Origin of the sequence: Pseudomonas sp. MF4836 (genome assembly GCF_002018875.1) — a bacterium.
Lineage (GTDB): Bacteria > Pseudomonadota > Gammaproteobacteria > Pseudomonadales > Pseudomonadaceae > Aquipseudomonas.
The window spans coordinates 684,645-741,790 of the sequence record NZ_MVOL01000001.1; the positions used below are offsets into that span (position 1 = coordinate 684,645).

Here is a 57,146-nt window from a genome sequence, read left to right on the forward strand (position 1 = left end):
GTTGAACCAGGCCGGCCTGCCCAAGGGCGTGCTCAACGTGGTGCACGGCGACAAGGAAGCGGTGGATGCGCTGCTGCAAGCGCCACAGGTCAAGGCCCTGAGCTTTGTCGGCTCGACCCCGGTCGCCGAGTACATCTACGCCGAGGGCACCCGGCGCGGCAAGCGCGTCCAGGCCCTGGGCGGGGCGAAAAACCACGCGCTGCTGATGCCCGATGCTGACCTGGGCAGTGCGGTCGGGGCGTTGATGGGCGCGGCCTACGGTTCCTGCGGTGAGCGCTGCATGGCGATCTCGGTGGCAGTGTGCGTCGGCGACCAGGTGGCGGATGCCTTGATCCAGCGCCTGCTGCCACAGATTGCGGCGTTGAAAATCGGCCCGGGCACATCCCCAGGGTTGGACATGGGGCCGTTGGTGACGGCTGCGCACCTGGCCAAGGTCAGTGCCTATGTGGACGCCGGGGTCGAGGAGGGTGCCGAGCTGCTGGCTGACGGTCGCGGGCTGCAAGTGCCGGGGCATGAACAGGGCTTTTTTATCGGCGGTTGCCTGTTCGATCGGGTCACGCCGCAGATGAGCATCTACCGCGACGAAATCTTCGGCCCGGTGTTGTGCGTGATGCGAGTGGCGAGCCTGGAGCAGGGCATCGCCCTGATCAATGGTCACGAATACGGCAATGGCACCTGCATCTTCACCCGGGATGGCGAAGCGGCGCGGCTGTTTGCCGATCAGATCGAAGTCGGCATGGTCGGGATCAACGTGGCCTTGCCGGTGCCGGTGGCCTACCACAGCTTTGGCGGCTGGAAACGCTCGCTGTTCGGCGACCTGCATGCCTATGGCCCCGATGGCGTGCGTTTCTACACCCGACGCAAGGCCATTACCCAGCGCTGGCCGAAGGCGGCCACTCAGGAATCCACGCAGTTCGCGTTTCCCAGCCTGTAAGCGTCGAGGCCGATGACCAGGGCCGCGCCCCTGGTCATCGGCCTGGGCCCGGGTTTACACGCCGAGGCTTTCCAGGTCCCGGGCCAGCATCACCAGTTGGTGGGCCAGGGAGTTTTCGAGTTTCTCGCTCGACAGCTGGAAGCTCGGGGCACCGCAGGTCAGGGCCATGATGCTGCCGTCTGCCAGGTGCAGCGGCACGCCGGCGCCATTGACGTTGCGGTCCCACTCGCCCAGGGACAGGCAAAAACCCAGGGACTCGTATTCGCGGAACGAGGCTTCCAGGGATTTTTCCAGGGCCGGCCATTCGTCGCCGGCCTTTTTCGCCACTTCCCCCAACAGATGGTCGCGCTCGTTTTTCGGCGTGGCGGCCAGGTAGGCACGCCCGGCGGCGCTGGTGGCCAGGGGCAGGCGTACGCCGGGCTCCATGCGCAGGCTGGCGACTTCCGGCGGGCGGCTGCTGTCGACGTGAATCATCGACAGCCGATCGCGGCAGGTCAGGCTGACGGTGGTGTTGGTCCGGCGCGAGAACTCATCCATATACGGCTTGCCGAGCTGGCGCACCCGCAGGCTGGCGGAGTAGGCGTACCCGAGGGCCAGCACGGCGGAGTCGAGCTGGTACTTCTCCAGGTCCTGGTTGTACTTGAGGTAGCCCAGTTGCGTCAGGGTGTAGGTCAGGCGCGAAACCGTCGGTTTCGGCAGCCCGGTAATGCGTGCGATGTCCTGGTTGCCGCGCACCGCATGGCCATGGGTAAAGGCCCGCAGGACTTCCAGGCCACGGGCCAGGGCCTCGACGAACTTGCGGTCCTTGGGGTCTTTTTCCGGGGAATCGTTCTGGTCGTGCATAGGCGTATCCGATGGGGGCTGGTGCCGGTCCAGTGCCTAGGGTCTGCACGAAAACTACCTGCGCTTCGATCATGCTGCGTTAAAAACACGCTCAGAATGCTCATGTAGGCCTCTACACTGCGCTTCCTCGCCTGTTTTTGCCTTGCCTGATCTTTGCTCGGCAAGTTTTCCTACAGACCCGAGTGACCACACAGCAGGTTCGTGAAATTCAACTGAAAAATGGTAGCGCGGAACCGCTTGAATTGACATCGCCGATTCCCTGTCGAAACCCGGTTTCGCAGGTGCGTGGCAGGCGCGTGTATTGGGCTTGTCTGCACGCGCGCCGCGCAACCGCCTCAGTCGCCATCCGGCGCGAGGCGCCCGCGCTTGAAAACCCCTTCTGCGCTCGCGAGTAATTGCCCCTCGACGTCGAGCAGGTCGCAGGTTGCCATAAAGATCTTGGCGCCACCGCCCCGGGGCCGTGCCACGGCTCGGACCTCGGTCCCGGGGGCGGCTGCAGCCATGTAGATGATGTTCAGCGACAGGGTCAGGGCCAGTCGCCGCTGGGCGGGGACGGCGTGCCAGGTTCCGCTCATGCCCATGGCCGAGTCCGCCAGTGAGGCGATCACTCCGCCGTGCAGGTTGCCGGCCCGGTTCAGGTGATGGGCCTGCACGGTGAAGCCGATGATGGTTTGCGCCTGGCTGTACTCGTGCAGGACCAGGCCGATATGGGCGGAAAAACCGTTGAAGGGGTCTTGCTGAGGTGGTTGCGGATGAACGGCGGTCATGGGCGATAGCTCGTGTGGGTCAGTCAGTGAGACAGGAATCAAGGGTTGCTTCCCGTGCCAGCGATGGCTGTACGGTGTTTCGCAAAGGTCTATTTAAGTCCAGTTAAGCGGATGAATCTAATTATTTCATGAGATATATGGAACCATATTCCGCAGTGCGAAATAAAAAAGATTGAAATAGGATTGCGTCATGGGGCAGGATCGGCCCTGATGTGACGGCCACTGCGACCTGTGCCTGCCTTATCGCGTTCAGCGCCGGCAAGCCGCGAACAGGGCCCAGGCGCCAGGTCGCGCAAGCGTTGCCGGCCCTGATCCAGGCCGCTCGGGGGACCTCCGCAAGAGCCCCTGCCAGCGCAACTCGTGCTTGATCACCTTCGGAGTCAAGGAGTCTCGATGCCCACTATCAGCAGCGTGCGCCCCCACCAACGCGTCTGGCCTAAACGCCTGCCACACGCGTTATCGGTCCCGGCCACTTCCCTGTGGTTCAACCTGGAGGTGTCTGCGCGGCGCTACCCGGACAAGACCGCCTACCTGTTTTTTGGCCAGCCCCTGAGTTTCAGCGCCTTGCAGGCCCAGGCGCAGGCCGTGGCCGGCTGGCTGCAAAGCGTGGGGGTCAAGGCTGGTGATCGGGTGGCGCTGTACCTGCAGAACTGCCCGCAATTCGTCGTTGCCTATTACGCCATCCTGCGGGCGAATGCGGTGGTGGTGCCGGTCAACCCGATGAACAAGATGGAGGAGTTGACCTACCAATTGCAGGACGCCCAGGCACAGGTGGTGATCTGCGCCGCCGACCTGGCGGCGACCGTGCAGGCCGCCCAATCAACCCTTGAACCTCACGAACGCCTGCGGCAGGTGCTGGTGACCCATTACAGCGACGCGATGCCGCCTGTCTCCGCCATGGACCCGGCCGAGCTTGCTGCCGAGGCCACCGATGCCTGGCTGCGCGCTGAGCCGGCATTGCCCGCAGCCTGCCTGCGCTGGAGCGAGATCCTCGGCCAGGCCTGGCTCCTCGGTCCGCACACCGCCGAGGCGGACGATCTGGCGATGCTGCAATACACCTCGGGCACCACTGGCCATCCCAAAGGCTGCATGCACAGCCACCGCAGCTTGATGAGCAATGCGGTCACCGGCTGCTGGACCCAGTCCACGGTGGCCTCGGTGGGGTTGGGCGTGGTGCCGTTTTTCCATATCACCGGCCTGGTGTGTTTTGTCCTGCGCGCGGTGTTCGATGCCACCAGCACGGTGATCCTGCCGCGCTGGGACCGGGAGCTCGCCGGGCGCCTGATTTCGCGACACAAGGTCACCCACTGGACCTGCATTCCAACCATGGTCATCGACCTGTTCGGCAGCCCCAACTACAAGGATTTCGGCCTGGGCGGGCTGGTTCATATCAACGGTGGCGGGGCGGCGATGCCTCAGGCCGTGGCCGAGCGCCTGCAACAGGAGTTCGGGCTGACCTTCCTCGAAGGCTACGGGCTCACCGAAACCGCAGCGGCCACCCATGGCAACCCACCCGAACGGGCCAAGCTGCAGTGCCTGGGCATGCCGTTCTTCGGCGTCGATTCGCGGGTGGTCGACCCCAATACCCTGCGCGAGCTCGAACCCGGCGAGGTCGGGGAAATCGTCAGCCGTGGGCCGATGCTGTTCCAGGGCTACTGGCGCAACCCCGAGGCTACGGCGGCGGCCTTTATCGAGTTGGAGGGGCAGCGGTTTTTCCGCACCGGCGACCTGGGGCATATGGATGAAGAGGGCTACTTTTTTCTCACCGACCGACTCAAGCGGATGATCAATTCCAGCGGCTTCAAGGTCTGGCCGGCCGAGGTGGAAGCCCTGCTGTTCAAGCATCCGGCGGTGCACGAGGCCTGCATCATCTCCAGCCAGGACGCCTACCGGGGCGAGAGCGTCAAGGCGCTGGTGGTCCTGCGCAGCGAAGCCCGGGGCCAGACCACCGAGCAGCAGATCATCGACTGGTCCCGTGAACACATGGCGGCCTACAAGGTGCCGCGCCAGGTGCAATTCGTCGAAAGCCTGCCCAAGTCCGGCTCGGGCAAAGTCATGTGGCGCCTGTTGCAGGAGCGTGAAACCGCGGGCACCTGAGCACCGATCCCCCGTCCCAGCAATTACCCACTCTGCCGGAGATGACCATGACAACAAAAATAATAAACGTCCAAGGTCCGCAATCCCTGCCGACCCATGCTGCTCGGCTCGACTCGCTGTATTCCAGGATCCGCTGGCGCCTGCTGCCGTTGTTGATGCTGTGCTACATGGTTGCCTTCCTTGATCGGGTCAACATCGGCTACGCACAATTGCAGATGAAGCAGACCCTGCCGTTCAGCGACGCGGTGTACGGCTTGGGCGCGGGCATTTTCTTCGTCGGCTATTTCCTGTTCGAAGTGCCCAGCAACCTGATGTTGCAGCGCAGCGGGGTGCGCAAGACCCTACTGCGGATCATGGTCTGCTGGGGCCTGGTGGCATCGGCGATGATGTTCGTGCGCACCCCGCTGCAGTTCTACGTGCTGCGGTTTTTGCTTGGGGCGTTTGAAGCCGGGTTTTTCCCTGGGGTCATCCTGTATTTCACCTTCTGGTTCCCGGCGGCCCGGCGTGGCCAGGTGATTGCTTTGTTCATGACGGCTGCGGCGTGCGCCGGCCTGATCGCCGGGCCATTGTCCGGCAGCATCTTGAAGTACCTCAACGGCGTGGCCGGTTTTAATGGCTGGCAATGGCTGTTCGTGCTCCAGGGGCTACCGGCCAGTGTGCTGGGGGTGGTGGCGTTCCTTTACCTGCAGGATGGCCCGGATCAGGCAAAGTGGCTGAGCACCGCTGAGAAACGCCTGCTGAGCGACGACCTGGCGCAGGAATTGAAGAACCGCAAGGACCGCTCCCTGCACACCGTGGGCCAGATGTTTCGCGACCCCAAGGTGTACCTGCTTTCCACGGCGTACTTCATGTTCCTGGGGGCCACCTACATGCTGGTGTTCTGGATGCCGAGCCTGATCCAGGGCTGGGGTGTGGCGGACCTGTTGCTGGTGGGATTGATCACCACCATCCCCAACATCGTCGGCATCGTCGGCACCATCGTCATTGGTCTGCACTCGGACAAACGCCGTGAGCGGCGCTGGCACTTTGTCTGCTGCATGGGGTTGGCAGTGTTCGGCCTGGGCATCACCACGCTGTTGAACGGTCATCTGGTGATGTCGGTGGCGGCGCTGTCCTTGGCGTACCTGGGAATCAAGGCGGCGACACCGTTGTTTTTCGCCCTGGTCAGCGAATACCTGTCTGTGGCCTCCGCGGCGGCCGGCATTGCCCTGATCAGCAGCCTGGGCAACCTCGGGCCGGCGGTGACGCCGTGGCTCAACGGGGTCATCAACAGCCATACCGGTGGCCACGTATCGAGCATGTACCTGGGCATCGGCATGTACCTGCTGGCCGGGTTGCTGGTGTTGCTCTCTGCCGGAACCGCCGGGGCGGCGAGGGTCAGTCCGGGGATCGCCCTGGCCACCAAGTGAACAAACGCCTTGTGCCGTCGGCCCTGGAGCGGCAGGCGCATGGGACCTGGCTCAGTTGCCGAATTTCGTCGGTGACGGGCATGTTGATCGATCTGAAAGGAGGTGTTCCATGAGCTTGCCCGAGGTGTTGTCCCGGCGTCTGCGCCTGCCGTTGGTGGCCGCTCCGCTGTTTATCATTTCCACCCCGGAGCTGGTGATCGCCCAGTGCAAGGCCGGGATCGTCGGTTCGTTTCCGGCACTCAATGCCCGCCCTGCGGCACAGCTGGAGCAGTGGATCGAACGCATTACCCGGGAGTTGGCCGAGCATGATCGGCTGCACCCCGAACGGCCCTCGGCCCCCTTTGCCGTGAACCAGATTGTCCATCGCTCCAACGAACGCCTGGAGCAGGACATGGCGGTCTGTGTGCGGCACAAAGTGCCGATCATCATCACGTCCCTGGGTGCGCGCCCCGAGATCAACCAGGCGGTGCACAGTTACGGCGGCATCGTGCTGCACGATGTGATCAACAATAAATTCGCGCACAAGGCCATCGACAAGGGGGCTGACGGCTTGATCGCAGTCGCGGCGGGGGCGGGCGGGCATGCCGGGACGCTGTCGCCCTTTGCCCTGGTGCAGGAAATCCGCCAATGGTTCGACGGGCCCCTGTTGCTTTCGGGTTCGATTGCTTCTGGGAGCTCGATCCTCGCGGCCCAGGCAATGGGGGCTGACCTGGCCTATATCGGTTCGGCCTTTATCGCCACCCGCGAGGCCAATGCGGTGGATGGCTACAAGCAGATGGTCAGCCAGGCGAGTGCCGACGACATCGTCTACACCAACCTGATCACCGGGGTGCATGGCAATTACCTCAAACCGTCATTGCAGGCGGCAGGGCTCGATCCGGAGAACCTGCCCAGTAGCGACCCCTCACAGATGAATTTCGGCAGCGACCGCCAGCGGCCCAGGGCCTGGAAGGAAATCTGGGGCTGTGGCCAGGGTATTGGCGTGCTTGACCATGTACCGACAGCCGAGGCTCTGGTGGCACGTTTTGCCAGGGAGTACCGCGAAGCGCGCCTGCGTCTGGACAAGGTTTCGGGCGAGTTCCGGGGGCCCACGGCGGCAGTCAGCCTGGAGTAGGCAACTGCCGGCCAGTGCCGGCAGTTGGGGGCGGGGTTACCAGACTTTCAGGTTGTATTCGACGATCAACCGGTTCTCATCGACGTTGGCCGCATAGTTGGCGCGATACACCACGTTGCGCCAGCGCAGGCCGAGGTTTTTCAGCGGACCTTGCTGGATCACATAAGCCAGGTCGGTATCGAGTTCTCGTTCTCGGCCATTGCGTTGTCCGATCTTGAAGTGGTTGCCCTGCACGTAGCGGCTCATCCACGTCAGACCGGGCAGGCCTGCTGCGGCGAAATCGTAGCGGTAGCGCAACTGCCAGGCGTCCTCCCCGGCGTTGATGAAGGATTTGTAGGTCGAGGTGTTGAATCCGTAAGGGTCGGTACCATTGATAAAGGGCAGGCCGCTGCGCCCGCTCTGGTTGTGATAGATGAAGCCCAGGGCATGGCCCTTGTAGCTGAAGGTTTCCATGATCCCCAGGTAACGGTTGTCCACCTCAGCCCGGCCCTGGCTGCCGCTGTTGAAGTAACGCACTTCGGATTTCAGCGAGAGGCTGTCGGTCAGCCGCGCATCATGGGTCAGGTTGCCGTAGTGCTGGTCATAGTTGTCCTTGAGCTCGGCGTAGAAGTAGCTGGCCTTGAGCGCGGGCGTTACGGCGTAGCTGGCCCCGGCATAGCTGAAACGATCGCTGCTGACCCGGCCTGCGACCTGGCGGCCGTTTCTGGCGAGGGCCGACATGCTCATGTCCTCGTAGTCCGTGGAGTTGCGCAGGCGTACCGCCGTGAACTGGCCGAGGGTCAGGGTAAGATCCTTCAGGTCACTGGAGACCAGTTGCGTCCCCCTGAAGGTCTGCGGCAGCAGGCGGGTATCGTTTCTGAAGGCGACTGGAAGCAGCGGCTCGTGGGTGCCGATGCTCAATACGCTGCTGGCGGCCCGGGCTTTGGCGGTCAGGCCGAACGAGCCGTATTGATCGGCGACATCGCCACTGCGGTCGGCCAGCAGTGCCCCGGTATGGGCCGTGCCACCACCGGAATCGAGCTTGAGGCCGAGTGTACCCAGTGCGTCAACGCCAAAACCTACGGTGCCTTCGGTGTAGCCAGACTGGTAACGCAGGGTAAAACCCTGGGCCCATTCTTCCGCCTTGCTTTGTGGCGGTGCCTCACCGTGGAAGTCGCGGTTCATGTAGAAATTGCGGGCGCCCAGGGTCAACTGGCTGTCTTCAATCAGTTGTGCCTGGCACACCAGCGGCAGCATGCAACCACCCAATAGGGTGGAAAGGGGCAGTAAAGGTTTGGATGCCGAATGCATGGATCTTACCTATGTTGTTGTTTTTATTTTTAGGAGCGCCCACGTCGTATTCGTCCATGCCGGGGTTAGCCTGCTCGCAGCACCTGGAGGCTGCTGAGGAGGCAGCAGGCAATGCCAGGCTTCGTCGCGAGCGTAGCAACCCCTGACCCAGCCGAAGGCGAGGGTCATGCAAGCGGGCGCGAAAGACGAGAGGGCTGAGTGGGGGGCTCAACTACGCTTGCCGGGGTATCTCAGCCCTGGATAGCGCAGTTGCGGACCCGCCCGGTGGAGGCTTTCAGCGCAGCGTGAAGTAGCCCGCTGCGCGCCAGTCGAGGAAGGCGGCGACACCTGCGATGGTTGCGGCGGCGCGATGCCGGGTCATCGACATGGAGTTCATGCGGCGAGTTCTTTGCCGAGGGCAATAAAGCGCTGCAAGTGGTGATCTTCATCGCCCAATTGATGGTCGATCATCACCAGGCGCTTGGCGTAATGGGCCAGCGGCAGTTCCCAGGTCATGCCGATGCCGCCGTGCAACTGGATGCTTTCCTCGGCCACCAGGGTACCGATGCGCCCGATGCTGACCTTGGCCGCCGACAGTGCCCGCTCGCGAGTCAGCCGGTCGGCGTCCAGGGCGGCAGCAGCGTTGATCACCGCCGAGCGGGCTTGCTCGATCTCCAGCAGCAGCACTGCCATGCGATGTTGCAGGGCCTGGAAGCTGCCGATCAGGCTGCCGAATTGCTTGCGGGTACGCAGATAATCCAGGGTGGCTTGCTTGGCCACCTCCATCGCCCCCAGCGCTTCTGCGCACAGGGCCAGCACCCCCCGGCCAATGGCACGCTCCAGGGTGGCGTAGCCCTGGTGTTCGGCCCCCAGCAGGGCGTCGGCCGAGAGCTTCACGTTGTCCAACTGCACCTGGGCGACGCGGCCGCCATCGATGGTGGCGCAACCCTGTATCTGCAGACCCGCAGTGTTGCTCGGCACCAGGAACAGGGAGATTCCTGCTTCGTCGTCAATGGCACCCGCGGTGCGTGCCGAGACCAGCAACAGGTCGGCGTGCTCGCCTTGCAGCACCATGGCCTTGCTGCCATTTAGCAGCCAGCCTTGGCCGTCATGCTCGGCGCGGGTGGCGACCCGACTGGTTTCATAGTGAGTGCCAGGTTCTTCATGGGCGAAGGCGGCGAGCAGACTGGCGTCGACAATGCCCTGCAGCAGGGCCTTCTGCTCAGGGGAACCGGCCGTGGCGATGGCGTCGCCGACCAGTATCGCGCTGCCCAGCAACGGCTCGACCAGCAGCCCGCGACCGATGGCTTCGAACACCACGGCAATGTCGAAACCGCCGCCGCCAAAGCCGCCGTGCTCTTCGCTGAGCAGTGCGCCGATCACACCGAGCTCGGCCAGTTGCTGCCAGATCTCGCGGCTGAAGCCGTGGGTTGCCTGGAGAATGTGTTCGCGTTTGTCAAAGCTGTATTGCTCCGCGATAAAGCGGTTCAGGCTGTCGGCGAGCATGCGCCGCTCTTCGCTGTGTTCGAAGTTCATGTGCGTGCCCTCATAGCCCGAGAATCGTTTTCGAAATGATGTTTTTCTGGATTTCGTTGGACCCGCCGAAAATCGACAGCTTGCGGTTATTGAAGTACTGGGCGCTGGCATTGGCGGCAAACGCCGGGCCCAGGTCCAGGGCACTGAAGTCGTCTGCCTCGGCTTCAGGCACCAGGGCCCGGGCACTGGAACCCATGGCCCGGCGCATCAATGAGGTCAGCTCCTGGCGGATTTCCGTGCCGCAAATCTTCAGCATCGAGCTTTCTGCGCCAGGGACGCCGCCTCCGGCCACTGCGGCGATGACCCGCAGGTTGGTGGTCTTCATGTTTTCCAGGTCGATCTCGACCCGTGCCAGTCGCGCGGCGAAGGCCGGGTCTTCGGCCAGTGGCCGGCCGTTGCGGCTCTGCAGGGCGGCCAGGCGCTTGACCCGTTCAAGGGCTGCCATCGACAGGCCGACCCCGGCGATGTTGGTGCGTTCGTAAGTCAGCAGGTATTTGGCACAGGTCCAGCCCTTGTGTTCCTCGCCCACCAGGTTGTCTACCGGCACCCGCACATCGGTGAAAAAAACTTCGTTGATTTCGTGGGCGCCTTCCAGGGTAATGATTGGCCGCACCTCGACCCCAGGCGAGTTCATGTCGATCAGCAGGAAACTGATGCCTTCCTGCTTCTTCGCTTCGCGGTCCGTGCGCACCAGGCAGAAAATCATGTTGGCGTGCTGGCCGAGGGTGGTCCAGGTCTTCTGGCCGTTGACCACATAGTGGTCACCGTCGCGCACGGCGCTGGTTTTCACCGCTGCCAGGTCCGAGCCCGCGCCGGGTTCCGAATAGCCCTGGCACCACCAGTGCGTGCCATCGAGAATGCGCGGCAGCCAGTAGCGTTGCTGCTCCGGGGTGCCGTATTTGATCAGCACCGGGCCGAGCATATTGACGCCGAAGGGCACGATGCGCGGCGTATTGGCCAGGCTGCATTCGTGCTCGAAGATAAACTTCTCGAACGCACTCCACCCCGGGCCACCGTGTTCGACCGGCCAATGATTGGCCAGCCAGCCACGGGCATTGAGGATCGAGTGCCACTGCTCCATGTCGGCCTTGGACAGGTGCCTGCCGTTGGCCACTTTTTCGCTGAGGTCCGCAGGCAACTGTTCGGCGAGAAAGGCCTGTACTTCGCTGCGAAAAGCTTCTTCTTGCTCGGTAAAACGCAAATCCATGTTGGCTTCCCCCGGTTAGTGCGGCTGGTTGAGGCTGTCGAAGCTGGCACCGCGTTCCACCAACTGCACCAGTAACGGTGAGGGCTTCCAGAACTGCGGGTCGGTTTTGGCGAACTCGTGGATATCGGCGAGCACCTGGGGCAGGCCGATCCCGTCGGCGTACTTCATCGGGCCACCCAGGTGCCGGGCGAAGCCGTAGCCATGGATAAAGGTCACATCGACATCCAGGGGGCGCAGGGCGATGCCTTCATGCACCACATTGGCCCCCTCGTTGATCATGGCGGCCATGTAGCGGCGGACGATTTCCGAGTCGCTGAAGCTGCGAGGGGTGATGCCGGCCCGAGCGCGTTCGGCGTCGATGATCGCCAGCACTTCGGGATCGGGCGTGGCGCTGCGCGCGCCGGCGGGGTAGAGGTAATAGCCACGGCCGGTCTTCTGCCCGAACCAGCCGCGTTCGCAGAGGCGGTCGGCAATCTGCACATAACGGGCTTCGGCGGGGCGGGTGGCGGCCTTGCGTTTGCGGGTGGCCCAACCGATGTCGCCTCCGGCCAGGTCTGACACCTGGAACGGGCCCATGGGGTAGCCGAAGTCGCGCAGGGCCTGGTCGATCTGATAGGGCGAGGCGCCCTCTTCCATCATGCAGTCAACTGCCTGGCGATACACCGCGAGGATCCGGTTGCCGATAAAACCATCGCAGACCCCGGCCCGGACCGGAACCTTGTTCAGTTGCCTGGCGAAGGCGAAGGCACTGGCCACCACCTCGGCCGAGGTTTTGGCCGGGACCACGATTTCCAGCAGTTTCATGATGTTGGCGGGAGAGAAGAAGTGCAGCCCGAGCACATCGGCAGGGCGCGAGGTGCTGTCGGCAATGGCATTGATATCCAGGTAGGAGGTGTTGCTGGCGAGGATGGCGCCGGGCTTGCAGACCTGATCCAGCTGGCTGAATACCGCCTGCTTGACGGCGAGGTCTTCGAATACGGCCTCGATCACCAGGTCGGCCTGGGCCAGGCTGGCGTAGTCGAGGCTGGTGTTGAAGCGTGTCAGGGTTGCGACTTTGTCGGTGGCCTTCAGGCGACCCTTGGCGATCAAGGCGTCGTAGACCTGCTCGACATGGGCCTGGCCGCGCGCAAGTGCACCTGGGTCGCGCTCGATCAGGGTTACGTGCAGGCCGGCATCAAGTGCAGCCACGGCAATGCCGGCGCCCATGGTGCCACCGCCGATCACGCCCACCCGTTCGATTCGGCGGGGTGTGGCGTCGCGGGTTTCGGGTGCCTTGAGCACTTCGCGCTCGGCGAAGAAGGCATGCACCAGGCCTTTGTGCTGCGGGCTGGCGAGGCATTGCAGGAACAGCTCGCGCTCCAGGCGCAGGCCGTCATCGAAGGGCTGCTCCAGGGCTGCCTCGACCGCCAGGATAATGTTCAGGGGGGACAGCAGGCCCCGGGCTTTGCTGATGGTTCCAACGCGTGCGGCATCGATTGCGGCGTAGTGGCTGGCCGGCTCGGCCAGGGCCTGGGCGTCCCTCGTGCGGCGGACTCCGGCGTTTGCCGCGAGAAGTTGACGGGTATAGGCCAGACCCTCGGCGAGCACATCGGCGCTGCCGGACAATTGATCGACCAGACCCAGGGCCTGGGCTTCTTCGGCCCCCAGATGACGGCCGCTCAGCATCAGGTCCAGGGCCGGGCCGGCGCCGATCAGGCGTGGTAAGCGCTGGGTACCGCCGGCCCCCGGGAGCAGACCGAGCAAGACCTCGGGCAAGCCGAGCCGCGAGCCGCTGACGGCCAGCCGGTAATGCGCGGCAAGCGCCACCTCCAGCCCACCTCCCAGGGCCACGCCCTGGATCGCTGCCACCACCGGTTTGTGGCAGCTCTCGATGCGGTTGACCACCTCGGGCAATGAAGGCGGCTGGGGCGGCTTGCCGAATTCGCGGATATCGGCGCCCCCGGCGAAGTGGCGACCGGCCCCGACCAGAAGCACGCCTTTCACCTCGGGGTCATTGTCGGCCTGTTCGATCGCGGCCAGCAGTCCGCGTCGTACCTCGACCCCCAGCGCGTTGACGGGAGGGTTGTCGAGGGTCACCACCAGGATATTTCCGTGCAGGACAGACTCCACGGCTGGGCGGGGGGTATCGGGGCTCATCGCAAAAATCTCCAAAGTGGGGGGAGGTTTGAGGTCGTTTGCGTCGACAGCGTGTTGTTCGAGACGCCTGTCCAGCGACAAAAGCTGTTTCGCTGGGCGTTTATTTATTCGAAATTGATCCTGTCATCAATAAATTGTGTGGTCAATATGGAATCTACTTTCGCACAGCGGAATAAGAAATTTCATTTAAGCACTGAAGACTTGTGCTGATTCATGCAGAAACAGCCCTGTGTACAGGGGGCGTGACTGAGGGGCGGGATGCGGGAGGCTGGTGCGGTTTGAAACCTGGCCTGTGGCGAGGGCGCTTGTTCCTGTTCGGCCGTGGGTGGGCGCAGGGGCTGCTATCGCGATCTATCTGTTACACCGCGAATGCTCGGGTTAGGGGCGCTGCGCACCCCAGCGGGAGCAAGCTCCCTCGCCACGCTGTGGGGGCTGTATTCGAGGTGCTTTGAGGGCAGGGGAGCTTTCTGTGGCGAGGGAGCTTGCTTCCGCTCGGCCGCGTGGCGGCCGCCGCGATCTGTCTCTCAGACCGCAACGGCCGCTTTTGCAGGCGCCGCTTACCAGCGATAGGTGATGGAGCTGACCAGTTGCCGCTCGTCGCCATAGCGGCAGATGGCGGCTTCGCAGTAGGTGTAGCGTTTGTTGGTGACGTTGTTGGCGTTGACCGCGACTTCCCAGTTGGGGTCGATTTCGTAGCTGGCCCGGGCGTCGAACAGGGTGTAGGCCGGCATTTGCGACGGCACTGCCGAGGCCTGGGTGGTGCCTTTGTAGCGGGCGCCGCCGCCGATCCTGGCCTTGGGCAGTCCCAGTTCGGCCAGGCGGTAGTCGGCCCAGAGTGCGGCCTGGTGGTAGGGCGTGTCTTCGCTGCGCTGGCCGACTTGGCCGACGACGTTGCTCTTGGTGATGCGCGCGTCGATATAGGCGTAGGAGCCGATCAGGCTCAGGTTGGGAGTGGCCTCGGTCTTGGCTTCCAGTTCCAGGCCCCGGGAGCGCATTTCGCCGGTCTGGACAAAGTAGGTGGAGGTGGTGTCGGTGGGGTCCGGGGTCAGCACGTTTTTCTGCACCAGTTCGTACACCGCCGCGCTCAGCAGGGTGGCGCTGCCTTCGGGCTGGTAGCGAATACCGATTTCATACTGCTTGCCTTCGGTGGGTACGAAGGCCTGGTTCTGCTTGTTCAGGCCCGCCACCGGGAAGAACGACTCGCTGTAGCTCAGATAGGGCGCCAGGCCGTTGTCGGCCTTGTACACGAGGCCGGCGCGCCAGGTGGTGGACTCATCACTCTGGCTGGTCTTGGCCGAGGTGCGAAACAGCTCGGTGCTCTGGTCGGCCCAGTAATGGCGTCCGCCCAGCAGCGCAATCCAGTGTTCGTCGAATTTGATCTGGTCCTGGAAATAGATGCCTTTTTGCAGGGTGTCGACCTGGGAGCCCCGGTCCTGGGCCAGGGATTTATTGACCACCACCGGCTGCCCGTAGTTGTAGGTGCTCAGGTTCAGGGCCGGCGCATTGCCCCGGAAGTTGTGCGAGTCGTAGCTGGTGTCGTAACCGTCGAAACCCACCAGGAAGGTGTGGTCCCATTGGCCGAACTGCCATTTGCTTTCGACGCTGGTGTCGCTGGCCAGGCCCCGGGAGCGCTCTTCACGGTCGCTGTATTGGCGGCTCAATATGCCGGTGCGTAGCGAATTGTCGAGAGTGGTCTTGGTGGCATTCACTTGCAGGTAACGCCAGGTCACGTCCGATTGGTAGTAGCGCAACTTGTGGCTGATGCGGGTGTGCTCGTCGAAGCGGTGCTCGAATTCATACCCCAGGGCGGACATCTCGCCGTTCATTTCGTCGTAGTCCGGCTCGCCGATAAAGTCATGGCGACCGATCTGGTAGCGGTTGTCACCCACACCCTTGACCAACTGATAAGGCAGCGGCGCGGAGAAGCGGGTTTCGGTCTTCTGGTAGAACGACAGCAGGGTCAGCGAGGTGTCATCGTCCGGACGCCAGGTCAGGGCCGGGGCGACGTAGATCTTGTCGTTGCCGATGTGGTCGCTGCTGGTGTCGCTCTTGCGATCGAGCAGGGTCAGGCGATAGCTGAGGGTCTCGCTGTCGCCCAGGGGGCCGGTGAAGTCGGCGGACAGTTGCTTGCGGTTGTTCTGCCCGGCCTGCACGTTGACTTCATGGTAGGGCGTCTGGCTCGGGCGCTTGCTGACGGTGTTGATCAGGCCGCCGGGTGACAGTTGGCCGTAGAGCACAGAGGCCGCGCCGCGGATCACTTCGGCGCGTTCCAGGCCGTAGGGCTCCTGCACCCCGTCATAGGAGTTGTTCTGCAGGCGCAGGCCATCGCGCAGGGAGCCGCCAGTGGCCGACTCGACATCGAAACCACGGATGCGGAAACGGTCCGAGGTGCGGTTGAAACTGGTTGGCTGGCTGGTAAAGCCCGGCGTCATGTCCAGGCTCTGGGACAGGGTTTCCGATTGCCGGTCGCGGATCTCGTCGCTGGTCACCACCGACAGTGATTGCGGGGTTTCAATGATCGGGGTGTCGGTCTTGGTGGCGCTCATGTTGCGTTTGGCGACATAGCCTTTGATGTGGCCGGTGGTGCTTTCTTCGCTGTTCAGCCCGGTAATGGCGGTGGGGGCCAGCTCCAGGCTGCCGGTGGTGACGGCGGGGATCAGCACGAAGCCGTTGTCGCTTTGCCGGGCCTGGTAGCCGCTGCCCTGGAGAATCCGCGCAAAGCCCTGGTTGATTTCAAACTCGCCCTGCAGGCCCGGGCTGTTGAGGCCGGCGACGGTTTTGGCGTCGAACATCAGCGCAACTCGCGATTGCTGGGCAAACAGGTTCAGCGCCGGGCCCAGGGGGCCGGCGGGAATGTCATAGCGCTGTTGAGCCTGGGCCTGGGCTGCGAGGGGCATGCACAGCCCAAGCCCCAGCAGGGTGCAAGTCGCCAGATTGACGGCCAGGACCAGGGGAGCGAAGGGCACGCGGGGACGCTGGATGTGGGGCATTGGGGTGCAATCTGACGGCATGGAAGAAGTTCCTGTCATGGGGTTCTTTCTTCCTTGACGCGGCAGGTAAAAAAAGCGGAACCCTGCCTGCAGAAATTAGTGCGGGTGTGCCTCCAGGCGCTCAACCCTGAACCACCAGGGGCCGTACGAATGGACCCGGACCGGGAAGGCATCGGCAATCAATTGCAGGGCGCGGCGCGGGTCGTCTAGCGGCAACACTGCCGATACCCGCAGGTCGGCCAGTTGCTCACGGTCGAACTGCACATGGCCGCCATACTGCCGGGCCAGTTCATCAAGCACTTGCGGCAATGGCCGGTCCTGGACCACCCATTGATGGGCCTGCCAGGCGTCGTTGAACAACGCGCTGTCGACGCTCCCCAGCAGCTCGACCTGCTCCGAGGTGATGCGCGCCTGTTGCCCGCCCTGAACCTGGGTCTCGACGCTGCTGTGGGCGCCCTTGGCTGCCACTTTGGATTCCAGCATGGTCAGTAGGGTGCCCGGCGCTTCGCGTTTCACCGTGAAGCGGGTGCCCAGTGCCTGCATGCGTCCATCGTCGGTGACCACGGTGAATGGCCGGGCGGGGTCGTGGGCGACCTGCACCAGGATTTCCCCGCGCAACAATTCGACCTCGCGCTGCTGGCCGTTGAAGGTGATGTCCACTGCGCTGTTGCCGCCCAGGACCAACTGCGAGCCATCCTCCAGGCGCAGGCTGTGCCATTCGCCCGGCGCCGTGCGCTGGTCGGCCAGCAGGTAGCTCGGTGGGTAGCTGCGCAGCATCAGGGCCAGGGGCAGGGCGAGCAGCACCCCGAGCATGGCTGTGGCGCCCAGGTGGCGCCGACGATTGACCAGGGCTGCATCGAGGGCCGCCTGGACCGGCGCCTGCTGCGCGCTCAGGGCTTGCAGGTGGCCGACAAAACCTTGCAGGCGCGCCAAGCTGGCAGCATGGCGCGGGTCCTGGGTTTTCCAGTGCTCGAACGCCTGTTGCTCGTGGGCGTCGAGTTCGCCTTCACCGAGGCGGATCACCCAGTTGGCCGCTTGCTCTTCAATCGTCGGTTTCGGCTGGCCCATCAGCGGTTACACATCCAATGCATGGTGGCAATGCACCAGGGCATTCATCAGATGCTTGCGTACCATGCGCTCGGAAATCTGCAGGCGGCTGGCAATCTCGGCCTGGCGCAAGCCTTCGAGAAAGTGCATCAGGAACACTTGCCGCGCCTTCAGGCCAAGGCCATCGAGGACGAAGGCAATCTGCTCCAGGGCTTCGAGGGTGACCAGGATCTGCTCCGGCGACTGTTGGCAGCCTTCGAGCAGGTCAATGGTCAGCGCCAGTTCCCGCAGGTAGGCGTCTTCGATTTTGCGCCGGCGGGCACGGTCGATAATCAGGTGCCGCGCGGTGGTGGTGAGGAACGCCCGCGGCTCGCGCATGCCACCCAGGGCCTCGCGCGAAGAAAGGATGCGGACAAAGGTGTCATGGGACAGGTCGGCGGCATTCTGTGGGCAGCCGAGCTTTTTTCGCAGCCAGCCCAATAGCCAACCGTGGTGCTCGGTGTAGAGCACATTGACGGCATGTTGCATGGGCAGTTCGGCGGTCGACATGGAGGTGCATCTGCGGATAAGAACTATTCGCGATGTTAGCGGGCCCGCAGTCCCGAACGCAAGCGCCAGAAGTGCCGGTGCTGGCGATTTGCCTCAAGGCGCGTCGACGGCACCCGATTGAGTGAATGGCCCAGTATCCGGGCACTGTTCGCCAAGCAACAGCCGATCAATAGACTGTCATCCCGCGTACAGCGCCGACCTCCATATGTCGGGTTTAAGTCATTGATTTTGCGTGATTATATTGTTGGCATGGATTGTGGTTCAGGTCAGGCGCAACCGATGACTCGACCCGGCCACGGGAGGGCGACCCCTTACCCTTGATAAGAAGCCACCCCCATGCGCAAAACCTTGCATCGCACCCTGGCTGCCAGCCTCCTGGCCCTCGGTCTCTTTACCGGCTTGGCGCCGGCTGGCGCCCAGGCCGCCGATAACCAGCAGTTCATTCCCCTGGCCACTTACCGGGTCGGCGCCTATGCCTCCAGCGGGATTCCGTGGTGGGCCGGGGAGATCGACTATTTCCGCTACATCAACGAGGTCGAGGGCGGAGTCAACGGGGTCAAGCTGGTCTGGCAGGAGTGCGAGACCGAGTGGAACACCGACCGGGTCATCGAATGTTATGAGCGCTACAAGAAAGGTCTGGACGGTGCGCCGACGGCGTTTTTCTTCACCCACAGCACGCCGGCCTCCTACGCCTTGATGGACCGCGCGGCAGTCGACCATATCCCGCTGATCGACGGGGCCGGCGGCCGCACCGAGTCCACCGACGGCAGCGTATTCCCCTATGCCTTCCCGCTGCTGCTGAACTACTACGGCCAGGCGTCGGTGGGCATCAATTACATCGCCCAGCGCGAGGGCGGGTTCGACAAGCTCAAGGGCAAGAAGATCGTCACCGTCTACCACGATTCGGCCTACGGCCGCGAAACCCAGGCGCCGATGCAACTGCTGGCGCAGAAGTACGGTTTCGAGAATATCCAGATACCGGTGGCGGATCCGGGCAGCGAGCAATCGACCCAATGGCGCCAGGTGCGGCAGATCAACCCGGACTGGGTGTTTTTGCGCACCTGGGGCGTGTCGACTCCTGTAGGAATCAAGACCGCAGTGCGTTTTGGCATCCCGGTGGACCACATCATCGGTGACGTCTGGGCCGGTTCCGAGGCCGATGTGATTCCCGCCGGCACGGCCGCCAAGGGCTACCAGGCGCTGGCGCCGTTTCCGGGGGGCGATGGTTTCGAGATTCATCAGCGGCTCAAGCAACACCTCCTCGATGCCGGCAAGAGCAACCTCAAAGACCCGAGCTACTTCGGCAAGGTCTACTACAACATCGGCCTGATCAACGCCGCGATTGCGGTGGAAGCGCTGCGCACCGGCCAGGCCAAGTTTGGCCAGCGTCCACTGAACGGCGAGGAAACCCGCTGGGCGTTCGAGCACCTGGACATCGACGCCGCACGCCTCAAGGCCATGGGGTTCGAAGGGCTGCTGGCACCGTTGAAACTGTCCTGCGCCGACCACGAAGGCGGCGGCTCCGCCCGGGTGCAACAGTGGGACGGGCAGAAGTGGGTGCTGGTCAGCGACTGGCTGCAAGCGGACCGCGCCACCCTGCGTCCGCTGATCGAGGCCAAGTCTGCGGCCTATGCCAAGGAGAAGGGCATTACGCCGCGTGACTGCTCGGCGGAATAAACCGGTACTCGGCTGCGTATAGGGGCCAACCCTGGGTTAGTGGAGTTGGCCCGGGCATGAAGGAGGGCGCTGTGCACGGCTGCGCCAACCCGGCGCAACGGGAGCAGGCTGCCTCATTTCAGGGATTTTCCACGAGGATGTTTTCGCGAATAAGCACAATGTTATAAGATAACCATGAATCCGGTTCTGCGCTGCGTCCAAGGCAGAACCTTCACCCCCTGCGTTGCGAAAACTCCATGCCTGAAACTGTTGTTCGTCCTACCGTTGCCGGTCGCCTGCTCTCCATCGATGCGTTGCGGGGGCTGGTGATTGTGTTCATGTTGCTGGACCACGTGCGTGAAACCTTTTTCCTGCATCGCCAGGTCACGGATCCCATGGATGTCGCTGGCACCGAGCCGGCCTTGTTCTTCAGCCGGACCCTGGCCCATTTGTGCGCCCCGGTGTTTGTCCTGCTGACCGGCTTGTCGGCCTATCTGTTTGGCGAGAAGTACGCCGGCAAGGCTGACGTTTGTGCCTTCCTGTTCAAGCGCGGGCTGTTCCTGGTGCTGCTGGAAATGACCCTGGTGAACTTCGCCTGGACCTTCCAGGTGCCGCCGACGGTGATCTACCTGCAGGTGATCTGGGCCATCGGCCTGAGCATGCTTGCGTTGTCGGCCATGGTCTGGCTGCCACGGCCGCTGCTGTTGCTGCTGAGCCTGGCGATCATCGCCGGGCACAACCTGCTGGACGGCCTGCACTTTACGCCGGATTCGGCCTTGCACCTGCCGTGGGCGGTGTTGCATGACCGCGGCTGGATCGAGTTTTCCGAAACCCTGCGTCTGCGCACCTCCTACCCGGTGCTGCCGTGGATCGGCGTGATCGGCCTGGGTTACGCCCTCGGACCCTGGTTCGGCAGGGCGGCGGATGCTGCGCTGCGCCAGCGCAGCCTGCTGATGGCGGGGCTGGCCGGGCTGGTGGGGTTTGGGGCGCTGCGCCTGCTCAATGGTTATGGCGAAAAGCCGTGGGCGGTGGGGGAGACCTGGTTGCAGACCCTGATGAGTTTTTTCAACATCACCAAGTACCCGCCGTCGCTGCTGTTTATCAGCCTGACCCTGAGCCTCGGCCTGTTGCTGCTGTTGTGGCTTGAGCGCCGCCAGGGCAGTCGCTGGCTCCTGCCGCTGACGGTGTTCGGTTCGGCGCCGATGTTTTTCTACCTGCTGCACCTGTATGTGCTGAAGGTCCTGTACCTGGTGGCCGTGGCCTGTTTCGGCCTGAATCAGGGCCGCTACTTCGGCTTCGATTCGGTGTGGGCGGTATGGCTTGTGGCGGGGTTGCTGGCCCTGGCCTTGTACCCGCCGGTGCGCTGGTTTTCGGCGCTCAAGGCGCGGCGTCGGGACATTGCCTGGCTCAAGTATTTTTAAGCCTCGGGCGGACCTCGTCCGAATCTATTGAAGGTCAATGTCAATGCCGGGCCGCAGGCGGCCGTCTTGAAAATCCGTTCGATGAGTGCAAACAGGCATCGCACAAGCCTATAGAATGCATCCCCTGCGGGTGCCGTTCGCCAGGATGCGCCGCCTTGCCCGCAGCCTTGGGTCCAGCCTGGACCTGTTTGATCATCGATTGAGTACTACGACCTTTACATGAGCAATTCTGCGGCTACACCTCAGGCTACTTGGCAGCCGGTCATCGCTCTGGCGCTGGCGGCCTTTGTATTCAATACCACCGAGTTCGTGCCGGTGGGGCTGTTGAGTTCGATCGGCAGCAGCTTCGACCTGTCCACCGCACGGGTCGGGCTGATGCTGACGATTTATGCCTGGGTGGTGTCCCTGACGTCACTGCCGGTGATGCTGCTGACGCGCAACGTCGAGCGCCGCAAGCTGTTGCTGGTGCTGTTCGGGATGTTTATCGCCAGCCATATTGTGTCCAGCCTCGCCACCAGCTTCGGCATGTTGCTGGTCAGCCGGATCGGCGTGGCGCTGTCCCATGCCCTGTTCTGGTCCATTACCGCCTCCCTGGCCGTGCGCCTGGCGCCGGAGGGCAAGCAGGTGCAGGCCTTGGGGCTGCTGGCCACTGGCACGTCCCTGGCCATGGTGCTGGGCATTCCCCTGGGCCGGCTGCTGGGCGAGGCCATGGGCTGGCGCACCACCTTTCTGGTGATCGCCGGGTTTGCCGCGCTGCTGGTGTTGTGGCTGACCCGGGCCTTGCCGCTGTTGCCGAGCCAGAACTCGGGCTCCCTGCGCAGCCTGCCGCTGCTGTTCAAGCGCCCGGCGCTGGTGGCCGTGTATGTGCTGACGGCGCTGGTGGTGACCGCGCAGTTCACCGCCTACAGCTACATCGAACCCTTCGTGCAGGAAGTGGCCGGCCTCAGCGGTGAGGTGGTGACCCTGATCCTGCTGCTGTTCGGCGGTGCCGGGATCCTGGGGTCGCTGTGCTTCAGCTGGTTTCACCGCTACGGCCCGCAGCGCTTCCTGATGACCGCCGTGACCTTGCTCACCCTGTGCCTGCTGCTGTTGTGGCCGGCCAGCGCCGGGGTCGAGTACCTGGGGATCCTCAGTGTGGTTTGGGGTATGGCGATCATGGGGTTTGGCCTGGCCCTGCAATCCAAGGTGCTGGTGCTGGCGCCGGATGCCACCGATGTGGCGATGGCGATGTTTTCCGGCATCTACAACATCGGCATTGGCGGCGGCGCACTGCTGGGCAGTTGGGTCGGCGGTCAGCTCGGTTTCGCCTACATAGGGCTGGGCGGTGGATCTCTGGCGGCCCTGGCCCTGCTGTTTTACGGGGTGGCCATGCACCGCCTCGCTCGTTCGGCGGGCTGATTTGCCCGGGGCGTCAGGCCGGCGATTTCGCTGCCGGATAGCTGACGTCCCGCAAGACCCCGATGTAGCCGTTATAGAGATTGCGGCTCGGCACCAACTGTTGCGCGACCAATTGCCGATGCACCCGCTGCAGGTGGTAGAAGGGCAGCCGCACATAGAGGTGGTGCTCGATGTGGTAGTGGATGCCATGGGGGCCGAAGATAAAGGTCTGCCAGTTCGGCCGTACAATACTGCGCGCGTTCTGGCTCTGATCGTCGCAGGCGGGCAGGCCGGCATGTTCCATAATCGCCCGCACCCGGCCCATCAGCGGCAGCAGGGTAATGGCTGGCAGCAACCACAAGCCCAGGTAGAGCCAGGGGTGTCCCGCCCAGGCCAGCAGGCCGAACAACAGCCCATTGCCGAGCAGCATGGAACAGACTTCCGAGAGCACTTGCCGCGGAGACTTGTCGACCTTGGGCATGATCGCGCGGTAGTCGCCCCGGGCGAACTTGAAGGCGCTGATGACGTAACCCACCCCGCATAGATCCGCCAGCAGCCGCGTCGCCAGCTTGCCCCGTGGCAGTGGGTAGTCCCCCAGGCCAAACACCGCGACCACCGGGTCGTCATGCTGCATGGGGTCGAGGTGATGCTTGAGGTGCCCGGCGCGGTAGGTCTGCATCGAAATAAACAGCGGGCCGGCGGCGCACCATTGGCCGAGCAGGTCGTTGAGCTTCTGCCGCGGCAACAGCACGCCATGGGCGCTCTCATGCATGATCACCGCCAGCGCCAACTGGCTGCGGGCGATGAGCAGCGCCGCCAGCAGGTAGGTCACAGGGTGCGGCCAGAGGATGGCGCCGGCGAAGGCCGCAGCGATCAGGCCCCAGTCGGCCAGCAGCGCCAACAGGCTGATCCAGGGCTTGAGCGCAAACAGCTCGGCGGCCGGGGCAAAGGCATTAAGCGCCGGGTTGTTGCCGGCACGGGAGTTAGACGGGGACACGGGCGTTGCTTCCTTGTCGTTGGGTGGCCAGGGCACAGGCCAGGGCCAGCAGCACACCGCCGGCGACATCGACCAGCGTGTGTTGCTTGAGGGTCAGGGTTGACAGGCAGATCAGCAGCCCGACGCCTGCGGTGAGCCAGCGCCGGGGGTGATCCCAGAGCGCCCGGCAGGCGAGGCCGGTCACTGCCACGTGCAGGCTGGGGCAGCCATTGGACGCCAGGTCCAGCTGCCACATCCGGCTCAGGCGCTGTTGCAGAAAAGCATTGTCGAGTGCGCCGATATCGGGCCGTGGCACGAACTCGGGGAACAGCCAGAAGCACAGCAGGGCGACCACGAACGCCAGCCCGGTGGCGCTGCGCAAGCGCCTGAAGCCGTCGGCGCTGGTGCAGGCCGCCGCCAGCACCACAAACGGGAAAAACAGCACATACAGCCACCACGAATGAGGGATGAACGGGATCAGCTCATCCAGCGGCGTGACCCAGTTGTAGCGCGGGGTAATGCTGTGCTCCAGGGCAATGAAAACCCCCAGGCCCAGCAGCAGGCCGAGCAACGCCAGCAGCGCCTGGCGATAGTCCGGGACCGGGTGCGGCAAGGGGCGCTGGGGGGAGGGCTGGCGCATTGCAGAGGACTCAGAGGCTGAGCAGGCGGCTGACCCAGGCGTCGATCCGCGCCTGGGCGCGCTCCGGGCCTGCCGCGCTTGCCGGGCTCGGCGCCGCGGCGGCCAGTTGCGTCGCTGCCTGAGTCACCTGGCGCTGGAAGTCGGCCCCATCGCCGCGCCAGGTCACCACTCGGTGCAGCACCTGCAACTGGGCGGCGCGGGCCGCATTGGTGGCTTGTTCGGGCTGGTCGCTGAGGACCAGGATGATCGGCCGCTGGTAGACCAGGGCAATCGACAGTGCGGCCATGCCCGGTGCCGACACCATCAATTGCGCCTGCGCCGCACGGCTGGCCCAGTCCGGGTCCACCGCCAGCCAGCCGTCGCGCCCGGCATAACCCTCACCTACCCGGTGCGCATCGAGGCCCGCAGCCGCCAGGCCCGCGCTCAAGGCGTCGGCCAGGGCCGGCTCGCTGAAATGCGGGTTGAGGTACACCGCCGCACCGTCGCAGGGTTCGGCGGGCAATGGGTTGGCCAGGGCCACCGGGGTCGGCAGGCAATACAGGGCCGGGGCCTGGGTGTCGTCGATGTCGTAGGCGAAGTCATGTTCGATCGAGGCACGCGCCGCGTCGATCTGGCGCCCGACAATCCAGCCGAACAGGCGCCCGAACTGGCGTGGCCACATGCCCTCGAAATTGTTGATCAGGGCGACCTTGAGGCTCGCCCCGTACACATGCACCACCTTGCGCCGCCAGCCGGGCAGCATGCCCATGTACAGCAGCGCCGGGTGGAAGGAGTCGTTGATCACCAGGTCTGCGTGCTGCAGCCGCCGACGCAGGCGGCCGATATCGCGCAGCATGCGGGCGGGGCGGAACAGATAATGGGCGACATTGCGGTTGGTGGCCTTGCGCAGCATGTTCTGCTCGCTGTCGAACTGCACCGCGTAGTGCTCGGACAGGATCTCGGACTCGACGCCAAAGCGCTGCAGGAAGCGCTGCCCTTGTTCAGAGGTGGTCAGTACATCGACCTGGGCCCCGGCCTGGCGCAGGGCATGCACCAGCAGTTGCGCGCGCATCAGGTGGCCGCGGGCGTCGGCAGTCGCCAGGTACAGAATGCGTGAACTCATCGGGCATGGCCGCCTGTGCTGCGCAAGCCGCCAAACACCCAGCCGGCGATGTACATCGCCAGCGCGCCGGTCACGCCAAAACGGGCGTCGACGGCACGAATCTCTTTCAGCAAGCGCGCCAGATGCGGCAGCTCCCGGGGCGCGACGATGCGGCGCAGGGTGTTCTCGCACAGGCGCACATGGCCTTTTTCATCGGCGAGCACCCGAGACAACAGCGGGTACAGGCCGTGTTCGGCACCAATCACCCCACAGTGACGGCCCAGCACGCGCTCGGCCATCTGCTCGGCGCAGAGCCCGGTGGCATAGGCGGGCACCAGCAGGCCGTGTTCGAAATGCCCGGCGTACTCATGGGCCAGACGTTGCCAGCGCTGGATCTTGCGCCGGCTGAGCCAGTCCGGTTCGAGGCGTGTGGCGCCGTCGTCGCCGACCGCGCGCAAGGCCTCGGTGAACAGCGTCACGTGCCGGCGTTCATCGGCCAGGTGCTGTTCGACCTGGCGTTCGAGCCAGGGCGGCGATTGCGGCATCAATTCGTCGAGCAGCGCGCGTTCCGTGGCGTCTTCGCCGGCCAGGTACATGCGCAGCAGCAGGCGCTCGCCACGAGGGCTGCGGTGCAGGCGCGACAGGGCTGCGCGCTTGATGCGGTCCACCAGACGCGCTTGCAGCGCGCCCAGACCCTCGGGGCTGGGCGTGGCCAGGCAACTGAAGTCAGCGGCGTCGGCGCTGTGTTCGAGCACATTCATTGGGCGGGCTGCGGCGCGCCGCCGCTGGCCACCGAAGTCACAACCTGTGGGCTGCGGTGCCACGCCAGGATCAGGCCGATAAAGCTGTCGCGCATAAAGGCAGCACCTGAGGCGGCTGCCTCGGGAAAGCTTTCTTCAACACCGTTGTAACGCAGGTAACCCTTGCCGTTGATGGCGCCCAGTTCCAGGGTGTCGCGCTTGTTGAACCCGCGCTGGCGCACGTCCTTGAGCAGCGGGCTGTCTTCCAGGCCGAACACGAACAGTTGGCGCTGCACCACCCAGTCCGGGATCTGGCCGCTCAGGGCCTGCAACTTGAGGTTCCAGGTGCCGCTCGCCAGCAGTGGGTTCAATTCGGCGCTGTTCGGTTGGTCAGAGGTAAAGCTGGCGCGCATCAGAGACTTGGAGACGCGACCGACGCCGAGGGCGATGGTGATGTCATCGGCGGCCGGGTTCTTGGCGTCGCTGGGGCGTACGGCGACGAAGTAACTGGCGACACGAGCGGCCAGCGACGGCTGGGCCAGGACCTTGCGGGCCTGCTCGGCAGTGAACAGTACGCGTTCGCTGCTGCCCTCGCGGACGCTGATCTGGTACGGATCGAGTTCGATCGCGCTGAACTTGCCGCGCACCGGGGAGTGCACGTAGGTGTCGGACTTCCACACCTGGCCCGTGCGCCGCAGCAGCACATGCAGGCTCAGGGGCACGCGCTGGCCATCGGCGGCCAGGCCGCTGCCGTGCAGCAGCACATCGCCGATCACGGTCTTGCTGTCGTGCTTGGCGTCGGCGGCAATCACGATGGCGTGGGTCTGGGCGTCGACGCTGGCGCGGGCGTCGGCCACGTCCAGGGCGATGCGGTTGCAAGTGTTGTCAACGCTGCTGGCGGTGGCGCAGCCGGTACCGGAAGCGAAGTGGAACACCCCGCGCCCGCTGAACTCGGAGGGCGCGGCCTGGGCCTGGCCGCTCAGTGTCAGCAGTGCCAGGCACGCCAGGGAATAGCCGAGTGACGCAATCGAATGGGGTTTCATGCTGACTTCCTGTGGGCACTTGATGGGCGGCGACAAAGGGGGAGGGATGGGGATCAATCCAGGTTGCGGTGATAAGACAGCGCTTCACTGTGACGGGCACTGGCGCGACCCACCGAGACGCCGCAGCCACGGATCACCGCGCCGGCAGTGTCCAGCAGCGACATGCCGATCACGACGGCCATCGCCGCCAGGCGCCGTACGCCGTGCACGGGCGGCAGGTCCTGGTGATTCAGCGCTCGCAGGCTGTAGCCCAGGCGCCCGGCCATCACGCACAAGGGGCCGATCGGCCCGCTGCGTCCCAGCCATTGCAGCCAGCTCGGCATATAGGCGCGTACCAGGTAGGGGGTGAGGTCGACGCTGTCGCCGCCCCGTAGCCAGCGCAGCTTGATCACTTCGCCCTGGCTGTCGGGCAGGCGGTGTTCGGTGTGCGCCCGCGGCGCATAAGCCACCGCCACGCCTGCGGCCTGCATGCGCAAGCCCATGACCTGGCAGTGGGCGCGGTACACGCCATCGAGGGGCTCGTAGCGGTGCTGCTCGAAAGTGTCACAGCGAAAGGCCACGTTGTTGGCGTAGAAATTACGCGTGGCGCCGCTGCGCAGCGGGCTGGGGAAGTACATGAAGTCGATGGAGGTCAGTGCGCTGCCGGTGATGCTCGGCGCGTAACTGGTGCGCCCGGCCACCGCGACCGGTGCGTCGGGCTCGGTGAAGGGCAGAAGCAATTGTTGCAGCCAGTCGACGCAGGGCAGGCAATCGGCATCGGCGAACACCACGTACTGGCAGCGCGCCTGGTCGACACCGTCGAAGCCGACATTCTTCGCGTCGTAGTAGCCGGTGCGGGCATCGATCTCGACGAAGTCCAGGGGCCGTCCGGCCAGGACGCACAGCGCCTGGCGCGCCTGCGGGTCGAGGCCGTCGTGGGTGATGACCCACTGCGCCAGGGACAAGGGAGAGACACTCTGCTGGGCAAACCGGGCGAGCAGGCGCTTGAGGCTGTTCAGGGCCTCCACGGCATCTTTGCCACCGCGTAGGTTGTTGGTTTCCAGGACCAGCGCGGTCGTGGCGGCGATGTCGGCCAGGCGTTGCTGCATGCCGTCGCCGTGGGGCGGCGTCGACATCCCGGCTGTCGTTTCTTGGCTATCCATTTCGGGCGTATCTCTGAAAAAAGCGGGGCTGCCGGCCGGCCTGATATGCAGTCGTTCCAGCAACTCGGGGTGTCGCGGGCGCAATCACAGCATTATCCTTGAAAATATTCAAACACTGACTGTGACCGGACATTGCCCATGCCCCCGCCGATCGACCTTCCCGAGACCCTTCGCCCCTTGTTCGTGGCCGCGGGCTGGCCGGCCACCCACACTGAACCGCTGCCGGATTTCGTTCCGCCCTGGCACCCGGCCACAGCCCTGCTCCAACAGCTCGCCGGCCTGCAGGTGGGCACCTGTGACACAGGCGAAGAGTGCGCCACCAGCGATGTCGTCTTTGGCACCTTCGAGCACCTGCATGGGGACGAAGACTTTCTGGCCTGGCAACAACGCCTGGGCAGCACCCTGGTCAGCATCGCCGAAGTCCATCACGGCCACGGCGCGCTGTTGATGGACGAACAGGGCCGCTGCTACGTCTTGAGCATCATTCATGACGGGTTCTGGCTACAGGGCCGGACCTTTGCCCAGGCCGTTGAAACCCTGGTGTTCGGGCGCAAGGCCGGTGCGCAGGTGGCGCTGGCCACGCCCGGCGCCGTGCCCGCCATCCCTTGAACCCTGAGCACTAAGAGGCGACGGCCCATGGCACGGTGCAGGCCGTGGCATGGGCGTGCCGTTCCTGATGGCCGAGTCGGAGATGTTCGCCAGCGTGCCCATGGCGGTCGGCCGGAGGGTTTATCACGACCCGGCCAACCGCTGGCTGGAGGCCTTCATTCGCTTGCCGGGGGATTTTGCGCCCCTGGAGTGAAGGCCGCATTCCGGTGGAACCCCGGTGCGCGCGGCGGGTTCTGACCTAGTACCTGCCAGAACAAAAGGGATGCACCTATGGGCCGCGCGATCAGTGCCAGTGACCTGGGTATCGACTTGCAGCCGGGGGCTGAACCGGCGTTGTTCTGCTGGTTGATCGCCAGCTTCCTGATGGGCAAGCGCATCCAGGCCGATATCGCAGCCCGGGCCTACCGGGTGATCGTGCAGCAGCATGGGCGCGATACCCCGCGCAAACTGGCCGCGTGCAGCCATCGCGAGCTGGTGCGGATGCTCGGCGAGGCGCATTACGTGCGCTATGACGAAAGCACCGCGCAGCGCCTGTCGAGTCTGTGTCAGGCGTTGCTCGATGAGTATTCGGGCCAGGTCGGCGAGATCCGGGCCGCCAGCCTCGACCGCAAGGCCTTCGAGCAGCGGCTGCTGGCGTTTGCCGGGGTCGGACCGAAGACCGTCGAGATCTTTATGCGCGATGCCGCTGCGGTGCTCTTTTGAACGCCCCGATCGCCAGGCCGGCGCTGGCAATCGGCTGCGCCGGTTGGAGCCTGCCCCGTGAGCATTGGCCGCGCTTTCCCACCCAGGGCAGCCAGTTGCAGCGCTATGCCACGCAGCTTTCTGCGGTGGAGATCAACAGCTCGTTCTACCGCCCCCATCGTCCGCAAACCTACCTGCGCTGGGGGCAGTCAGTGACGCCGGGGTTTGCCTTCTCGGTCAAGCTGGCGAAGCAGATAACCCATGTGCAGCGCTTGCAGGCCTGTGACGGGCTGCTCGACGAATTCCTCGGCCAGTGCCTGCAATTGGGGGCCGCCATGGGCTGCCTGCTGGTGCAATTGCCGCCATCCCTGAGTTACGACGAGGCCACGGCCCGAGGGTTTTTCGAGGCCTTGCGCCAGCGCTATGCCGGGCCGGTGGCGCTGGAACCGCGCCATGCCAGCTGGCTTCACGCCCAGGCCTTGCTGGTTGAATTGCAGATCGCCCAGGTCGCGGCCGACCCGTCGCCGATTGCCGGCGGTGATCAGCCCCGGGGCTGGTCGGGCCTGCAGTATTGGCGCTGGCATGGCTCGCCGCGGATCTATCACAGTGCCTACTCCCACAGCCGCTTGCAGGCACTGGCGGATGAGGTGCGGCGCGCACGTGCGGCGCAGATCCCGACCTGGTGCATCTTCGACAACACGGCCAGCGGCCATGCCGTCGAGGATGCCTTGACCCTGCAACAGCTGTTGCAGGCCTAGGCAGTGAACAGCAACTCCTGCAGCAGGCTGAACACCGTGGTCTTGACTGCGCTGTCGAGGTCGACCCAGGCCAGGCCGGTGGTGGCGCGGTAGCTGCCCAGGTCCAGGGGTCTGGCAATGACATTGGCCGGCAGCGCACGCCCGGCGTTGGCTGGCAGCAGGCCGACCCCAAGCCCGGCCGACACCAGGGCCAGCATGGTGGTGAATTCGCCCAGCTCCGAGGCGATTTGCAACTGCGCGCCCTGGCGCTCCAGCGCCTGCAGCAGCCCATCGTAAAACCCTGGCGCGTAACGCCGGGCCAGGATCAGCAGCGGTAGCTGCACCAGGTCCGTGGGATGCAGGCTGCTGCTGGAGGCCAGGGGATGGTCACCGGGCAGAGCGACGATAAAACTTTCCTGCAGCACCTCACGGGTCTGGATCCCGGGGATGATCGCTGGCAAGCGCATCAGGCCGAAATCCAGTTGGGCATTTTTCAGCGCCGTGGCCTGGTCCGGGCCGGGCATGTCCTTGAGCTCCAGTTCGATCCGCGGGAAGCGCTCATGCAGAGTCCGGATCAGGTCAGGCAGCAGTTGGGGCAGCACCGAGGAAATAAACCCCAGGCGCACCCGGCCGATTTCCCCCCGCCCGGAGGCCCGGGCCACGTCGGCGGCATGGGCGGCCTGGTGCAGGGTGGCGCGCGCCTCGGGCAGGAAGATCGTCCCGACCTGAGTCAGCGCCACCGAGTGTCGGTTGCGCTCGAACAGACGCACCCCCAGCTCTTCCTCCAGCAGCTTGATCTGCATGCTCAGTGCCGGCTGCACGATGGACAGGCGCTGGGCCGCGCGACCGAAGTGCAGCTCCTGGGCCAGGGTCACGAAGGCGCGCAAATGTTTGATTTCCACGGGGTGGCTCCGGGGCTGGATAGGGTCTGGGGTGGTGATCATAAATTTTGATGACCAGATCAGCAATGACGATTGGACGTTGCCTGTGCCCTGGGGTGAACTGGCGCCCAAGGCCTGCAGCACAATAAACGGCCGCTTTACGGAGAACAGCATGTCATTCAGCACCAGCAGCTTCCTGCTTGAAGGCCGCACGGCCCTGATCACCGGTTCCGGCAAGGGCATCGGCCTGGAGCTGGCCCGGGGCCTGGGCGCCGCCGGCGCCAGGGTGGTGATCAACGATCGTAATAGAGACAAGGCTGAGTCTATTGCCAGTCTGTTGCGCGACGAAGGGCTTGAGGTCGAGATCGCGGTATTCGATGTCACCGACCGCGCGCAGTTGTTCGAGGCCATCGACGCTTTCGAGGCGCAGTACGGGGCCATCGATATCCTGGTCAACAACGCCGGGATCCAGCGCCGCGCGCCGCTGGAGGATTTCGCTGCCAATGACTGGCACGAGCTGATGCGGGTCAATCTCGACGGCGTGTTCCATGTCTCCCAGGCGGTGGCGCGGCATATGATCGGTCGCGGTCGCGGCAAGATCATCAATATCTGCTCCGTGCAAAGCGAACTGGCGCGCCCGACCATCGCCCCCTACGCCGCGTCCAAGGGCGCGGTGAAGATGCTGACCAAAGGCATGTGCGCCGAATGGGCACGCCACGGGATCCAGGCCAATGGCCTGGCGCCGGGCTACTTCGCGACCCAGATGAACCAGGCGCTGGTGGACAACCAGGCGTTTTCCCAATGGCTGTGCCAGCGCACGCCGTCCGGGCGCTGGGGGCGGGTCGAGGAGCTGTGCGGCACCGCGGTGTTCCTGGCCTCCGCGGCGTCCGACTTCATCAACGGACAAACCATTTTTGTCGACGGCGGCCTGACCAGCGTCGTGTGAAACCGAACTGCGTACCTGAAAAAAACAACAACAGGGGACACCCATGAGCACACTCAAATCCCGGTCACTGCCGCTGCCGGCCATTAGCGGCGAGGCGTCCACGGCCTTCGCGCCGAAACGCTGGCTGTACCTGATTCCACTGATTTTCATCACCTACAGCCTGGCCTACCTGGATCGGGCCAACTACGGCTTCGCCAGCGCCGTGGGCATCGAGCAGGACCTGGGCATCAGCAAGAGCACGTCGTCGCTGATCGGCGCGCTGTTTTTCCTCGGCTACTTTTTCTTCCAGGTGCCGGGGGCCATCTACGCGCAGAAATACAGCGTGCGCAAACTGGTGTTCTGCAGCCTGATCCTGTGGGGCGTCTGCGCCATGGCCACCGGGCTGGTGACCAATATCCCGATGCTGATGGTAATCCGCGTCTCCCTGGGTATCGTTGAAGCCGCGGTAATGCCGGCGATGCTGATCTTCATCAGCAACTGGTTCACCCGCAAGGAACGTTCCCGGGCCAATACCTTCCTGGTGCTGGGCAACCCGGTCACCGTGCTGTGGATGTCGGTGCTCTCGGGCTACCTGATCCAGGCCTGGGGCTGGCGTGAAATGTTCATCATCGAAGGTGCTCCGGCGGTGCTCTGGGCCTTTGTCTGGTGGCGCATGGCGCGGGACAAACCGGAGCAGGTCGACTGGCTGAGCCGCGAGGAAAAGACCCAACTGGCCGCGACCCTGGCCAGTGAGCAGCAAGGCCTGAAGGCCGTGCGCAACTATCGCCAGGCCTTTACCAGCCCGGTGGTGATCCAGCTGTGCTGTGTGCATGCACTGTGGAGCATCGGGGTCTACGGCTTCATCATGTGGCTGCCGACCATCATCAAGCAGGCGGCGGCCGCCGATATCGTCACCGTCGGCTGGCTGAGCGCGGTGCCCTATGTCGCGGCTGTGGCGGCGATGCTGGTGGTGTCCTGGGCCTCGGACAAATCCCAGCAACGCAAACATTTCATCTGGCCGCTGCTGGCGCTGGGGGCCTTGGCGTTTTTCTGCTCGTACCTGCTGGGCTCGACCCACTTCTGGCTGTCGTTCGCCCTGCTGAGCATTGCCGGCGCGGCGCTGTACGCACCCTACGGGCCCTTTTTCGCGCTGATCCCGGAGATCATCCCGGCCAACGTGTTCGGCGGTGCCATTGGCCTGATCAATGCCTGCGGTGCCCTGGGGGCCTTTATCGGTTCGTGGATCGTCGGCCACCTGATCGGCCTCACCGGCAACCCGGGGGCGGCCTACATCTTCATGACCGTTGGCGTGCTGTCCTCGGCGCTGCTGATGGCCTGGGTCAAGGTCCGGCGCTGACCCCACCACCGGGATAACGGGCGCGCAGCCCGGTATCCCGGTCGGCTTACTCGGCGTTGCCCAGGTCCACCACATGCTCAAGGATCACCGGTTGCTGGCGAATGATCTGCTTGCGCCAGTACCAGTCGGCAATGTGCTGGATCTGCTCCACCTGTTGCGCACCCACTGCCAGCAAGGGCGAGGTGTTGGTCGCGCCCAGTTGCCGAGCGACCTCTTCACCCTGGTTACCCATCTGCCTGGCCCAGATCCGACCCGCTTCCAGAGGGTGCTCGCGGGCCCAGCGGTTGCTGCGTTGCAGCACCTCCAGCACGGCTTTCACCACCTGGGGATGAGCCGCGAGGAAGTCCTGGCGGATAAAGTAGCCGGCGGCGTTCTCCGAACCCAGTTGCTGGCCGTTGATCAGCAGGCGCCCGCCGTAATTGTTTTGCGCCAGGGCCAGGTACGGGTCCCAGGTGGCCCAGGCGTCCACATGCCCGGAGGCAAACGCCGAGCTGCTGTCGGTGGGGCTCAGGTACTGCTTGTGCACGCTGCCTTCATCGATGCCGGCGGTTTCCAGGGCGCGGGACAACAGGTACTCGCCGGTGCCGCCCCGGTTGACCGCGACGGTTTTGCCCGGCAGGTCGGCCAGGCTGTGAATCGGTGCCTGGTCCTTGACCACAATCCCTTCACCATTGGCCGGCATCGGCTGGTAGCCGAACATGCTCATCGGCATGCCCCCGGCAATCGCCGTGACAAAGGCGGTGGAGCTGCCGCTGGTGAGGTCCAGGGAGCCGCCATTGAGGGCTTCATAGGCCGGCGCCGCCGCCGGGAACGGCCCCAGCCAGCGGACCTTGACCGCAAGCCCGGCCAACTCTTTTTCCAGCTCGCCGGTGTCGCGTACCAGGGACAGGTCCGAAGGGCCACGCAGGTAACCGATGCGCAGTTCCAGTGGCTCGGCCTGGGCGTTGGCGCACAGCAGCCAGGCGCTCAGGCCGAGGCTGGCGAACAGCGCGATGGCGCTAGGGCTCGATGCTTTCATGACAGCTCCGTGGACAGTGACAAGTCGCGGCCGAGGCTCGGTGGCAGGGCATTGTTCAGCAGCCCGGCACTGAACAGCAGGCGGGCCTGCTGGTCCTGCTCGTCAAGGATTGGCTGCCGGGCCGGCTCAATGCCCCAGGGGCGCTGACGCAGGCTGGCGGCCCAGGTGCTGGCGGCAACCTGTTGCGGGTGGCTGCCGGCCAGCAACTCGGCTGCCTGCTCGATATGCCCGGCGATCCAGCGGTCATTCTCGGCCAGGGCCTGGAACACCAACCGCGCCTGCTGCGGCTCGCGCTCGACCCAGGACCGGTTGGCCCAGAACAGCGAGCGATTGGGGATGAAGTCGCCGGCCTGGCCCAGGGCTCGCACCTGGCCGGTCTGCAACTGCTCGCTGAGCAGCGGGTCGAGGGCGGCCCAGGCCTGGACCCGACCTGCCTGCAGCGCGTGCTGGCCTTCGCGCCCGGGCAGGTCCAGCACCTCCACGGCCTGGTAGTCCAAGTGGTGGCTGTGCAGGGCCTGGGCCAGGAAGTGATCGGTGTAGGAACCCACGGTGCTGGCGATGCGGCTGCCCCGCAGCTGGTCGATGCGCTGCAGCGGGCTGTCGGCCAGCACCAGCAAGGCGCTGCTGGTCTGGCGCGAGGCCGAGGCGCCGACGTAGACCAGGTCGACCCCGGCGGCCCGGCTATAGAGCGGCGGTGTCGAGCCGGTGCCGACCCAGTCGACCTGGTCTTGTTGCAAGAGCCTGCCGCTGTCACGGCCTTCGGCGTAATCCAGCCAGTGCACGGCCCAGCCCCGGGCCTCGGCCAGTGCCTCCAGGTGCCGGCGCTGGCGCAGGATAAACAGCGACAGGTTCATCGGATGGCTGCCGATACGCAGGGTGTGGGCGCGGCTCATGAGGGTTGCTCCGCACTGGCGACCGGGCTGTCCCAGAGGTTGCCCCAGGTAAAGCGCTGCTCGGTATCGGCCTCGACTGCCTGGCTCGGCAGGCGCGTGACCGGGAGCCGTGGCAGCACCTGTTCGCCGAAGCGGTAGGCCTCTTCGAGCAGGGGGAAGCCGGAGAGGATAAACACCTCGATACCGGCATCGGCGTATTCCTTCATGACCCGCTCTACGGTGTCCGGGCTGCCGACAATCGCGGTGCCCGGGCCGGGCCGCACCAGGCCGATGCCGGCCCACAGGTTGGGGTAGATCTCCAGGTCGCGGGCGTTCTGTGGCCGGCGTTCGCCGTGCAGCGCGGTCATGCGTGCCTGGCCCACCGAATCGGAATTCTTCGCCAGGGCCTGGCGGTTGGCGATGGCTTGATCGTCCATCCCGGCGTACAGCTCATCCACTGCGGCCCAGGCTTTTTCATCGGTGTCGCGCAGGATCACATACAGCCGGATACCAAAGCGCAGGGTGCGCCCATGGGCCGCCGCACGCTGGCGTACCTGGGCAATTTTCTCGGCGGCCTGGGGCGGGGTTTCGCCCCAGCTCAGGTAGGTGTCGACGTGTTTTGCGGCAATTTCCTGGGCCACCTCGGACGAGCCGCCAAACCACAGCGGCGGCGCATATTGCGGGCCGCCGGGCAGGGCCAGGCGCGCTTCGCGGATATCGAAATACTCGCCCTTGAAGTTCACCGTCTCACCGGCCAGCAGCGGCTTGAGCACGCTCAGGAACTCGTCGCCCAGGGCATAGCGGCCGTCGTGGCTCATGTTCAGGCCGTAGGCGCCCAGGGTGTTGGCGTCACCGCTGACCACATTGAGCAGCAGCCGGCCCTTGGACAGGTGGCTGAAGGTCAGGGCCATCTTGGCCAGCAGGGTGGGCGAGATCAGCCCGGGCTGGATGGCGATCAGAAAGCGGAAATTTTCGGTAAAGGGAATCAGCGATGCCCCGAGAATCCAGGGGTCGTGGGCGCCCGTGGCCAGCAGGGCTCCGGTAAAGCCCAGGTGGTCGACGGCCCGCGCCACTTGTTGCAGGTAGGGGTAGGTCACCGCGCGCGAACCGCTGGCGGTCCAGGGCTGAGGGCCATCGGGGGCGGTCAGGTACCAATAGATTTCCATGTGTTGCTCCTCGATCAATGACGAATGAATTACCAGCGCGTGGTGACGGACAGCCCGAGGGTGCGTGGCTCGCCGTAGAAAATGGCGTTGCCGCCGTAGGAGACCGGCAACGAGTGATTGACGTATTTGCGGTCGGTGATGTTTTGCGAGTAGAGCGAGATTCGCAGTTTTTCGTCCTGTGACAGCCAGGCCAGGCTGGCATTGCCGAGGGCGAAGGCGTCTTCGCTCAGGGCCGGATCGGTCTGGTTGTTGGCGAAGTAGTACTGCTTGCTGCGGTAGCTCCAGTCGGTCTGCGGAATCAGGTAGCCGCCAATGCCCAGGGGGTAGCGATACTCCACACCAAAGGTGGCCGAGACGCTGGGGGCGCGGACAAAGCGATTGCCGGAAAAATCATCGCTGCCGGACTGGTAGTCGGTGAACTCGCTGTGCAGCAAGCCGATCCCGGCCTGCAGGTGCAGGCCGTCCACCGGCAGGGCTTCAATTTCCAGCTCGGCGCCGCGCAACTTGCCGCGGGCACCGTTGGTCAGGGTCGACAGCGCCCCGGTGCTGGTGCCGACCACGGCATTGAGCTGGATGTCCTTGTAGTCGTAGTAGAAGACGCTGCCGTTGAGGTTCAGGCGGCCATCGAACCACTCGGACTTGAGCCCCAGTTCATAGGCCGAGAGGTACTCCGGGTCGACCGTGGCGACGCTGCCCTGGCTGGTGGCGCCGGTATTGAAGCCGCCGGAACGAAACCCCTTGGCGTAGCGCAGGTAGACCCGGGCGTGATCGTTGAGCTGGTACTCGGGGGTCACGTCCCAGGTGAAGTCGTTCCAGGTCCGGCTTTCATCCTGGACCGCCGTGACCTGCAACGGGTTGCTGACACTGCTGCGCGACCACCAGCGGCTGGGGTCACTGAATTGCGCGCTGCCGACCGCCGCCACGCGGTTGAGGTCGATGTCTTTCTGTTCGCTGGTCCAGCGCAGCCCGGTGGTGATGCGCAATGGCTCGGTCACCTGCCAGGTGGTGCTGCCGAATACGGCGTAACTGGTGTTGCCTTGCTCGGTCTGGGTGTTGTTGAAGTAGGGCGTGAGGAAGCTGCCGTCGACGGCGGCGCGGGCTTCGGTGTAGTCGAGCTTTTCATGGAAGTAGTGCACCCCGGCGACCCAACTCAGGGTCTGTTCCTTGGGCGAGGCCAGGCGCAGCTCCTGGGACCACTGGCGGCTGTGCAGGTCGCGATAACCACGGGCCAGGTCGGCCGGGGTGTAGTCGCTGTCGCCGCGAATGGTGCGGGTGACATCCTCGAAGGCGCTGATCGAGGTCAGGGTCAGGTCCCCCAGTTGCCAGTTGAGGGTGGCCGAGCCGCCCTTGTGCTCCAGGTCATCCTTGCCGGCGAGGGTGTAGTCGACGTTGGTCCGCGACAGCCTGGGGCTATAGCCGAAGGCATTGGTGCCGTTCGCACCCCGGGCGAGGATCCCGGCGGTGCTGCCGTCGAGGCCATTGCCACGGCTCTTGAAGGTGCGGTAATGCAGGTTGAACACGCCGTCCAGGCTGTCGTTGAAGTTCACCGCCAGTTGCAGGCGCAGGGCGTCGTCCTGGGTATCGCCGCTGCGTCCGCCGCTGCTGTTGTCTTCCGCCAGGCCGTCGCGCTGGTTATGGCGGAACGACACCCGGCCGGCGATCTTGTCATCCACCAGCACGGTCCCGGCGGCGCCTTCCACCGTGCGGCTGGCATGGCTGCCGGCGTCGAGCTTGAGGTAGCCGGGGTTGTCCTTGAAGTCGGGTTTGCGCGACACGAAATTGATCGCGCCAGCGGTGGTGTTCTTGCCCCACAAGGTGCCCTGGGGGCCCTTGAGCACTTCCACCCGGTCCAGGTCGAACAGCGGAAAACTGGTGGCGTCGACGTTGTTCAGGTACACGTCGTCGAGGTAGATGCCCACCGGACTGACGGTATTGGCGCGCTGGTCACCGGTGCCGATCCCGCGGATCCACCAGCGCGGTCGCTGGTTGTCGATGGTGGCGGATGAAGTGTTGGGGATGAAGCGGGTGATCTGGGTGGCACTGGCGCCGGCATTGGTGTCTTCGATCTTGCGCCCGCTGACCACGCTCATCGGCACCGGCACCCGTTGCAGGGCTTCCTCGCGTTTCTGCGCGGTCACCAGCACGCTTTCCAGGCGTGGGGTGCTGGCTTCGCTGCGGGGCGCAGGGCTGACGGTCGCGTCCGCCGCCGCAGTCGGCTGGCCCTGGATGCTCAGGGCGCCCGAGGCCTCACGCTGCACGCGCAGGCCGGAACCCTTGAGGGCCCGTGAGAGTGCCTGTTGCAGGTCCAGGTCGCCGGTGATCGCCGGGCTGCTCAGGCCTTCCATCAGGTGCTGATCAAAGGCGATCAGTTGCCCGCTTTGCCGGGAGATCGCCAGCAGCACGCTGTTCAGCGGACCCGCCGCAATGGCGTAGTGCTGACGTTGCTCGGCGGCTTGCAGCGGCGCGGCCAGCATTGGCAGCAGCGGCGCTCCGGCCAGGGCAATGGCCAGGGTCAAGCGGTTCAGGGGGATGCGCACGCACGCGACATGGGGCATTTTTTTATCGATCCTGGTTGAGAGTGACTGCCGGGTTGACGGGGCAGCCCGGGTCATTTCCAGTCGCGGCTCAGATCGATTTGTTCCTAGCTTATGCCGGCTCGATATTCGCCCACAGGCGGCTGCGCCAAGTGACCCGGATCGGCGCGATGCTGGCGAGCATGTCCAGGGCCTGGTGGCTGTTATCCAGGGGGAACAGCCCGCTGACCCGCAGCCCGGCCACCGCCGGCGACAGGTGCAACAGGCCGGGGTGGTAAGGGCGCAAGGCGGCCACCACCTGCTCCAGGGGCAGGGCATCGGCTTCGAACAGCCCTTTGAGCCACAGGGTCTCGCTGTCGGGTGCGGGGCCGGTGTGCCAGGCGCCGTCGCGGCTCAAGCGAGCCCAGTGGCCGTGGGGCAGGGTGCGGCTGGCACTGGCGCCGTGCAGGCTCAGGTCGGCGTCCAGGGCGGCGACGTAACAGGCGCTGGCTTCCTGGCGCAACAACAGCCGCTGTTGCCGGGCCTCGACCCGCAGGTTGCCTGCCTGCAGGACAAACGCCCGTTGCGAGTGCTGGCGCACGTCCAGCAGCAATTGCCCGGCATGCAGGGTCAGGCCGCGCTCGGCGCCGTCGAAATGCGGGCTGATGCGGGAAGCGGCGTCGAGGGTCAGTTGGCTGCCATCGGGCAGCTGGAACTGGCTGCGCTCGCCGATCCCGGTGTACAGGTCACCCGGCCAGGCCAGGCCGGTACTGCCCAGGCGACTGAGCAATCCGGTGGTGACCGCCAGTCCCGCCAGGCCGAGGCTGGTGCGCAAGAACCGGCGGCGGCTGGAGGGTGCATCCAGGGCTTGCTGCAACTGCCGGGGGTTGAGATCGCGCAGCTTCGACGCCTGGATAAACCCCAGCTGCTGATTGATCCGCGCGATGCATTCGGCGTGCTGCGGGCTGCGCGCCTGCCAGTCGAGAAACGCCGCGTGGCGCGCCTCATCGGCTTCGCCGGAATGGAGGAAGGCCAACCAGCGGGCGGCTTCGATCCGGATCTGTTGCTGCGAATCCGTACTCATTGCGCCAGGGCCTCCAGGCAACACAGATACGCCTGCTCCATATGCTGATGGACGCGGCTTTTGGAAATCCCCAGCTGACGCCCGATCTGTTCGTAGGTCATGCCGTCGAACAGGCTATGGATAAACGCCTGCCGCGCCTGATGCCCAAGGCCCTTGAGCAGGCGGTCCAACTGCAACAGGGTTTCGATCAGCATCGCGTGTTCCTGGGGGGAGGGCAGCTCGCTGTGAGGTTGCTCCTCCAGGGTCGCCAGGTACGCCCGCTCCAGGTCGGCCCGGCGCCAGTGATCGATCATCAGCCGTTTGGCGATGGTGGTCAGCAGCGCCCGGGGCTCGCGCACCGCGGCCAGATCCTCGATCCCCAGCAAGCGCATGAAGGCCTCGGCGGCAATGTCCTCGGCGCTGTCCTGGCAGCCCAGCAAACGGCTGACCCGAGCGCGCAACCAACCGTAGTTTTTGCTGAACAGGCGGGTGAAATGATGATGGGATGTGCTGGGCATGGCAGGCAATCACGAGCAAGCGGACGGGCAATGTTGGCGAATGTGCTTGATTAAATAAAAGAATAAAAAGTGTGAGGGTTATTACTTTTTATCCATGCGGAGGCTGCGTACCGCCCTGCATCGGGCAGCACGCGGCCCGGCAGCCCGCTACTTGTAGCCGTTGTTGGCGAGATAGGTCAGGGTCACCCGCGACAACGCGCGCACGCCCACTGGCAGGGCCTGGTCGTCCACCAGGAATTTGGGTGAGTGGTTGGGCCAGGCCTTGGCCGGGTCGATACCGTCGGGGGTGACGCCAAGGCCGAAAAACAGCGCCGGAATGCGCCGCGAGTATTCGGCGAAGTCGTCGGCGGCGTAGACCCCGGAACCCAGGGTGACGGGCTTGCCCGACGAGGCTTCGAGCTGGGGCAGGAGTTTGTCCACCAGATCGGTGTTGTTGTAGCCGGCCGGGTAGCTGCCGGGGAGGATCTCGACCTTGGCGCTGGCTCCGGCGCTTTCGGCGATTTTGCTGGCGGTGCGTTGCAGGCGGCTGATCACATCGTCGCGCTGGGCGTCGGTGAGGGTGCGCAGGGTGCCTTCCATGCGCACTTCGGCGGGGATGATGTTGCTGCGCACGCCGGCGTCGATCTTGCCGATGGAGATCACCGGGGCGGGCAGGGCCACCAGGTTCACCTGGCGGCTGGGGATGGTCTGCCAGCCGAGGATGATCTGCGCCGCCAGGGGGAAGGGGTCGATCCCAGCCCAGGGGAAGGCGCCGTGGGTCTGTTCGCCGGTGATGGTGGCGACGAAGTTGTCCGAGGCGGCGGTGGTGCGTTGGCGACTGACCGAAAGGGTGCCGGACACCCCCGGCCCCACGTGCAGGCCGAAGATCGCTTGCGGCGCCGGGTTGGCCAGCACCCCTTGTTCGATCATCAGCCGGGCGCCGCCGGTTTCTCCCACCGGCACGCCTTCTTCGGCCGGCTGGAAAATGAACTTGATGGTGCCGGGCAGGCTGTCCTTGTGCGCCGCCAGGACCTGGGCCACCCCCAGCACAATGGCGATGTGCGCATCGTGGCCGCAGGCGTGCATGACCCCGACTTGCTTTCCGGCCTGGCTGAAGTCATTGCCGCTGTAGGCCTGGGTCACGGTCGAGGCGTAGGGCAGGCCGGTCTGCTCGGTGACCGGCAGCGCGTCCAGTTCGGAACGAATGGCCACCACCGGTCCCGGCTTGCCGCCGCGCAACAGCCCGACCACGCCGGTGTGGCCGATGTCGGTCTGCACTTCCAGGCCCAGCTCACGCAGGCGCGCGGCCACCAGCTTGGCAGTGCGCACTTCGCGGTTGCCCAGCTCCGGGTGTTGATGGATATCGTGGCGCAGCTCGATCAGTTGCGGGGTGGCCTGGCGGATATCCCGGTCGAGTGTCTGCAGGCGCTCGGCATCCACCACGGCGGCGCTGACGGTGTTGTGGAGCAGGGAGGAGAAAAGCAATCCGGCGCTGATGCCGAGTCGGGCGAAAGAGTGATTCATGCAAGGCCTCTGGGTTGGAACGGCAGAGCCCGAAGTCGGGCGCAATGGCGTTAACGCAGAAAGCATGCCAGCCCGCTTGCTGGCCGCCAGGCTGGCGTCGCGGGGAGATGAGGCGTGGGGATGCACCAGGCGCAACAGCCGGTTGCTGATGGTCTGCTGCTCTTCCAGCAGCCAGCGCCGGGAACCTGCGGGGTCCCCGGTGCCTGGCTCGGGCGGCGTTAAACGTGCCCGAGGGTTGCCCGCTACAGCGTGACAGGCACTTAGAAGCTGTAGTCGGCGGTGACGAAGAACGAGCGCGGCTCACCCATCAGCCATTGCTGGCCATTGTTCTGCTGGGCCACGGCGTAGCGCCGGTCGAGCAGGTTGTTGAGCTGCAGGCCCAGGCGCACATCCCGTTGCAGCTGCCAGCCGAGGTTGGCGTCGAGCACCGTGTAGCCCGGAACCTGGGTGGTGTTGGCCGTATTGGCATAACGCGCGTCGACATAACGCAGGCCCATTCCGGCTGTCAGGTCCTGGCTCAGGGCCTTGTTCAACCACAGGTTGGCGCTGCGGTGCGGCACGTTGCTCGGGCGATTGCCGGCGCGCGAGACCACCTGGCCCGACACCACTTCATCGAAGTCGTCGTATTCGGCCCGCACCAGCGCGGCATTGGCCGAGACCTGCCAGTCGTGAGCCAGGGCCAGCTCCAGGGATGCTTCCAGGCCGTCGGCGGACTGCTGGCCGACCTGTTGCGCCAGGCGCGTGACCGGGTCGCTGCTGAGCAGTTTTTTCTTGACGATATGGTAGGCCGCCAGGGTCCATTCACCGCGCCCGTCCCAGAACTGTTGCTTGAGGCCGAACTCGGTCTGCCGGGCCTCGGTCAGGTCCATCTGCTGCTGGCTCGGGTTCAGGCTGATGAGGTTGTTGACCCCGTCCTCGCTGGTCGAGTACTGGCCGTACAGCGACAGTTGGTCGGTGACCGCGAACACCAGCCCGGCGCGCCAGTTGCCGCCGGTGAGGCTGCGGTCGCTGCGGCTGCCGGCACGCTGGTCGTCGCGCTCGATGTGGTTCTGGTCGCGGCGCACGCCGGTCACCAGGGACCAGCGCTCGGACAGCTGCAAGCGGTTCTCGGCAAACAGGGCAAAGGTGTGGGTGCTGCTGGCGGTCTGGGGTGAAAATGCAGAGCGACTCTGGAAGTAACCCGCTGCCGGCTGCCAAGGGTCGATGTAGTCGCCGCCGACATCGGTATAGGGCGAGTTGTTGCCCACGGCGAACCTGATTTTGTTGTACTCGGTACCGACCACCGTGCGGCTGTCCAGGCCGAACAGCGAATGGTTGAAGGTGAAGCTCTGACGGTCGCCCATCTGCTCCTGGTCGTGCTTGATCTCCAGGTAGCTGTTGCGCAGCAGTTGCTGGCGGGGGCTGTCCCAGCTGTAGGTTTCGGCGTTGCGCCAATGGCGTCGGCTCTTGATGTAATACAGCTGGTTGCTGGCGCTGACGCTGTCGCTCAGGTTCCAGTCGGTATTGAGTCGGGTCCATTCGTCGTTGTAGCGCTGCACGGCGTTGCGCAGGTTGTAGTTCTTGTCGCGCAGGCTGTCGCGGTAGTGCCCGTCGAGCAGGGGCGTGCCGAAGTAACTGCTCGGTTCGCTGTCGCCACGCTCATGGGCGAAGGTGAAGCTCAGGTCATCGTTGGCCTGCCAGCGCAGGGCCGCACTGAGGGCCAGGCTGCGCGAGTCGCCGTGGTCGACCCAGCCGTTGCTTTGCTGCTGGTTCAGGGTCAGGCGATAGCTCAGGGTGTCGCTCAGGGAGCCGCCGCTGTCCAGGCCCAGCTGCTGGCGGTCGTTGGAGCCATAACCCAGGCGCAAGCGGTTGCGCACTTCACCTTCGAAGGGCTTCTTCGAGATCACATTGACCACCGCCCCGGTGGCGCCTTCGCCATAGAGCACCGAGGCCGGGCCACGGATCACGTCGATGCGTTCAACCATCCACGGGTCGACCGGAAACGTCAGGCTGCCGGCACCGGTGTACAGGCGGGCACCGTCGAACAGGGTCATGACCGAGCTGTGCCCGGTAAAGCCCCGCGCCGCCAACGCGGTGTTGCCGTTGCCCGGGGCGGCGATGCTGGTGATGCCCGGGGAGCGGGTCACCGCGTCCTGCACCGTGAGGTTATTGCGGTTGTCGATGGCGTCCTGGCCGATGCTGCTGGTGCTGGCGGGGTTTTCCAGGGCGCTCAGGTTGAGCCGTGAGCCGGCGGGCAGCGGTGTGCTGAGGGAAGTGTCATCGCCCTTGGCGACTTCGCTGACCAGGGTCGCCGGCAAGGCGAGCGCACGGTGGTCGGTTTCGGCAAAGGTCAGGGATGAAAAGGCCATGCAGGGGACAAAGGTGATCGGCAGGGATCGGCTTGCGAGGCTTTGGAGCAGGGGATTGCGGGACATGCTATTCCAACTGAGTCAGGAAAGAATGAAACCCGGAGGGAACAACGCATAAGGAATCGCAGGCGCACGCGCCCACGCAAACCGGACTGCGCCCGCCCACCGCGGGGTTGCCAAACGAAGTTGCAGGCCGGTCTCCGGGCTCGCGAGGGTCATGAAGCATTCACCTTCCCATGCCGGAGCACAGTGGTCTGTCGAATGCTTCGCTCGCTTACCGTTGCGGGGGCAGCGCCGGACTGATCACCGAAGTGACGCACCGGCTTCCCGTTTAATCCCATGCACGGCGGCATGGGACACCTGAAACTGGCGCGCATATGACCATTGATGAATTTCTTCGTCAATGCGCAAAGCTGCTACAGGGGAAAACAGTCTGTGCCGCCGCCGATCCTCGGCAGCGGCTACGCGATAGGTGGGGGATGCTTCAGGGGGTGGCCAGGGTCTGCTGCGGCTCGTATTCGGTTTCGGCGAAGTTGAAGTAGGTGGTGCCGGCATGCTGGGTGATCTGCGGTTCGCAGCGGCCAAAGGGTTCGGACAGATGCCCCTTGCCGTTGACCACTTTGAGCAGTATTTGCTCTTGGGCACTGCAGCCATTGCCGGCCCACGCGGCACTCACCAGAAACAGCCCATCCCCCAGGTGCTGCACAGCTTCGAACGACATGCCGTCGCTGAGCAGGGCCGACTTCCCGATCAGGGCACCGTTGACCAGCAATTGGCTGGGCGGGTTTTTATTGCCGTCATGCTGTTCGGCAATCACCTGCACCTTGTCGTTGCCGTTGACGGCCTGGGTCTGGGTGCCGATCTCCAGTGCCGGGTAACGACGGGCCTTGGCCGCTTCCGCGGCGTTGGCTTCGCGGGGCACCAGGCCCAGGCCGGCAGGGCCGCGCACGGTCATGAAGTCGGCGGGCTTGGCGGCTTCGAGGGCGCGCACGGCGTCGAAGTCCCAGTAATTGACCCGGGTCACCGCCATGCGCGAGGGCGCAGGCTCGATCACGCTCAGCTCGAACTGCTTGCCGGTCATATTCGGCGCATACAGGTAGGACAGGTGATCCAGCGATGCCTGGGCATGTACCGCGACCTTGTTGGTCTGGGTGAACGCCTGCAACGGGCCTGAATAACGGGCCAGGGCCTCGTCGGCGAGCTTTTTGCCGGCGGTGAGCGAGCCTTTTACCTCGGCTTCCAGGGCAATGACCCTGTGATCGGGGCCGAAGGTGTAGGTCGCCGATTCATAGGGCTTGTCGCGGTTGACCTCGGTGCGCCGGGTGTTGCCGAAGTAGATGGTCTGGTAGCGCAGGAACACCGTCAGCGAATGGATGCCCGCCGGGCCGGAGCCGGTGTAGGTCATGCAGCCCCGGGGGCAGGTTTCCTGAAGCAGCAGATTGACTTCGTCATAGGGCATGCCGAGTGCAACGTCATGCACGGTAAAGTCCGGGGCCGCCAGCAGCGTCGGCGAGACCAGCGCCGCCGCCAGCGCGAGCGCGTTGAATGTGTGCTTCAAGACCATCTCCTGGTTGTCCAATGGCGGGGCCGTCGTGCCCCACGCCGCAATCCTTGCCAGCGAATGGCATGGCCTGTGTGGCTATCGGCTGCTGGCGATTGGCCTTTAGCTGCAATGTGCTGAAAGCCGCGCGGGAGTGTCCCGGGCGCAGTAAAACCTCAGCAATCAGACGCAACATGGTGAAGAATATGGCGCTTGCCTGATGAGCCCCGACCGGGACCATCACCCTGAAATCGCTGCCGCCGGCGGCAGGTAACCAAGGAACAGAATGCTTTTTGTAGTGATGCTGGGGGGCAAACACCCCAGGGCCAAGATTGAGGTCCACGACGTGGTGTTCGCCATCGCCGACAGCCTGGAAGCGGCCTACCCGCAACTGCGCGAAGGCTGGTTTGGCAGCCCGGCGGGGCTGCATGTCGATTCGTGGATGCAGGTCGATGGTGTAGAAGGGTGGAAGGTGCAGTTGAGCCCGCTGGCGCCTCTGCCCGGGGCCCCGCGCCTGTATTTCATCAACCTCGGCGGCTATGAGGCCCAGGCCTTCGGCGAGGCCCACCACTACCTGCTGGTGGTGGCCCATGACAAGGCTGAAGCCAAGGCCAAGGGCAAGCGGCAGATGCTCAGCCACTGGAGCAAGGCCCATACCGACGCGCTGATGGACGTAGACGATTGCCTGCCGATCGATGCCGTGGACGGGCGCTATATCCACCTGGTGGAGGGCGAGCATCGCGGGGTGGTCCAGCGCAACGACTACATCGTGATTCCCCGCTGAGCCCCGGTGGCTGACGCTGGATCTCAGGCCGGAGCGTCGAGCTTTTGCGCCAGTTCCAGGTTCAGCCGGTAGTGTTCGTCCAGCGGCACGGCGCGCCGACTGCTGCTGTTGATGCTGCCTTCGGCGGTCCACAGGAACGGGTAGAAGCTCATGCACTGGTCTGCCCCAAGCTGCGGCAGTTCACGCTGCCAGCCGTCCCAGCGCAGGTCCTGGTAGAACTGCCCGAGGCGTTCGCTCAGGGCCCATTCGACGAAGTCCGAGTAGCCGATTTCCAGGGCTTCCCAGCGCAGGGTGTCCGGGGCCCAGTAGTACAGGGCCCCGGTATCGTCGCCGAGGCTGCCGCCGTTGATGGCGAAGAAGCCGCCCACGGCATCGTCGGCGACCAGCATCGCCCCCTGAATGCGGTCCTGGTTCCAGTCCCGCAGGTTGCGTGGCAGCTGTGGATGGCCCGACCCCAGCAGTCGCAGCCAGCCGTCATCGATCAACAGCCCACCGCTTTCGTAAGCCATGGCCCCGAGCACCGAGCGGGTGCTCACGCCGAGTGCCAGCAGGATGGCCTCGCGATCCGGCGCCGGCGCCAGCCATTCGCAGCGATGAGGGGAGCGGGCGATCCACGCCTCGATCAAGGGCAGTGCCGGGTCGGTGAGGTTGAGCAGTTGATCGAGGGTTGGCACGTCAAAATCCTTTTTTGCAGCAGGCACTCGCCAGGGGGCGCTGATCATATCAGGCGCGTAGCCGCTGCCGAAGGCTCTGGCCTGCGTTCGCAACACCGCGAAAGCTCGGCAGCGGCTACAGGGCTACAGGGCTACAGGGCTACAGGGCTACAGGGTGAATGTGGGGGATTGGATATTTTTGGAGGCTGATGAAAAGCGCCGCTCACTTAGTCACACTGTGCAGGCTTTTCCTGGGTGCTTTCGGGCAGCCACACAGAGTCGGGCACCAGGGCAGGATCCTCTTATTGTTTGATGGAGCACTCAGACGTCATGGTTAAATCAACGCAGAAAAACAGCCGTTTCAAAATGGCATCCATTGGCGTACTGACCGCGTTTCTGGCGGTCGGCGTGGCCAAGAGTTTCGCCGAGGACAAGGGAGTCCAGGGAATGCACAGTCTCCAGTTTCGCAAGGTCATCGACCTCAGCCACGTTATCAGCCCCTCCATACCGTTATGGCCCAACGACCCGCCAGTGACCTTCGATGTCGTGGCAACGCTGGACAAGGACGGCTATTACCTGCGGCGCTTCAGTATCGGTGAGCACAGCGCGACCCATATGAATGCGCCCAACAGTTTTCACGCCAAGGGCATGGGCATCGACGGCTATGCGCCCGAGTCCCTGATCCGGCCGGCGGTGGTGATTGATGTGCGCAGCCAATCCAAAGCCAACGCCGACTACGTGATCGGCGTGCAGGACATCGAAAAATGGGAACGCGAGCACGGCACGATCGCCAAGGGCTCGCTGGTGCTTTTCTACACCGGCTGGCAAGCCCTGTGGAACGACCCCAAGGCCTTTATCAATGCAGACGCCAAGGGCCCGCACTTCCCCGGTGTCGGTGCCGAGACCAGCAAATTCCTGCTTGAGAAGCGCCAGATCGCCGGCGTGGGCATCGACACCCATGGCGCCGATCCGGGCCAGGATGAGGTGTACGCCACCAACAGCCAGGTGCTGGAGAAAAACGGCATCATCCTCGAATGCCTGACCAACCTTGACCAGTTGCCGGCCAAGGGCGCGACGCTGGTCATCGGGGTACTGCGGCTGCAGGAAGGTTCGGGCTCGCCCGTGGCCGTTACCGCCCTGGTGCCTTGATGGGTCATTGACGGGAACGCGTGTCCACTGGCGGGGCGCTGGCCTGGATCTGTTGCCGGTAGTTGGATGCGCGTTGCAACACACTGGTCAAGGCCTGCAGGTTGGCCGGCTTGGTCAGGATGTCATTGGCGCCCGCCGCCCTGAAGCGCTCGACCTCGCTGGAAAACGCGCTCGCGGTAAAGGCCACGATGTAGCAGTTCTCGCTCAAGGGCAGGTCACGGATTTCCTCGATGGCTTCGAGTCCGGTCATCACCGGCATGTTGATGTCCATCAGAATCAGGTCCGGGATCGCGCCCACGCAGTACTTGATCGCCTCCAGCCCATTGTCTGCCAGCTGCGGTGCGTAACCGAGCCGTTGCAGCATCGCCATCGCTACTTTCTGGCTCACCGGGTGGTTCTCCACCAGGAGGATGTCGAGGGGGAAGCGCTCGGCGAACGACGAGTCGAAGTCCACCACCACATCCTGCTCCTCGCCCTTGGGGATCTCCGCCCCGGAGAACGGCTCCATGGGCAGGGAAAACGAGAATATCGAGCCGACGCCAAACTGGCTGCTGAAGGACAGGGTGCCATTTTGCGCTTCCACCAGGTTCTTGCAGATCGACAAGCCCAGGCCGCTGCCGGAAAAGCGTTGGTTGATCGGCCCCTCGAACTGGGCAAAGGGCTTGAACAGGCTGTCTTGCAGCTCGTTGGGGATGCCGACCCCGGTGTCGTAGATGGAAAACGCCAGGCGCGCGCGGGGGCCATAGCCGTTGGTGGTCACCACCAGCGACACCTTGCCGGTCTCGGTGAACTTGACCGCGTTGCCCAGCAGGTTGATGAGGATCTGGTGCAGGCAGTCGGCATCAGTCTTCACCAGCGCCGGGACCTGGGGCGAAATCTGCACCTCCAGCACCACCGGTTTGTCCTGCAGCCCCTGGCGGATCATCTCGACGCTGGAGGCAATCAGGGTGCGCAACTCGAAGACCCGGGGCTTGAGTTCAAGCTTGCCGGCTTCGATTTTCGCCAGGTCGAGAATATTGTCGATCAGCGACAGCAGGGTGCGTCCGCTGCTGTGGATGGTCTTCACCAGGCCGCGTTGTTCCGGGCTCAAGGGCGAGTCGGCGAGCAGCTCGGTCGCACCGATCACGCCATACATGGGGGTACGGATCTCATGGCTCATGGTGGCCAGGAATCGGGTTTTGGAGCGGTCGGCATCTTCAGCGGCATTCTTGGCCTGTTTCAGCACCTGCTCGTTGATCTGCAGTTGCTGCAGGTGAGAGCGCACGCGCAGCAGGTCCACGACAAACAGCAGGCTGAAGGCGAGAAACACCAGGATCGCCAGGATGATGTGGTGCAGGGAGTCCCGATGGAGCTGGTGGTAGTAATCGGCCAGGGTGATTTCCGCACCCGCAACGTAGACGGTCCCGTCCTTGGAGTGCAGGGGCACGAACACCGCTCGAAAGTCTCCCCAGTGATCGGTGTAGTCGATCCACACCGGCTTGGTGCTTTCGAAACTGTCGACCAATGCCTGGCTGGCGTCCGGGTAGGGGTCGAAAAAGCGCACGAAATTCTGGTTCTCGACCTCGGTCTTCGACGCGCTGGAACTGGCCAGGTAAGCCACGCCCTCGCGTTTGATCACGGTGTAGACGAACGCCGTGCCCAAGGCTTCGTTGAACCGCGACAGCCGATTGATGGCGTCCAGGTCTTCGGCTTCGGTCTTGGACTGCTTGTCGACCAGGTGGTCGTGGTAGTTGTCGCCGAGGATCGCTGCGGTGCCCAGCGCGGCATACAGCAGCTTGTTGTTGATGTTCTCAGTGAGGATTCCCTGGGTTTCAACGTAGAGGTAATAGATGTAGCCACTCACCCCGACGATATAAACCAGCAGCAAAGCCCATGTTTTCCTTCTGAGTTTGAACATTGATCCCAGCCTCCGTGCCAGTAGAACCGGACGATCAATGTGCGATCTCCGGGGGTTCCTTGCGCGGAGCATAATTTGGCAGGGGGTGGAAAACCATTGTTTTATTTTCAGCCTGCCGCCGCTGCCGGGCCTTTGGCCATGGGGCGCCGCGCGCGTACCGGACAAAAAATCAATATGGCACGCAGATGCAAATAACTGGCATACACAGACACGTTTTGCTGATCCAGCTTTGATCTAATCCCGTTCACCGGACAGGCGCCCTGCAAGTGCCTGCCACGCTGTCACCCAGAACGGGATAACAAGAATAATGAAACGCTTGATACCGCTTGCTGCTATTTGCCTCTCGACCCTGGCCCTGGCCGCGCCGCCGACCCCAGGCGCAGTCGACGAGAAACGCCTGCTCAACGCTGACCAGGAACCCCAGAACTGGATGGCCCACGGGCGCACCTACGATGAACAGCGCTTCAGCCCGCTGAACCAGGTCAACGACAAGAACGTCGCCGGCCTGGGCCTGGCCTGGACCCAGAAGCTCGACATCGACCGTGGCACCGAAGCCACGCCGATCGTGGTCGATGGGGTGATGTACACCACCGGCGCCTTCAGCATCGTCTATGCCTTCGATGCTGCCAGCGGCAAGCCGCTGTGGAAGTACGACCCGAAGATCCCCATGGAGAAACTCAGCCAGGGCTGCTGCGACGTGGTCAACCGTGGCGTCGCGGTGTGGCAGGGCAAGGTCTACCTGGGCAGTTTCGACGGACGTCTGATTGCCCTCGACGCCGCCACCGGCAAAGAGGTCTGGAGCGTCAACACCATCCTCGATCCGAACAAGAGCTACACCATCACCGGGGCACCGCGGGTGGTCAAAGGCAAGGTGCTGATCGGCAATGGCGGCGCCGAATTCGGCGTGCGCGGCTACATCACGGCTTATGACGCCGAGAGCGGCAAACAGGCCTGGCGCTTCTTCACCGTGCCGGGCGACCCGGCGCTGCCGCCGGAAAACCCGGCCATGGCCAAGGCCATGAAAACCTGGAAGGGCAATGGCTGGGTCAAGTGGGGCGGGGGCGGCACGGTGTGGGATTCGATGTCCTATGACCCGCAGCTGGACCTGCTGTATGTCGGCACTGGCAACGGCTCGCCCTGGAACTACGAGTTCCGCAGCCAGGGCGAGGGCGACAACCTGTACCTGTCGTCCATCGTCGCCCTGCGCCCGGATACCGGCGAATACGTCTGGCACTTCCAGGTGACCCCGGGGGATCGCTGGGACTTCACCGCCACCCAGCAGATCATTCTTGCCGATATCAAGATCGACGGCGCCGTGCGCAAGGTGCTGATGCAGGCGCCGAAGAACGGCTTCTTCTACGTCATCGACCGCACCAACGGCCAGTTCATTTCCGGGCGCAACTTCGTCCAGGTCAACTGGGCCAGCGGCCTCGACCCCAAGACCGGGCGCCCGATCCTCACCGCCCAGGCCGATTACTCCAAGGCGCCCAAGGTGGTGCAGCCAAGCTTTCTCGGCGGCCACAGCTGGCACCCGATGTCCTATAACCCGGCCACCGGCTACGTCTACATCCCGGCCCAGGACACCCTGGCCGAGCTCAAGGCGGCAGACAAACCGCTGTTTCTGCCGAGCAAGTCGGTGGTCAATTTCGGCCTCGACGTGCCGGACCTGCCGGAGGATCCCAAGGTCCTGAACCAGATCCGCAGCGCCTGGCGCGGGCACCTGATTGCCTGGGACCCGGTCAAGCAGCAGGCCGCCTGGACCCACGACTATGTCGAGTCGGGCAATGGCGGCACCTTGAGCACCGCCGGCAACCTGGTGTTCCAGGGCACTTCCGATGGCCGGGTCATGGCCTTCAGCGCCGACAAGGGCGAGCCACTCTGGGAGCACCGCGCCAACTCCGGGGTGCTGGGCGGGCCGGTCACCTACCAGATCAAGGGCGAGCAGTACGTGGCCTTCATGGCCGGCTGGGGCGGGATCATGCCGCTGATTGCCGGGCCGCTGACCGACAAGGGCAAGGTCCGGCCCGAGTCCCGGGTGCTGGTATTCAAGCTCGGGGCCAAGGAGCAGTTGCCGCCACCGCGCCAGGCGCCGGTGCTGCCACCGCAAGTGCCAGCACTGACCGCCTCGGCGGAGCAGATCAAGCAGGGGCGGACCTTGTTCAATGGCATGTGTGGTGCCTGCCACGGCCTGAACGCGGCCAGCGGCGGGGTGATTCCCGATCTGCGCTACCTGACGCCGGACAAGCACCTGGCCTTTGTCGGCATCGTCAGCGGGGCCTTCATGAACAAGGGCATGCCGAGTTTTGCCGGGGTCCTGGACATGCCGCAAATGGAGCTGATCCACCAGTACATCATCAAGCGCAGCCTGCATTTGCGTGCGCTGACCGACACCGCCGCAGCCCAGTAAAGCGTCACGGGGGCCCCCCGGCATCTGCCGGGCAGGCTCACGGGCGTGCCGTGCCTTAGCCATTCCAACAACAATATCCGCTAGACAGGTGAACTGATGAAAACGCTTTTTTCCAGCAAAAGTGCTGCCTTGCCGTGCTCGCTGTTATTGGCCTTGCTGGCCGGCCAGGCCCAGGCCGACGTCAAGCCCGACTCCGGCGACTACGCGGCGCTGCCGGCGGGCACCGACCTGCTGTTGCTGTACCAGCAGAACCCGCGAATCGACAAGTCGTACCAGGGCGGTAAAAAAGTCGCCGACAACCTCGACCTCGACCTGACCGTCGAAGTGCTGCGGCTGGTGCACTTCACCGAGTTTTTCAACACCGGCTATATCTGGGACCCGCAGATCGTCATCCCCTACGGCCATCAGGACCTAGGGGCCAGCGGGCAGAAGTACACCGGCTTGGGTGACATCACCTTTGGCGCCACGCTCTGGACCCTGGCCGACATGGAGCGTAACCGGCACCTGGGCTGGTCGATGTTCATCACCGCGCCCACCGGCGACCACAAGAACCAGGGGTTTGCCCTGAGCAACAACCGCTGGGCGGCGGATTTCCAGGTCGGTTATGTCCATGGCTTCAACGACAAGTGGACCTGGGACGTGATTGGCGAAACCGAGTTCTACCAGGAGCAGCGCGACACCGGCGCCCACCGCGACCCGCTGATCCAACTGCACAATCACTTGCGCTACAACTTCACCCCGCAGACCTCGGTGGCCCTGTCTTATCGGCATAACTGGGGCTCGCGCGAGACCCTCGACGGGCAGGCCCTGGACACCAGCCACAACAACGGCACCGTGGGGCTGTCTGCAACCACTATGCTCGGCAAACAGTGGCAGGTGATGGGCCAGTACTGGCGCGACGTGGCGGTGCGCTCCGGGCCGATGACCGACCATTCGCTGCAATTTCGCCTGGCTTATATCTACTGAAGATGGGGGCCTCGGGCATGGCAGGGCAGGTCGGGCGAACCCCGGGTGAAAGCGGTGGTCTGACTGGCGTCGAGCGCGTATGCTCGCCGACGCTTTTCAGGGGTCGACCCCGGCAAGCGCTTATCTTTTTTCGGAGGTCCATGACATGAAGTCCCTGTTTCGTCCCGGTTTGCTGCTGGTTCTGGCGCTGCCCCTGGTACTGGCCGCTTGTGGCGACAAAGAACCCGAGCAGCGCGCAGCGTTCAGCCAGTTTCTGCAGACCCGCATCCTCGACAAGCCTGGCGTACGCGTGCCGCAACTGACCGCCGATGAGAGCAAAGCGTTTGGCGACTACAGCCGTCACTACGCGGTGATCAGCGATTTCAATGCCGGCATGGACGCGTCGGTCAAACCTTTGGGCGAGCTGATGCAGAAGGGGTCGATGCGTTCCCTGGGCGATGTCATCGCCCGTCGTGACGATATCCAGGCGATCCAGGCCGGACTCAATAAGATGAGTACCCAACTGACCAGCGAACAGGCCAAGGCGGATGCGGCGCATGCCCAGCTCAAGCAGCCCGAGGACTTGAAGGTGGTGTATGACAAGGCCTACGACAAGACCGTCAGCGTGCCGGCCAACACCTTTCGCGAGGTGCTGCCGCAGATCAACGGCACCTTCGACAGCAGCCTGAAGATTGCCGATTACGTGAACGCTCACAAAGGCCAGATCGAGATTTCCGGGGCGGTGGTCAAGGTCCAGGACCCTGCAGTCCAGGCCGAGTTGAATGCCCTGCTGCAAGAACTGAACAGCCAGGCGAAAAACGTCCAGCAGGCCCAGGCCCGCTTGCAGAGCCTGATGACCGGCCGCTAAGCCGGCGCAAAAAAAACGCCACTCAATCGAGTGGCGTTTTTGTATGGGTCGCCGACGGTCAGTGGGAATGCCGCGGTTCGCCGCTGCGGGCGATGATGCGCAGGTGCAGGGTGGCGGGCTCCAGGCAGCCGCCAGTGGAGAGTTGGCCGACCAGTTGTCGGTAGAGTTCCTGCCACGGGGTTTGCGAGGCGGGGATGCTGGGTTTCCACAGCGCTCGGCGCCGCTCCAGCTCGGCCTCATCCACCAGCAGATTGACCTTGCGCGCGTTGAGGTCGACGCTCAGCCGGTCGTTGGTTTGCAGCAGTGCCAGGCCACCACCCACGGCCGCTTCCGGCGACATATTGAGAATCGACGGGCTGGCCGAGGTGCCGCTCTGGCGGCCGTCGCCCAGGCACGGCAGGGAGTCGATGCCGCGCTTGATCAGGGCTGCGGGCGGGGCCATGTTCACCACCTCGGCGCTGCCCGGGTAGCCAACGTTGCCCACGCCACGGATCACCAGGATGCAGCGTTCGTCGATATCCAGCGCCGGGTCGTTGATTCGTGCGTGGTAGTCCTCAGGGCCTTCAAACACGATGGCCCGCGCCTCGAAGCTGTTTTCCGCACCGGGCTCGGAGAGGTAGGTCTTGCGAAACGCCTCGCCCACCACCGACATTTTCATGATCGCGCTGTCGAAGAAATTGCCGCTGAGCACGATAAAGCCCGCACGGTGTTTGAGTGGCGCGTCAAAGGCGTGAATCACGTCGGCATTGCTGGTCAGGCTATTGCGCACGATCTCGCCGATGCTCAAGCCGCTGACCGACGCACAGTCCTCGTGCAGGCGCCCGGCCTTTTGCAACTCGTGCATCACCGCCGGTACGCCGCCAGCGCGGTGGAAGCCTTCGCCCAGGTACTTGCCGGCTGGCATGCAGTTCACCAGCAGCGGCACGTCTTCGCCGATGCGTTGCCAGTCATCCAGGCTCAGCTCGACTCCCATGTGCCGGGCGATGGCGATCAGGTGCGGCGGGCAGTTGCTCGAAGCGCCCAGGGCCGAGGCCACGGCAATCGCGTTTTCGAACGCCTCGCGGGTCATGATCTGTGACGGGCGTACATCCTGGCGCACCAGCTCGCAAATACGCTTGCCGGTGGCATAGGCCATCTGCCCGCGCTCACGGTAGGGCGCCGGAATGCTCGCGCAGCCTGGCAGCGACATGCCCAGGGCTTCGGCCAGGGCGTTCATCGACAGCGCGGTGCCCATGGTGTTGCAGTGACCGACCGAGGGCGAGGCCGCGGTGGTCATTTCCATAAAACCTTCGTAATCGATGTCGCCGGCGGCCAGCAGGTTGCGTGCATGCCACAGCACGGTGCCGGAGCCGATCAGCTCACCCTTGTGATGGCCGTCGAGCATCGGCCCGCCCGACAGCACGATGGCCGGCAGGTCGGTAGTGGCCGCCGCCATCAGGCAGGCGGGGGTGGTCTTGTCGCAGCCGGTGGTCAGCACCACGCCGTCCAGCGGGTAGCCGTGGAGGATCTCCACCAGCCCCAGATAGGCCAGGTTGCGGTCCAGCGAAGCGGTGGGCCGGCGAGTCTGCTCGGCGATGGGGTGCACCGGAAATTCCATGGGGATGCCGCCGGCATCGCGAATCCCGGCCTTGACCCGCTGTGCCAGCTCCAGGTGGTGGCGGTTGCACGGGGTGAGGTCGCTGCCGGTCTGGGCGATGCCGATGATCGGCCGCCCCGATTGCAGCTCTTCGCGGGTCATGCCGTAGTTCATGTAGCGCTCGACGTAGAGCGCGGTCATATCGGCGTGGGCAGGGTCGTTGAACCATTGTTCGCTGCGCAGCGGGCGTCTCGGGGTGTCGCTCATGGTGCGGTTCTCTCTTGTAATTGGGATGAATCGATACCGGCGGCGGCCTCAGCGGGCGAGCAGGCCGCGCGCGGCCAGGTTGCGCAGCAGGGCGCTCAGGCCAAAGGTCCAGGGCGCGGCCTCGCTGCTGTGGGTCACCTGATTGTGCAGGCTGCCCAGCAACGGGCTGCTGATGCTGACCTGGTCTCCCAGCTTGTGGGTGAAACCGCCGCCGACGTGATCACGGTCCTCGGTCGGGGCGAACAGGGTACCGAGAAACAGCAGGAAGCCGTCGGGGTATTGGTGATTGGCGTTCAGGGTCTGCTGCACCAGGTCCTGGGGATCGCGGCTGATCTGGTCCATGGAGCTGGAGCCCTGGATCCGGTAGCCATCTTCGCCCCGCACCTCAAGGTCGACCACGCAGCGGCGCACGTCATCCAGGCTGAAGCCTTCATCGAACAGACGAATGAACGGCCCGATCGCGCAGGACGCATTGTTGTCCTTGGCCTTGCTCAACAGCAGCGCACTGCGCCCCTCGAAGTCCCGCAGGTTGACGTCGTTGCCCAGGGTCGCGCCGTGGATCTGCCCTCGGCTGTTGACCGCCAGCACCACCTCCGGCTCGGGGTTGTTCCATTGCGAGCCGGGGTGGATACCGATCTGGCTGCCGCTGCCGACCGCGGCGAGCACCGGGGCCTTGGTGAAAATTTCCGCATCCGGGCCGATTCCGACTTCCAGGTATTGCGACCACATGCCTTGTTCGATCAGCAGCGCCTTGAGGCGCTGAGCCTGCTCGGAGCCGGGGACGATCGAGCGCAGGTTGTCGCCGATGACCCCGTGGACGATGGCCCGAACCGCTTCGGCCTTGCCCGCATCGCCGCCGGCCTGCTCCTCGATGACCCGCTCAATCATGCTGGCG

Annotated in this window: 47 protein-coding genes and 1 riboswitch (2 of these 48 cut by a window edge); of the genes, 18 read left to right on the plus strand and 29 right to left on the minus strand. The window is 64.5% G+C overall.

All coding sequences use genetic code 11. The features are described from left to right. A protein-coding gene (locus MF4836_RS03020; RefSeq protein ID WP_078469053.1) for a CoA-acylating methylmalonate-semialdehyde dehydrogenase crosses the window boundary here: on the plus strand, window positions 1–934 show its 3' portion. It extends 557 nt beyond the left edge of the window; the window shows 934 of its 1,491 coding nt (coding positions 558–1,491); its start codon lies off the left edge, out of view; it ends in the stop codon at window positions 932–934. 54 nt (window positions 935–988) lie between these two features. On the opposite strand, the gene MF4836_RS03025 is transcribed toward MF4836_RS03020, so the two are convergent. Continuing rightward, window positions 989–1,777: an IclR family transcriptional regulator gene (locus MF4836_RS03025; RefSeq protein WP_020299389.1), complete on the minus strand. Its 789-nt coding sequence runs from the start codon at window positions 1,775–1,777 to the stop codon at window positions 989–991. A gap of 335 nt (window positions 1,778–2,112) precedes the next feature. After that, window positions 2,113–2,544, minus strand: a complete 432-nt coding sequence (locus MF4836_RS03030) for a PaaI family thioesterase (protein ID WP_078469054.1) — start codon at window positions 2,542–2,544, stop codon at window positions 2,113–2,115. A 393-nt stretch (window positions 2,545–2,937) separates the two neighbouring features. On the opposite strand from MF4836_RS03030, the gene MF4836_RS03035 reads away from it, so the two are divergent. From MF4836_RS03035 to MF4836_RS03045, 3 genes are all read left to right on the plus strand, one after another. Continuing rightward, entirely contained in the window at window positions 2,938–4,641 is a 1,704-nt protein-coding gene (locus MF4836_RS03035; RefSeq protein WP_078469055.1) for a long-chain fatty acid--CoA ligase, read from the plus strand. A 47-nt stretch (window positions 4,642–4,688) separates the two neighbouring features. Continuing rightward, window positions 4,689–6,050, plus strand: a complete 1,362-nt coding sequence (locus MF4836_RS03040; protein WP_078469056.1) for an MFS transporter — start codon at window positions 4,689–4,691, stop codon at window positions 6,048–6,050. A 109-nt stretch (window positions 6,051–6,159) separates the two neighbouring features. Then, entirely contained in the window at window positions 6,160–7,164 is a 1,005-nt protein-coding gene (locus tag MF4836_RS03045) for an NAD(P)H-dependent flavin oxidoreductase (RefSeq protein ID WP_078469057.1), read from the plus strand. A gap of 36 nt (window positions 7,165–7,200) precedes the next feature. On the opposite strand, the gene MF4836_RS03050 is transcribed toward MF4836_RS03045, so the two are convergent. The 7 genes from MF4836_RS03050 to MF4836_RS03080 form a co-directional block, all read right to left on the minus strand. Then, window positions 7,201–8,454 (minus strand): OprD family porin, encoded by a 1,254-nt coding sequence (locus MF4836_RS03050; RefSeq protein ID WP_238596116.1) that lies wholly within the window; start codon window positions 8,452–8,454, stop codon window positions 7,201–7,203. A 372-nt stretch (window positions 8,455–8,826) separates the two neighbouring features. Beyond that, window positions 8,827–9,969 (minus strand): acyl-CoA dehydrogenase family protein, encoded by a 1,143-nt coding sequence (locus MF4836_RS03055; protein ID WP_078469059.1) that lies wholly within the window; start codon window positions 9,967–9,969, stop codon window positions 8,827–8,829. A gap of 10 nt (window positions 9,970–9,979) precedes the next feature. After that, on the minus strand, window positions 9,980–11,176 hold the full coding sequence (locus MF4836_RS03060; RefSeq protein ID WP_078469060.1) for an acyl-CoA dehydrogenase family protein: 1,197 nt from the start codon (window positions 11,174–11,176) through the stop codon (window positions 9,980–9,982). 15 nt (window positions 11,177–11,191) lie between these two features. Beyond that, the gene (locus MF4836_RS03065) at window positions 11,192–13,312 is read right to left on the minus strand and encodes a 3-hydroxyacyl-CoA dehydrogenase NAD-binding domain-containing protein (protein ID WP_078469061.1); all 2,121 of its coding nucleotides are present in this window, start codon (window positions 13,310–13,312) and stop codon (window positions 11,192–11,194) included. Between the two features lie 557 nt (window positions 13,313–13,869). Next, window positions 13,870–16,323, minus strand: a complete 2,454-nt coding sequence (locus tag MF4836_RS03070; protein ID WP_078469062.1) for a TonB-dependent siderophore receptor — start codon at window positions 16,321–16,323, stop codon at window positions 13,870–13,872. A 75-nt stretch (window positions 16,324–16,398) separates the two neighbouring features. Beyond that, window positions 16,399–17,370 (minus strand): FecR family protein, encoded by a 972-nt coding sequence (locus tag MF4836_RS03075; protein ID WP_078469063.1) that lies wholly within the window; start codon window positions 17,368–17,370, stop codon window positions 16,399–16,401. Window positions 17,371–17,376: 6 nt separating this feature from the next. Beyond that, window positions 17,377–17,898: a sigma-70 family RNA polymerase sigma factor gene (locus tag MF4836_RS03080; RefSeq protein WP_078469064.1), complete on the minus strand. Its 522-nt coding sequence runs from the start codon at window positions 17,896–17,898 to the stop codon at window positions 17,377–17,379. 336 nt (window positions 17,899–18,234) lie between these two features. On the opposite strand from MF4836_RS03080, the gene MF4836_RS03085 reads away from it, so the two are divergent. The 3 genes from MF4836_RS03085 (at window position 18,235) to MF4836_RS03095 (ending at window position 22,373) form a co-directional block, all read left to right on the plus strand. Beyond that, the gene (locus tag MF4836_RS03085) at window positions 18,235–19,575 is read left to right on the plus strand and encodes an ABC transporter substrate-binding protein (RefSeq protein ID WP_078469065.1); all 1,341 of its coding nucleotides are present in this window, start codon (window positions 18,235–18,237) and stop codon (window positions 19,573–19,575) included. Window positions 19,576–19,811: 236 nt separating this feature from the next. Beyond that, entirely contained in the window at window positions 19,812–20,975 is a 1,164-nt protein-coding gene (locus tag MF4836_RS03090; RefSeq protein ID WP_078469066.1) for a DUF1624 domain-containing protein, read from the plus strand. Window positions 20,976–21,194: 219 nt separating this feature from the next. Further along, window positions 21,195–22,373, plus strand: coding sequence for a sugar transporter (locus MF4836_RS03095; protein WP_078469067.1), 1,179 nt, complete (start codon window positions 21,195–21,197; stop codon window positions 22,371–22,373). Window positions 22,374–22,386: 13 nt separating this feature from the next. Here the strand turns inward: MF4836_RS03095 and MF4836_RS03100 are convergent, their stop codons facing one another. From MF4836_RS03100 to MF4836_RS03125, 6 genes are read right to left on the minus strand one after another with little or no spacing between them, the layout of a single operon-like run. After that, window positions 22,387–23,349 (minus strand): fatty acid desaturase family protein, encoded by a 963-nt coding sequence (locus MF4836_RS03100; RefSeq protein WP_078469068.1) that lies wholly within the window; start codon window positions 23,347–23,349, stop codon window positions 22,387–22,389. Next, a complete protein-coding gene (locus MF4836_RS03105) occupies window positions 23,336–23,968 on the minus strand; it encodes a phosphatase PAP2 family protein (RefSeq protein WP_078469069.1) in 633 nt (210 codons plus the stop codon). Before MF4836_RS03105 ends, MF4836_RS03100 begins: the two co-directional genes overlap by 14 nt. A gap of 10 nt (window positions 23,969–23,978) precedes the next feature. Continuing rightward, window positions 23,979–25,070 (minus strand): hypothetical protein, encoded by a 1,092-nt coding sequence (locus MF4836_RS03110; RefSeq protein ID WP_078469070.1) that lies wholly within the window; start codon window positions 25,068–25,070, stop codon window positions 23,979–23,981. Beyond that, complete coding sequence (locus MF4836_RS03115) at window positions 25,067–25,810, minus strand: hypothetical protein (RefSeq protein ID WP_078469071.1); 744 nt, start codon at window positions 25,808–25,810, stop codon at window positions 25,067–25,069. The genes MF4836_RS03110 and MF4836_RS03115 overlap by 4 nt, the downstream gene beginning before the upstream one ends. Then, window positions 25,807–26,832: a hypothetical protein gene (locus MF4836_RS03120; RefSeq protein ID WP_078469072.1), complete on the minus strand. Its 1,026-nt coding sequence runs from the start codon at window positions 26,830–26,832 to the stop codon at window positions 25,807–25,809. The genes MF4836_RS03115 and MF4836_RS03120 overlap by 4 nt, the downstream gene beginning before the upstream one ends. A gap of 53 nt (window positions 26,833–26,885) precedes the next feature. Continuing rightward, the gene (locus tag MF4836_RS03125) at window positions 26,886–27,947 is read right to left on the minus strand and encodes a glycosyltransferase (protein WP_078469073.1); all 1,062 of its coding nucleotides are present in this window, start codon (window positions 27,945–27,947) and stop codon (window positions 26,886–26,888) included. A 165-nt stretch (window positions 27,948–28,112) separates the two neighbouring features. Between MF4836_RS03125 and MF4836_RS03130 the strand changes: the two genes are divergently transcribed. From MF4836_RS03130 to MF4836_RS03140, 4 genes are all read left to right on the plus strand, one after another. Next, window positions 28,113–28,583: an SUKH-3 domain-containing protein gene (locus MF4836_RS03130; protein ID WP_078469074.1), complete on the plus strand. Its 471-nt coding sequence runs from the start codon at window positions 28,113–28,115 to the stop codon at window positions 28,581–28,583. Between the two features lie 49 nt (window positions 28,584–28,632). Next, complete coding sequence (locus tag MF4836_RS35335) at window positions 28,633–28,776, plus strand: hypothetical protein (protein ID WP_161955727.1); 144 nt, start codon at window positions 28,633–28,635, stop codon at window positions 28,774–28,776. Between the two features lie 77 nt (window positions 28,777–28,853). Beyond that, window positions 28,854–29,285, plus strand: a complete 432-nt coding sequence (locus MF4836_RS03135) for a DNA methylase (RefSeq protein WP_078469075.1) — start codon at window positions 28,854–28,856, stop codon at window positions 29,283–29,285. Then, on the plus strand, window positions 29,282–30,022 hold the full coding sequence (locus MF4836_RS03140; RefSeq protein ID WP_078469076.1) for a DUF72 domain-containing protein: 741 nt from the start codon (window positions 29,282–29,284) through the stop codon (window positions 30,020–30,022). The genes MF4836_RS03135 and MF4836_RS03140 overlap by 4 nt, the downstream gene beginning before the upstream one ends. Here MF4836_RS03140 and MF4836_RS03145 read toward each other — a convergent pair. Then, window positions 30,019–30,903 carry a LysR family transcriptional regulator gene (locus MF4836_RS03145; RefSeq protein WP_078469151.1) on the minus strand — a complete coding sequence of 295 codons (885 nt, stop codon included), beginning with the start codon at window positions 30,901–30,903 and terminating at the stop codon, window positions 30,019–30,021. The two genes, MF4836_RS03140 and MF4836_RS03145, sit on opposite strands and share 4 nt — an antisense overlap. A gap of 151 nt (window positions 30,904–31,054) precedes the next feature. Here MF4836_RS03145 and MF4836_RS03150 point away from each other — a divergent pair, with 151 nt between their 5' ends. Together MF4836_RS03150 and MF4836_RS03155 are read left to right on the plus strand one after the other, a co-directional pair. Further along, a complete protein-coding gene (locus MF4836_RS03150) occupies window positions 31,055–31,828 on the plus strand; it encodes an SDR family NAD(P)-dependent oxidoreductase (protein ID WP_078469077.1) in 774 nt (257 codons plus the stop codon). Window positions 31,829–31,871: 43 nt separating this feature from the next. Then, window positions 31,872–33,164: an MFS transporter gene (locus tag MF4836_RS03155; RefSeq protein WP_078469078.1), complete on the plus strand. Its 1,293-nt coding sequence runs from the start codon at window positions 31,872–31,874 to the stop codon at window positions 33,162–33,164. A 46-nt stretch (window positions 33,165–33,210) separates the two neighbouring features. Here the strand turns inward: MF4836_RS03155 and MF4836_RS03160 are convergent, their stop codons facing one another. The 9 genes from MF4836_RS03160 to MF4836_RS03200 form a co-directional block, all read right to left on the minus strand. Beyond that, window positions 33,211–34,182, minus strand: a complete 972-nt coding sequence (locus MF4836_RS03160; RefSeq protein ID WP_078469079.1) for an aliphatic sulfonate ABC transporter substrate-binding protein — start codon at window positions 34,180–34,182, stop codon at window positions 33,211–33,213. Beyond that, a complete protein-coding gene (locus MF4836_RS03165) occupies window positions 34,179–35,075 on the minus strand; it encodes an ABC transporter substrate-binding protein (protein WP_078469080.1) in 897 nt (298 codons plus the stop codon). The genes MF4836_RS03160 and MF4836_RS03165 overlap by 4 nt, the downstream gene beginning before the upstream one ends. Next, entirely contained in the window at window positions 35,072–36,220 is a 1,149-nt protein-coding gene (locus MF4836_RS03170) for an LLM class flavin-dependent oxidoreductase (RefSeq protein ID WP_020298901.1), read from the minus strand. Before MF4836_RS03170 ends, MF4836_RS03165 begins: the two co-directional genes overlap by 4 nt. Window positions 36,221–36,249: 29 nt before the next feature. Then, complete coding sequence (locus tag MF4836_RS03175) at window positions 36,250–38,775, minus strand: TonB-dependent receptor domain-containing protein (protein ID WP_078469081.1); 2,526 nt, start codon at window positions 38,773–38,775, stop codon at window positions 36,250–36,252. A gap of 91 nt (window positions 38,776–38,866) precedes the next feature. Continuing rightward, window positions 38,867–39,817 (minus strand): FecR family protein, encoded by a 951-nt coding sequence (locus tag MF4836_RS03180; protein WP_078469082.1) that lies wholly within the window; start codon window positions 39,815–39,817, stop codon window positions 38,867–38,869. After that, window positions 39,814–40,314: a sigma-70 family RNA polymerase sigma factor gene (locus MF4836_RS03185; RefSeq protein ID WP_078469083.1), complete on the minus strand. Its 501-nt coding sequence runs from the start codon at window positions 40,312–40,314 to the stop codon at window positions 39,814–39,816. Before MF4836_RS03185 ends, MF4836_RS03180 begins: the two co-directional genes overlap by 4 nt. Before the next feature lie 147 nt (window positions 40,315–40,461). Further along, complete coding sequence (locus MF4836_RS03190; protein ID WP_078469084.1) at window positions 40,462–41,817, minus strand: amidohydrolase; 1,356 nt, start codon at window positions 41,815–41,817, stop codon at window positions 40,462–40,464. Between the two features lie 260 nt (window positions 41,818–42,077). Further along, a complete protein-coding gene (locus tag MF4836_RS03195) occupies window positions 42,078–44,231 on the minus strand; it encodes a TonB-dependent receptor (RefSeq protein ID WP_078469085.1) in 2,154 nt (717 codons plus the stop codon). Window positions 44,232–44,339: 108 nt separating this feature from the next. Then, window positions 44,340–44,544: riboswitch (cobalamin riboswitch) on the minus strand. Window positions 44,545–44,649: 105 nt separating this feature from the next. Further along, the gene (locus tag MF4836_RS03200) at window positions 44,650–45,723 is read right to left on the minus strand and encodes a hypothetical protein (protein WP_153050185.1); all 1,074 of its coding nucleotides are present in this window, start codon (window positions 45,721–45,723) and stop codon (window positions 44,650–44,652) included. Between the two features lie 268 nt (window positions 45,724–45,991). Here MF4836_RS03200 and MF4836_RS03205 point away from each other — a divergent pair, with 268 nt between their 5' ends. Beyond that, entirely contained in the window at window positions 45,992–46,489 is a 498-nt protein-coding gene (locus tag MF4836_RS03205; RefSeq protein ID WP_078469087.1) for a DUF1543 domain-containing protein, read from the plus strand. 23 nt (window positions 46,490–46,512) lie between these two features. On the opposite strand, the gene MF4836_RS03210 is transcribed toward MF4836_RS03205, so the two are convergent. Then, complete coding sequence (locus tag MF4836_RS03210; RefSeq protein WP_078469088.1) at window positions 46,513–47,163, minus strand: DUF2625 domain-containing protein; 651 nt, start codon at window positions 47,161–47,163, stop codon at window positions 46,513–46,515. Window positions 47,164–47,472: 309 nt separating this feature from the next. On the opposite strand from MF4836_RS03210, the gene MF4836_RS03215 reads away from it, so the two are divergent. After that, complete coding sequence (locus MF4836_RS03215; RefSeq protein ID WP_078469089.1) at window positions 47,473–48,291, plus strand: cyclase family protein; 819 nt, start codon at window positions 47,473–47,475, stop codon at window positions 48,289–48,291. A 4-nt stretch (window positions 48,292–48,295) separates the two neighbouring features. Here MF4836_RS03215 and MF4836_RS03220 read toward each other — a convergent pair whose 3' ends face one another. Beyond that, window positions 48,296–50,188 carry an ATP-binding protein gene (locus tag MF4836_RS03220; protein ID WP_078469090.1) on the minus strand — a complete coding sequence of 631 codons (1,893 nt, stop codon included), beginning with the start codon at window positions 50,186–50,188 and terminating at the stop codon, window positions 48,296–48,298. Window positions 50,189–50,495: 307 nt separating this feature from the next. On the opposite strand from MF4836_RS03220, the gene MF4836_RS03225 reads away from it, so the two are divergent. From MF4836_RS03225 to MF4836_RS03235, 3 genes are all read left to right on the plus strand, one after another. Further along, entirely contained in the window at window positions 50,496–52,595 is a 2,100-nt protein-coding gene (locus tag MF4836_RS03225) for a PQQ-dependent dehydrogenase, methanol/ethanol family (RefSeq protein WP_078469091.1), read from the plus strand. 96 nt (window positions 52,596–52,691) lie between these two features. Beyond that, window positions 52,692–53,561: a transporter gene (locus tag MF4836_RS03230; protein ID WP_078469092.1), complete on the plus strand. Its 870-nt coding sequence runs from the start codon at window positions 52,692–52,694 to the stop codon at window positions 53,559–53,561. A 145-nt stretch (window positions 53,562–53,706) separates the two neighbouring features. Beyond that, a complete protein-coding gene (locus MF4836_RS03235; protein WP_078469093.1) occupies window positions 53,707–54,408 on the plus strand; it encodes a DUF3053 domain-containing protein in 702 nt (233 codons plus the stop codon). 58 nt (window positions 54,409–54,466) lie between these two features. Here the strand turns inward: MF4836_RS03235 and MF4836_RS03240 are convergent, their stop codons facing one another. Together MF4836_RS03240 and MF4836_RS03245 are read right to left on the minus strand one after the other, a co-directional pair. Next, window positions 54,467–56,251: an IlvD/Edd family dehydratase gene (locus tag MF4836_RS03240; RefSeq protein ID WP_020298887.1), complete on the minus strand. Its 1,785-nt coding sequence runs from the start codon at window positions 56,249–56,251 to the stop codon at window positions 54,467–54,469. Between the two features lie 48 nt (window positions 56,252–56,299). Continuing rightward, window positions 56,300–57,146: the 3' portion of a fumarylacetoacetate hydrolase family protein gene (locus MF4836_RS03245; protein WP_078469094.1), read on the minus strand. Its footprint extends 335 nt past the window's final position; only the last 847 of its 1,182 coding nucleotides appear in the window; its start codon lies off the right edge, out of view — the gene reads right to left on this strand; the stop codon is at window positions 56,300–56,302.

Coding starts and splice junctions, on each gene's coding strand:
- MF4836_RS03025 (WP_020299389.1), bottom strand. CDS start 1,777: ATGCACGACCAGAACGATTCCCCGGAAAAAGACCCCAAGGACCGCAAG.
- MF4836_RS03030 (WP_078469054.1), bottom strand. CDS start 2,544: ATGACCGCCGTTCATCCGCAACCACCTCAGCAAGACCCCTTCAACGGT.
- MF4836_RS03035 (WP_078469055.1), top strand. CDS start 2,938: ATGCCCACTATCAGCAGCGTGCGCCCCCACCAACGCGTCTGGCCTAAA.
- MF4836_RS03040 (WP_078469056.1), top strand. CDS start 4,689: ATGACAACAAAAATAATAAACGTCCAAGGTCCGCAATCCCTGCCGACC.
- MF4836_RS03045 (WP_078469057.1), top strand. CDS start 6,160: ATGAGCTTGCCCGAGGTGTTGTCCCGGCGTCTGCGCCTGCCGTTGGTG.
- MF4836_RS03050 (WP_238596116.1), bottom strand. CDS start 8,454: ATGCATTCGGCATCCAAACCTTTACTGCCCCTTTCCACCCTATTGGGT.
- MF4836_RS03055 (WP_078469059.1), bottom strand. CDS start 9,969: ATGAACTTCGAACACAGCGAAGAGCGGCGCATGCTCGCCGACAGCCTG.
- MF4836_RS03060 (WP_078469060.1), bottom strand. CDS start 11,176: ATGGATTTGCGTTTTACCGAGCAAGAAGAAGCTTTTCGCAGCGAAGTA.
- MF4836_RS03065 (WP_078469061.1), bottom strand. CDS start 13,312: ATGAGCCCCGATACCCCCCGCCCAGCCGTGGAGTCTGTCCTGCACGGA.
- MF4836_RS03070 (WP_078469062.1), bottom strand. CDS start 16,323: ATGCCGTCAGATTGCACCCCAATGCCCCACATCCAGCGTCCCCGCGTG.
- MF4836_RS03075 (WP_078469063.1), bottom strand. CDS start 17,370: ATGGGCCAGCCGAAACCGACGATTGAAGAGCAAGCGGCCAACTGGGTG.
- MF4836_RS03080 (WP_078469064.1), bottom strand. CDS start 17,898: ATGTCGACCGCCGAACTGCCCATGCAACATGCCGTCAATGTGCTCTAC.
- MF4836_RS03085 (WP_078469065.1), top strand. CDS start 18,235: ATGCGCAAAACCTTGCATCGCACCCTGGCTGCCAGCCTCCTGGCCCTC.
- MF4836_RS03090 (WP_078469066.1), top strand. CDS start 19,812: ATGCCTGAAACTGTTGTTCGTCCTACCGTTGCCGGTCGCCTGCTCTCC.
- MF4836_RS03095 (WP_078469067.1), top strand. CDS start 21,195: ATGAGCAATTCTGCGGCTACACCTCAGGCTACTTGGCAGCCGGTCATC.
- MF4836_RS03105 (WP_078469069.1), bottom strand. CDS start 23,968: ATGCGCCAGCCCTCCCCCCAGCGCCCCTTGCCGCACCCGGTCCCGGAC.
- MF4836_RS03110 (WP_078469070.1), bottom strand. CDS start 25,070: ATGAGTTCACGCATTCTGTACCTGGCGACTGCCGACGCCCGCGGCCAC.
- MF4836_RS03115 (WP_078469071.1), bottom strand. CDS start 25,810: ATGAATGTGCTCGAACACAGCGCCGACGCCGCTGACTTCAGTTGCCTG.
- MF4836_RS03120 (WP_078469072.1), bottom strand. CDS start 26,832: ATGAAACCCCATTCGATTGCGTCACTCGGCTATTCCCTGGCGTGCCTG.
- MF4836_RS03125 (WP_078469073.1), bottom strand. CDS start 27,947: ATGTCGACGCCGCCCCACGGCGACGGCATGCAGCAACGCCTGGCCGAC.
- MF4836_RS03130 (WP_078469074.1), top strand. CDS start 28,113: ATGCCCCCGCCGATCGACCTTCCCGAGACCCTTCGCCCCTTGTTCGTG.
- MF4836_RS35335 (WP_161955727.1), top strand. CDS start 28,633: ATGGGCGTGCCGTTCCTGATGGCCGAGTCGGAGATGTTCGCCAGCGTG.
- MF4836_RS03135 (WP_078469075.1), top strand. CDS start 28,854: ATGGGCCGCGCGATCAGTGCCAGTGACCTGGGTATCGACTTGCAGCCG.
- MF4836_RS03150 (WP_078469077.1), top strand. CDS start 31,055: ATGTCATTCAGCACCAGCAGCTTCCTGCTTGAAGGCCGCACGGCCCTG.
- MF4836_RS03155 (WP_078469078.1), top strand. CDS start 31,872: ATGAGCACACTCAAATCCCGGTCACTGCCGCTGCCGGCCATTAGCGGC.
- MF4836_RS03160 (WP_078469079.1), bottom strand. CDS start 34,182: ATGAAAGCATCGAGCCCTAGCGCCATCGCGCTGTTCGCCAGCCTCGGC.
- MF4836_RS03165 (WP_078469080.1), bottom strand. CDS start 35,075: ATGAGCCGCGCCCACACCCTGCGTATCGGCAGCCATCCGATGAACCTG.
- MF4836_RS03170 (WP_020298901.1), bottom strand. CDS start 36,220: ATGGAAATCTATTGGTACCTGACCGCCCCCGATGGCCCTCAGCCCTGG.
- MF4836_RS03175 (WP_078469081.1), bottom strand. CDS start 38,775: ATGCCCCATGTCGCGTGCGTGCGCATCCCCCTGAACCGCTTGACCCTG.
- MF4836_RS03180 (WP_078469082.1), bottom strand. CDS start 39,817: ATGAGTACGGATTCGCAGCAACAGATCCGGATCGAAGCCGCCCGCTGG.
- MF4836_RS03185 (WP_078469083.1), bottom strand. CDS start 40,314: ATGCCCAGCACATCCCATCATCATTTCACCCGCCTGTTCAGCAAAAAC.
- MF4836_RS03190 (WP_078469084.1), bottom strand. CDS start 41,817: ATGAATCACTCTTTCGCCCGACTCGGCATCAGCGCCGGATTGCTTTTC.
- MF4836_RS03195 (WP_078469085.1), bottom strand. CDS start 44,231: ATGTCCCGCAATCCCCTGCTCCAAAGCCTCGCAAGCCGATCCCTGCCG.
- MF4836_RS03205 (WP_078469087.1), top strand. CDS start 45,992: ATGCTTTTTGTAGTGATGCTGGGGGGCAAACACCCCAGGGCCAAGATT.
- MF4836_RS03215 (WP_078469089.1), top strand. CDS start 47,473: ATGGTTAAATCAACGCAGAAAAACAGCCGTTTCAAAATGGCATCCATT.
- MF4836_RS03220 (WP_078469090.1), bottom strand. CDS start 50,188: ATGTTCAAACTCAGAAGGAAAACATGGGCTTTGCTGCTGGTTTATATC.
- MF4836_RS03225 (WP_078469091.1), top strand. CDS start 50,496: ATGAAACGCTTGATACCGCTTGCTGCTATTTGCCTCTCGACCCTGGCC.
- MF4836_RS03230 (WP_078469092.1), top strand. CDS start 52,692: ATGAAAACGCTTTTTTCCAGCAAAAGTGCTGCCTTGCCGTGCTCGCTG.
- MF4836_RS03235 (WP_078469093.1), top strand. CDS start 53,707: ATGAAGTCCCTGTTTCGTCCCGGTTTGCTGCTGGTTCTGGCGCTGCCC.
- MF4836_RS03240 (WP_020298887.1), bottom strand. CDS start 56,251: ATGAGCGACACCCCGAGACGCCCGCTGCGCAGCGAACAATGGTTCAAC.